This is a genomic window from Pseudoxanthomonas putridarboris, from assembly GCF_038321125.1.
Taxonomy (GTDB): domain Bacteria; phylum Pseudomonadota; class Gammaproteobacteria; order Xanthomonadales; family Xanthomonadaceae; genus Pseudoxanthomonas_A; species Pseudoxanthomonas_A putridarboris.
Window position 1 is genome coordinate 1 of record NZ_JBBWWT010000012.1, and the last position, 57,671, is coordinate 57,671.

The following is a 57,671-nucleotide window of genomic DNA, read 5'->3' on the forward strand; positions in this document are numbered from 1 at the left end:
GAAGGCCCAAGAGAGCGTGGCAAAGGAGAAGCCGCGAATCGAACGCTTGCAATGGTGGAATGCGGTGCAGGCCAAGGTGCCGGGGTTCTCGGCGGGGAAGGTGTATCACTTCCACCCGGTGGGGTTGGCGGGGAATTTCGAGAAAAAAAGCGGTCGGTTAACTGTGGGTATGCTCAAAGTGGTGTTTGAGTCCCCAGAAGTGGATGAGGTGAAACTTCAGTATTTCGTAGACGATATCAACAAGAACATTGAGGAGTACAAGTTGGATACGCCTCTGCGGCTTTCTCACTTCTTTTCTCAGGTGCGAGAGGAGGCTGGCGCCAAAGCGCGCACGGTAGAAAGCCTGAACTACTCTCCACAAGTGTTGAAAGATACTTTCTCGTATTTCCGTCGCAATCCAAGCGAAGCAGACCTCTATGGGCGCACTTCAGACCATCCTGCTGACCAAGAGGCAATTGCCAACCGTGCCTACTCAAACAGAGAGGGCCACGGGAGCTATTCTTTGGGCGAGGGTTGGAAATATCGCGGTCGTGGATTGAAACAACTGACGTGGAAGGCTAATTATCAAAGCTTCCAAGACAGGTATTCCGGAGTTTGGCCTGATGAGTCTCCAGATTTCATAAATAACCCCGATTTGCTCGCCCAGCCAAAGTATGCGGTGCGTTCAGCAGTATTCTTTTGGCTGAATTATAAGCTTTACGAAATCGCCGACAAGGGGGAGTCTGTCGAGAATGTGGACTTGATTACCGCCATTATAAACAAACACACAAAAAGCTATGGTGCGCGCAGAAATCACTTTAATAGAATATGGAATTCAAAGGTATTTCATGAAATTAATAATTGAATTTATTTTCTGAGGTCAAACAAATGAAAGTATTTTACCTGATTCTTGTTTTTCTTCTCGTACTTCCATCTGAAATACAAGCTAACAGTCAATGGGGAGATTCTGTAACTTCAATCGCCTCGCCAACGCTTGAGATTGATTTCCCCTCTGGCAATTCGCTCATTCAGTTCTTCCGTGTAACAAAATCCGAAGATCGCGAATCAGGCTCAGACATAGAGATGTATTTGACCAGTCCGGCAACCGGGTCACCAAGATCATACTATCTGGGCAAGATTGAGCCGCAAGGCGACTCTCCCAATATTGAGTCGGTCTTCACATTGGACGTTGATCGGGATGGGCGTAAAGAGTTGCTCATCATTGCGCGCTGGGAAATAAGTCATCTGGGACTGGAAACTGAAGGAAACTACTATAAAACGTATGTTTACAAGGCGGGAAAAGACGGCTTGAATTTTACTAGGATGAAGGATGTTGAGAGTGTCATTGGAGAAGGCTTGGATGGTACACGCGAAGGGAAGAGTGTTTACTATCGATATCGGAATGCAGAAAGCATACGGAAATTGTTTCGAAAGCCATAGACATGGCGAGGAAGAATGTGGGCAGCCCCAAGGAGGTCAGGCAGAACGCGATGAATGATGCATTGTTCAAGTTCGGATGGAAGACCCAGTACGCGTGGCGGTACACAAAGGGTGGAACCCAGAGGCTCTTGTCGCGCACCATTCACTACATCGATCACCACCACCATCTCCACGTTGGCGGCTTCGCTCCAAATTTCAGGGAAATAGCTCAGTGAGGTTCGGAATCGCTATTGCGTTCTTGCTTCTCGCCATGGCGTCCGGTTGCAGAATGGAGGGCTCTGCGTCCTCGGCGCCTGTCCAGAGCGACGTCAAGAGCTTCGCTGCTTGTGCGGCCAGTCTTGCCGCCAACGCGACGCCAGTGCCGGAAAGCGGATTCGCAGTCAACGTGTTCGGGCTATTCAAGAGTTACCCGCCGCGAGGGTCAGAGAGCGGCATGGACGACGCTGACCTGACAAAGAGCTTTTCTTCGGCGAGTCCGCTGTCGCTTTCCGAGCAATGCCTGCAATCCAACTTGTTCGATTTCGATCTGCACGACGGAAGTGAGCTGAATAGAGGTGGCAACAGCGACTTGAAGCCGGTTTTCGTGTGGTCGTTGAATGGTGCTTACCATGTCGTGTTTCTGCGCAACGGCTATTTCACGGGTGAAGGCGAGGGGAACGAACTCGTTGCGAGTCTTGCCGTGTACGACCTCGACGGTGCGTTGGAAGGAAGCTTGGATCGCGTATCTTCGTGGCGAACCCATGAGGGCAGCTTGCTCTTGCGCGAATCGTGCATAGTCGGCGCTGGCATATCCAGGCGCGAGCTGGCCTTTGATCCAGATGTTCGTGCGCCGGATGGGCGTGTTGTCAAGTACATGTCTCCAGATATCCAGGGCGAGCAGATGATGTATCCAGACGGACGTGGCTACGGCTTTGTGGAAGGACGGCAGAAGATCGACTGCGACTGGAGCAACTACGTGAGTCTTCAGCGGTAGACGCCGCATGAAATTGATGTACTGGCAGTCTGTTCGCATGGCTATCTGGGCAAAGATGTTCCGGCGTCGGTGAGGCCCATCGGCAATGGGCCGATGACCCGGCCTTTGCTGCACTTGGAAGTGTTCAGCGGTGATGATGTGGAAGCCTTCATCCGGCAATGCCGCCGCTATGCCGATCACCTGCCCAAGGCGCAGTACACGCTCCTGAAACTGAACACCGGCGACAAGCTGGGCTCGGATGCGACCCTGCCGGAGGCGGTCAGGGCGACAGTGGGCACGGTGAAGGGGGCGCAGGTGGTGGCGCTCAACAGCGCGCCGCTGCATGTCGGCCCCGACGGCAAGCGGTGGCGCAAGGTCACCGCGCAGACGGGCGAGTCAAGCGTGACGGGCTGGGTGGAAGAGGCGGGTCGGCTGGTCACGCCCTGGCACTGGACCGGCTTCACCACGCTGGACGCGCCGAGTACGCGGGCCGGCACGTGGTGGTCGTCGGTCGCGGAGTACTACGAGCATAGGTTCAACCGGGGGCCAAGACCGGCCGAGAGCGCCTTCTATCAACAACTCCGCAAGGCCATTGATACGGATGGCGATGGCGACTTGAGCGAGAAGGAATTGGACGCCGCGCTGCACAATCGTTTGCTGGCGCCGGTCATCGGCCGCACGATCGCCCGGCATGAAAGCGAATGGTACAAGCCCGAGCAGAAGTTCGGCGTGCTGGATCAACTGGCGGCACTGGTTGGGCCGAAGGCCCAAGAGAGCGTGGCAAAGGAGAAGCCGCGAATCGAACGCCTGCAATGGTGGAATGCGGTGCAGGCCAAGGTGCCGGGGTTCCCGTCGGGGAAGGTGTATCACTTCCATCCGGTGGGGTTGGCGGGGAATTTCCAATGCAACTGCGGCTGCATTAATGTTAATAAATTCCTTGAAGAATACAATAGACGTCACGGGGAATTTTCTAATTCCTTAGGTCAGACTTTCGATCAGGCCTCTCTTGTTCACCTAAAGACCCTAATACAGGGGATCGTCGATTACTACAAGTCCAAGGGTCGTGAGTGCTATATCCCACACATTGCCTACATGCTTGCAACTGCAAGGCACGAAACGCTGTGGAATGGAATTTATTTCGAGCCCAGGACAGAGGGTGGAGGTCAATCTTATTTCAACAAGTACGACCCCGTGCTTGCTAGCACTCAAGCGCATCGAAACAGAGCCGTAGCCATGGAAAACACAGATAAGGGCGATGGCTACAAGTATCGAGGAAGGGGATATGTACAATTAACTTGGAAAGTAAACTACAGGCGGTGCGGAGAACATTTAGGAATAGATCTTGTCAATTCACCAGATTCGGCGCTGACTGCAAGATATGCATCTGGCTGCATGATCCATGGAATGTATGAAGGAATTTTTACAGGAAGAAGAATTACATCTTATTTAAATGAATCTACAACCGATTACGTCAATGCAAGAAGAGCTATAAATGGTCTTGACAAAGCTGACTTAATTGCTGGGTACGCCAACTTGTTCGAATCTATTCTTGAGAAATCGAAATGCTGATATTTAAGTCAATATGTTTTATGGCCGCATTGGCAGTAGTCCCCCTTCTCGGATTTGGCTGTCAAGGAGCCTCTAGCGGAATAGATTACCATTCTCATGATGTTAATGCAGACCAAAATCAAGTTGGTCTCAATGAAAGTGATGGGGGGGCAGGCAAGACAAGTGTAGCCATTAACCTGGAAGAAATAGCAAGGAGGTCGGGTGTTCTGGAAAATTACGGAGGACTTTACACTTATCTTGATATTACAGAAGATGGAATTAATCTCATTATTCAAGATACGTTTTCGTCAAGGCAAAAGTACAAGTCAATCACTCCATTTTTATTAGCTTATAAAGAAAAATTAATTATTAACTGTACTTATCTAAGAGCATTTGACGATAAAGGCATGGTTTCAGTGGGAAGTTATTGCCGGGATCAATCGGAGGCTACGGTTGATAGCTTAGAGGATGCGATAAATAATAATAACATTATCCCCTACACTACAGAGCATCCATGGTTAACATCTTTGTCCCTTTCAACAGGTTGTCAAGGGGTTGCCGCCGGATTGTCGTACTCCAACTATCATGTCTTGAGATGCGATCTAGGGGACTCTGATGAGTTGACGGACAATATTTCAGTATCTGTTTTTGATGAAAATTTCGCAATATTAGTGCAGATGAATGGATATGAATTTTCTCCAATATTAAATAGTGCGCATAAAGATAAATTTGTTTTTTGGGGCCTCCATAAAGAGTCCGGATATAAAATCATATATTCCCCATAAGGATATCCCAGCTATGCTGGGACTCTCAGGCTGTCCAGGACGTGCGAACTGTATGGCACGGCGGACGCCACCGCCCCGAAGGGCTGGGTGCATTTGGGCGGCTTGAGGGCGCAAGGTACGCCGGATGCGTTCGACCGTAGCCTTCCCCGTCAAGTAGTGCATTCATAAGGAGAGGTTTCCCGCTTGACCTCCTCCCCGAAGTGGTGCCGCCCTAAAGTGGAAAATCCGGCGTGTTGGGGTGGGGTTGGAATTTCGCCGCATACTCGGCAGGCGGGATATCGCCGATGGACGAGTGGGTGCGGAAATGATTGTAATCCTGTCTCCAGCTTTCGATCTTCTGGCGGGCGTCGTCTAGTGACAGGAACCAATGGGCGTTGAGGCATTCATCACGGAAACTGCCGTTGAACGACTCGATGAACGGATTGTCGGTCGGCTTGCCGGGACGCGAGAAGTCCATGACCACGCCGTGCTCGTAGGCCCAGCGGTCCATCGGTAATGAGGCAAATTCGCTGCCATTGTCCGTCTGGATGCGCTGTGGTGCCCCGTGCTCTTGCCGGAGTTGCTCAACCACCGCCACGACATCCTCGCTCTTGAGGCTTTGATCCACCCGGATTGCCAGGCTTTCACGGGTGAAGTTGTCCACCACGGTCAGGGCGCGCAGCTTGCGTCCATCGAACAAGGCATCGGCCACGAAGTCCATACTCCAGCTCTGGTTCGGCGCCGTCAGCAAGGGCCGCTCCAGGCGGTGTGCGCTGGCTTTGCGCCGGCGCGGACGCTTGCTGCGCAGGTTCAGGCCCGCCTGCTTGTACAGGCGATAGACCCGCTTGTGATTGACCTTCCAGCCTTCGCGGCGCAACAGCACGAAGATGCGCCAGAAGCCATAGCGTACCCGCGTGGCCGCGATTTCCTCGATACGCTTGCGCAAAGGGTCGTCTCCTTTTTCCTTGGCCTGGTAGTACCCGCCCGGGCGCCACTGCTTCACCACCGCACAAGCGCGACGAACGCTCACGCGATACCGCTCGATCAGATGGCCCGCCAACTGCTTGCGTTGGACGGGCCTTAGAGCTTTTTTGCCAGTACGTCCTGCAGCATGACCTTGTCCAGGCTCAGGTCGGCAACCAGTTGCTTGAGCTTGCGGTTCTCTTCCTCGAGCTGGCGCAATCGGCGCAGCTCGGAGACGCCCAATCCGCCGTACTTCTTGCGCCAGTTGTAGAACGTGGCCTGGGAGATGCCCATCTTCCGGCACACCTCCTCGACGCTCGTGCCGGTCTCGGACTGCTTCAGGGCGAACGCGATCTGTTCTTCGGTGAACTTCGACTTCTTCATGGCAACGGGCCTCCTTGGGCCTGAGTGTCGCCGAATTTCTCTACTTCTGGATGGTCACATTTTGCGGGGGGAGGTCAATTTTCATAGCTCAGTGCATGGTGCCGGAAGGACGCGGTGGATCGTCCGACGCGGGCGGATCGATCGCTGCGCGGAAAGGCTGATCGGACGTGTGCCAGATCCGGCGCCACATGGCTGACAGCAGATCGCGCAACCCCGCCATGCCGGACACCGGCGCGGTCCAGGGCTGCTGCACGGGCGCGATGGCCTGCCATCGTCCGTCGCGGCGTTCGGCGACCTCGAAACGGAAACTGTAGTCCGGCTCCAGGCCCATGCGCAGGTCCGACAGGACCAGCCGGTCGTGTTGCACCTGTGCGCGCATGAAGCCGCGGTTGAACCACGCCAGGCGTTGCACGGAAGGAATATCGCGCGCTTCGGCCAGCGCCTGGGCATTGGACGGATAGCCGTGGAACAGCAGCGGCCCTTCATCGGCCACGACCGAGCGCTCGGCCTCCACATAGCCGCTGGGCGTCATCGCCACCACGCGCCACAGCAGCGTGTTGAACGGCATCGGCACGGAGAAGTACGGCGCGTCGCCCAGGCCCATCGAGGCCAGCGTGCGCTCCGCGTCCCGGTCCACGATCGACTTGGCCAGCAGGGACCACCCCAGGTAGGCGCTGCTCAGCACCAGTCCGGCCGCCAGCGCGCGTCGGGCCAGGACGCGCTCGCGGGCGAACCATGCGACCACGCAGGCCACCAGCAGCCAGACCGTGTAGAGCGGATCGATGATGAAGACGCTGGACCACATCGTCGGGGAGGGCGCCAGCGGCCACCACAACTGCGTCCCGTACACGGTGAAGGCGTCCAGCAGCGGATGCGTCGCCAGCGCCAGCTGGATGGCCCAGAACCATCTGGCCGGCGCTTCGGCCACGCGGCCCTTGCCTAAGCGGCGGAACAGCCACCACAGCAGCCAGCCCAGCAACGGCAGCACCAGCAGCGAATGGCTGAAGCTGCGGTGCACGGTCATCAGCGTGACCGGGTCGTCGGACAGCAGGGCGATGGGAATGCTGTCCAGGTCGGGCAGCGTGCCGAGCGCGGCACCGGCCAGCAGCGCGGCGCGACGATGGGAGGCGGGAACGATGGCCGCGGCGACCGCGGCGCCCAGGACGATCTGGCTGAGGGAATCCATCCCGCGATTGTAGGAGCGGGCCATGCCCGCGACCATCACCCGCAACAGGCCCTAAGAACCTGTTCACGATCTCGAAAAAGGAGTTCGTCATTCCGGCGGCTTTCAACAGCCGAATGGCTGGTCAAGCCGCCGGAATGACGGATCTCTTTTCTCGAATACCGGCCGCGTTTATCGAGATCGTGATACAGGCTTTAAGCGGCGCGCGGCACGTCCTGCATCACCAGTTGCAGGCGCGGCGCGACCTCGGCCAGCACCTGCCCGTTGTGGCCCAGCAGGCATAGCCGGCCATCGGACTCCTCGCTCAGCGCGGTCAGGCTTTCCACCCAGTCGCCATCGTTGGCGTACAGCAGGCCATCGCGCTGGAACAACGCGGCGCGGTGGATGTGGCCGCAGACGATGCCGTCCAGTCCGCGCCGCCGCGCATCGTCCAGGCCCGCCTGCACGAAGCGGGCGATGTAGCGTTCGGCGGCGTCGCTCTGGCGCTTGAGGTATTCGGCCAGCGACCAGTAGCGCAGGCCCAGGCGGCGGCGGACCTGGTTGGTCAGGCGGTTGCCGGTGAGGATGCGGTAGTACAGCCAGTCGCCGAACTTCTCCTGCAGCCCGCCGAAATGGGTGATGCCGTCGTAGTCGTCGCCGTGGGTCACCAGCAGGCGGCGCCCGTCGAGCGTGGTGTGGATGGCGCGGCGGCGCACCTGCATGGCCGGCAGCATCAGGCCGCAGAAGCGGCGGATCGGGCGGTCGTGGTTGCCGGGCACGTAGATCAGCTCGGTACCGCCACGCGCCAGCGCATGCAGTGCTTCGATCACGCGGTTGTGCGCGTTGTCCCAGGCCGCGCGGCGCTGCGACATCCACCACAGATCGACGATGTCGCCGACCAGGTACAGCCGCCGGCAACGCAGGCCGCCGAGGAAATCGGCGAACTCGGCCGCGTGGCAGTGCTTGGAACCGAGGTGGACGTCGGAGACGAAGACTGCGCGCCGCATCGGCGGGGATTTTCCTGTGGGGAGCCCAGCCTGCGGGCTCATGCCGCGGTCTCCGCCGGGGTTCGCGCTTCGCCCAGGTAGCGGGCGCGCTTCTTCGGCCGGATGCGTTGCAGGTCCACTTCGATCAGGCCGTCGATGGAGTCGCTGAAATCCGGGTCCACGCCGAATGCGAGGAAGCGCGTGCCGCCCGGTTCGCACAGTTCGGTGTACTGCTTGTAGAGCATCGGCACCGCCGCGCCCAGCGCGTCCAGGTTGGTCTTCAGCACGCGGAAGGCGGTCTCGGCGTCCAGTTCGTCGAAACAGGGCGGCGTGGCGGTGTAGCGGAACGGGTGGCGCGACTGCGCCTCGCCGTTGCGGTCGCCGTAGTAGTGCGCGTAATAGGCCACGATCTGTTCGCGCGCGTGCAACGGCAGCGCCGCGCTCATCGAGACCGCGCCGAACAGGTAGCGCACGCGCGGATGCCTGCGCAGGTAGGCGCCGATGCCCTGCCACAGATAGTCGATGCTGCGGCTGCCCCAGTAGTCAGGCGCCACGAAGCTGCGGCCCAGTTCCATGCCCTGGGCCAGCCGCGGCAACGCGTCATCGGCGTACTGGAACAGGGAGGCGCTGTAGAGCCCCTTCAACCCGTGCGCGGCCAGCACCGGCGCGCCGCGCGCGATGCGGTAGGCGCCGGCGATCCTCCGCTGCGCGGCGTCCCACAGCACGATATGCTCGTACCAGGCATCGTAGGCGTCCACGTCCATGCGCTTGCCGGTGCCCTCGCCCACCGCGCGGAAGGTCAGCTCGCGCAGGCGGCCGATCTCGCGCAGCAACAATGAACCCGCCGGCACCCGGCCCACGCAGATGCGCTTGCCGTCGGTGGTTTCGCCCAGCACTTCCAGCGCGTCGATGCACGCCGACAGTCGCGCCGGATCGGCCGCCTCCACCAGCGGTTCCGGCGCCTCGGGCTGGGCCGGCTTGCCCGGCTCGGTCCGGCGCCCCAGTGCGTACAGGGCACGGCGCACCTGCCGCAGCAGTTGGCCGGGTTCGGTGTCGTGGTCCAGCACGATCGGCTGGCCCACGTGCAACTGGATGCGCCGCTGGTTGCGGCGGAACATCTCGCGCGCCAGCAGGGCCGTCCCGGCCGGCTTGAACAGCGTGGATGCGCCGTAGAACAGCGCCGAATTGCGCGCCTGCACGCGGATCGGCAGCACCGGCGCGCCGGTGGCCCGGGCGAAGCGCAGGAAGCCACGACGCCAGCGGGTGTCGCGCACACCGCGGAGACCCAGCCGCGAGACTTCGCCGGCCGGGAACACGATCACGCACTGCTCCGCCTCCAGCGCCTGCTCCACCGCCCGCACGCTGTCGGCGCCGGGCTTGCCGCCCAGGATGCGCACCGGCAGCAGCAGACCCGACAGCGGCTCGATGCCGGCCAGCAGGTCGTTCGCCACGATCTTCACGTCCTGCCGCACGCTGCCGACCAGTTGCAGCAACGCCAGCGCATCCAGCGCGCCGGAGGGATGGTTGGCCACGATCAGCAGCCGTCCGCTGGCGGGAATGCGGCACGGCCCGGCCGGTTCCACCGTGAAGCGCAGGTTGAGGAAATCGGTGGCGGCCTCGATGAAGGCGAAGTCGCGCAGGTGGGCGTGCTCGGCCAGGAAGGCATAGGCGCGGTCCAGTTTCGACCAGCGCCCCAGCGTGCGCAGCAGCGGACGGGCCAGTCCCGCGCGGCGGCCACGGAACCAGTGCGGATAGCGTTCGGCGATCTGTTGTTCCAGCGGACGCATGGGCGTGTGCGGGACCTGGCGGCGGGGTTTCGCCGCGAAGCCTGCGCCCGATGCGCGACAGCACTGTTGCGGTTTTCTGGCAATCCGGTGACAGGGCGCGGGTTCCCGGTTGCCGATTCCTGGTTGCCGGCAAAGCCCTCTCCGGCAACCAGGAACCGACAACCCGCAACCTCAATCCCCCACCCCGCCTTAACCCACGGCGACCCTGAACGAAGGAGAATGCACGCACCGCCCGGCCCGTGTATCATGCGCGCCCATCTTTTCATCCGAATCAAAGGATATAAGCCTGATGTCCAGCTACCTGTTCACCTCCGAATCGGTCTCCGAAGGCCATCCGGACAAGATCGCCGACCAGATTTCCGATGCGGTGCTGGACGCCATCCTGGCCCAGGACAAGCGCGCGCGCGTGGCCTGCGAGACGCTGGTGAAGACCGGCGCGGCCATCGTGGCCGGCGAGGTCACCACCACCGCGTGGGTGGACATCGAGTCGCTGGCGCGCAAGGTCATCAACGACATCGGCTACGACAATTCCAGCGTCGGCTTCGACGGCCACACCTGCGCCATCATCAACATGCTGGGCAAGCAGTCGCCCGACATCAACCAGGGCGTGGACCGCAAGAAGCCCGAGGAACAGGGCGCCGGCGACCAGGGCCTGATGTTCGGCTACGCCTGCAACGAGGCCCCGGAATTCATGCCCGCGCCGCTGTACTACAGCCACCGCCTGGTCGAGCAGCAGGCCAAGGTGCGCAAGAACGGCAAGCTGAAGTGGCTGCGCCCGGACGCCAAGTCGCAGGTCACCCTGCGCTACGACGGCAACAGCGTCCTCGGCCTGGACGCGGTGGTGCTGTCCACCCAGCACGATCCGGACATCAAGCAGAAGGACCTGATCGAAGCGGTGCGCGAGAGCATCCTCAAGCCCGTGCTGCCGAAGAAGTGGCTGGACGCGCTGCCGAAGAGCAAGGTGCACATCAACCCGACCGGCAAGTTCGTCATCGGCGGCCCGGTGGGCGATTGCGGCCTGACCGGCCGCAAGATCATCGTCGACAGCTACGGCGGCATGGCCCGCCACGGCGGCGGCGCGTTCTCGGGCAAGGATCCGTCGAAGGTGGACCGTTCGGCCGCCTACGCCGCGCGCTACGTGGCCAAGAACATCGTGGCCGCCGGCCTGGCCGACAAGTGCGAAGTGCAGGTCTCCTACGCCATCGGCGTGGCCGAGCCGACCTCCATCTCGGTCACCACGTTCGGCACCGGCAAGGTCGGCGACGACGTGATCGAGAAGCTGATCCGCAAGCACTTCGACCTGCGCCCGTTCGGCATCACCCGCATGCTGGACCTGGAGCACCCGATCTACCAGCCCACCGCCAGCTACGGCCACTTCGGCCGCAAGCCGAAGGAGATCAGCTACGTGGACGGCGCCGGCAAGAAGCACACCGCCACCACCTTCTCGTGGGAAAAGACCGACCGCGCCGAAGCGCTGCGCAAGGACGCCAAGTTGTAGGAGCGGGCCATGCCCGCGACCGGGCATCCACCAACCTCCCGAACGGGCCGCGCAAGCGGCCCGTTCCATTTTCCCGGCCTGCGCTGCCGTACCCGCATATATCCCGCCCCCTGTAGGAGCGCCCCATGGGCGCGATGCTTTCCCATCGGCGGAACGAAAGGCATCGCGCCCATGGGGCGCTCCTACAGAGATCGGCGATGGGTTAGCCTGCGCGTCATCGCCACTGCCCACCCCTCGTCATGGACACCCTGAACAGCCACCAGTTGTCGATGACCGTGCTGATGACGCCCGACATGGCCAACTTCTCGGGCAAGGTGCACGGTGGCGCCATCCTCAAGTTGCTGGACCAGGTGGCCTATGCCTGCGCCAGCCGCTACGCCGGCAAGTACGTGGTCACGCTGTCGGTGGACCAGGTGATGTTCCGCCAGGCCATCAACGTCGGCGAACTCGTCACCTTCCTGGCTTCGGTCAACTACACGGGCACCTCGTCGATGGAGGTGGGCATCAAGGTGGTGGCCGAGGACATCCTCAAGCAGAGCGTGCGCCACGCCAACAGCTGCTTCTTCACCATGGTGGCGGTGGACGATGCCGGCCGCCCCACCGCCGTTCCCGCGCTGGAGCCGCAGACAGCGGACGAAGTGCGGCGTTGCGCCGCCGCGCGGATCCGTCGCCAGTTGCGCGAGGAAATGGAGCAGCGGCATGCCGTCCTGCTCGCCGGCGGGATCGGCGCGGACGCCTGAACCCCCTGCGGGGACGGGCGACGGCTACAATGGCCGCATGTCCCTGATGCAATTCCAGCGGGTCGACTTCAGTGTCGGCGGGCCGCTTCTCCTCGAACACGTCGACCTGTCCATCGAATCCGGCGAGCGCGTCTGCATCGTCGGCCGCAACGGCGCCGGCAAGTCCACGCTGATGCGGCTGATGGCCGGCGAACTGAAGCCGGACGACGGCGAGATCCGCGTGCAGGGCGGCGTGGTGGTCGCGCGCATGGCGCAGGAGGTGCCGCAGGACACGCAGGGCACGGTGTTCGACGTGGTCGCGCGGGGCCTGGGCGACCTGGGCCGGTTGCTGGCGCGCTACCACCACGCGCTGCACGACGGCGACATGGACGCGATGGGCGAAGCGCAGGCGCAGATCGAGGCCCAGCACGGCTGGGACCTGGACCGCCGCGTGCAGCAGGTGCTGGACCGCCTCGAGTTGCCGGAGGAAACCGACTTCGCCGCATTGTCCGGTGGCATGAAGCGCCGCGTGCTGCTGGCGCAGGCGCTGGTGCGCAAGCCGGACATCCTGCTGCTGGACGAGCCCACCAACCACCTGGACATCGAGGCGATCGCCTGGCTGGAAGGCTTCCTGAAGCAGTTCGACGGCAGCATCGTCTTCGTCACCCATGACCGCAGCTTCCTGCGCTCGCTGGCCACCCGCATCGTCGAGATCGACCGCGGCCGGCTGACCAGTTGGCCCGGCGACTACGACAACTACCTGCGCCGCCGCGAGGAACGCCTGCACGCCGAAGCGCAAGAGAACGCGCGCTTCGACAAGCTGCTGGCGCAGGAAGAAGTGTGGATCCGCCAGGGCATCAAGGCCCGCCGCACCCGCAACGAGGGCCGGGTGACCGCGCTGAAGGCGATGCGCCGCGAGCGCGCGCAACGGCGCGAGCTGTCCGGCAACGTGCGGATGGAAGTCGCCAGTGCGCAGAATTCCGGCAAGAAGGTCATCGAAGCCGGCCACATCACCCAGGCCTACGATGGCCGCGTGCTGCTGGACGACGTGTCGGTCACCATCCTGCGCGGCGACCGCGTCGGCATCATCGGCCCCAACGGCGCCGGCAAGTCCACGCTGCTGAAGATCCTGCTGGGCGAACTGGCGCCGCAGCAGGGCGAAGTGAAGCTGGGCACCGGCCTGCGGATCGCCTACTTCGACCAGCACCGCAGCCAGCTGGACGAATCGCGCACCACCCTGGAGAACGTGGCCGAGGGCAGCGACTTCGTCGAGATCAACGGCAGCCGCAAGCACATCATCGGCTACCTGCAGGACTTCCTGTTCTCGCCGGAACGCGCGCGCGCGCCGATCACCCGCCTGTCCGGCGGCGAGCGCAACCGCCTGCTGCTGGCCAAGCTGTTCGCGCAGCCGTCCAACCTGCTGGTGATGGATGAACCCACCAACGACCTGGACGTGGAAACGCTGGAACTGCTGGAAGAGCTGCTGCTGGACTACAAGGGCACGCTGCTGCTGGTCAGCCACGACCGCGACTTCCTCGACAACGTGGTCACCAGCACGCTGGTGCTGGAAGGCGAAGGCCGGCTGGGCGACTACGTCGGCGGGTATACCGACTGGCTGCGGCAACGCCCGGTGGCGCAGGCGGCCGCCCCCGCCCCGACCGCGACGCCGGCGATGCCCGCCAAGGCGGCGGAAGAACCCGCCGCGGCGCCCAAGCGCAAGCTCAGCTACAAGGATGCGCGCGAGCTGGAACAGCTGCCGGCGCGCATCGAGGCGCTGGAAACCGATATCGCCCAGCACACCGCCGCGATGAACGACCCGGCCTACTACCAGCAGGACGCAGCCAGCCTGCAGCGCGCCAACGACCAGCTGGCCGCCGCGCAGGCCGAACTGGACCACGCCTACCAGCGCTGGTCCGAACTCGACGGCTGACGCCTCCCCCTGTAGGAGCGGCTTCGGCCGCGACCGCGTGTCGCGAAGAAGGCCAAAAAACCGGTTGTTCACCTATCCCGCCGCGTGGCGACATGTTCGTTCCCACGGATGTTCTCGGATTGTTTTGGCGCGGTCGCGGCTGAAGCCGCTCCTACAGGGACAGCTTGACCACGGGACGCGCAAGCACCATGGTTCCGCCATGCTTCCGTCGACCGCCCCGCTCAAGACCTCCGACGGCCTGACCCTGCACCAGCGCGACTGGCCGGTACTGCGGCCGCGCGCCCGCGTGCTGCTGGTGCATGGCCTGGGCGAACACAGCGGCCGCTACGCGCGGCTGGCCAGCGAACTGAATGCCGCCGGCATCGCCGTGCGCGGCTACGACCAGCGTGGCCACGGCCATTCGCAGGGCGAACGCGGCGTGCTGGGCAGCCAGTGGGACGCCCTGCCCCGCGATGTCTGCGATGTGTTCGCCCGCTACGCGCGGGAAAGCGACGACCTGCCCTTCCTGTTCGGCCACAGCCTGGGCGGGCTGGTGGCGATGTACGCGGTCATGGTGCTGGAGCTGCGGCCGCGCGGCCTGGTCGCCTCGGCCCCGGCGCTGGCCTCGCACGCCTCCGCGCTGGAGCGCCGGCTGGCGCGGTGGGTATCCGCCGTCCGCCCGCACCAGACCCTGCGCAATGGACTGCCCGCGGACCGCCTGTCGCACGATCCGCAGGTGGAGCGCCTCTATCGGGACGATCCCTTGAACCACGACCGCATCAGCGCGCGCCTGGCCCATTTCATCTTCGAGGCCGGGCCGAAGGTCATCGCCCGCGCGGGCCAGCTGCACGTTCCCACGCTGCTGCAGATCGCCGGCGACGACGCCCTGGTCGATGCGGCCGGTGCGCGGGCTTTCGCCGAGGCCGCGGTGCAACGCCGGTTGCAGGTGCACGACTACCGCGGCCTGTACCACGAGATATACAACGAGGCCGAACCCGAGCGCAGCCGCGTGGTCGCCGACCTGCTGCGCTGGCTGGACCTGCAACTGTCCTGATGGGTCCCTGTAGGAGCGACGTAAGTCGCGACCGCGGAATCGGACCCTCATGGAGCACCGGACGCATGCGGAGACCTGCGGGCGGATTCTCTTCGTATCCATGGGATCCGCACCGATCCATGGCTTAGCGCTCTCTGTTGGTCGACGGTCGCGACTTACGTCGCTCCTACAGTGCGGTCAACCGGTATTCTGCACGCCCTGCGACACGCCGTTGATGCTGGCGACCAACGCGCGCAGCAGCGCGTCGTCCTCGCGGTCGCTCTCGCGCCAGCGCTTCAGCAGGTCGGCCTGCATCACGCTGATCGGGTCGATGTAGGGGTTGCGCAGGCGGATCGACAGCGCCAGCCGCTGGTCGTGCTGCAACAGCCATTCGTTGCCGTTCAACGCCATCACCCACTTCAGCGTGGCGGCATGTTCCCGCTCGATCAGCGGAAAGAATTCGTCGTGCAGCGGGCCGGACATGCGCGAGAACATCCGCGCGATGTTCAGGTCGCCCTTCGCCAGCACCATCGAGATGTCGTCCAGGAAGGTCTTGAAGAACGGCCAGTCGCGCGCCATCTCGCGCAGCGTGCTTTCACCCAGCCCGTCCTCGCCACCTGCCCCGGCCACTGCCTGCAGGCCGCTGCCCACGCCGTACCAGCCCGGGATCACCGCGCGCGCCTGGCTCCAGGCGAACACCCACGGAATCGCGCGCAGGTTGTCCAGCGCGGCGTCCTGTCCCAGCCGTCGCGACGGGCGCGAACCCAGCGTCATCCGCTCGATCACGTCGATCGGCGTGGCGCTGCGGAAATAGTCCATGAAGCGCGGCGCCTCCACGAAGGCGCGGTACGCGCGCGTGCTTTCGCGCGATACCGCGTCCATCACCTCGCGCCACTTCTCCTCGCGCGGTTCCGCCGGCCGGGGACGCAGGCTGGAGACCAGCACCGCGCCCACCGACTGTTCCAGCGAACGCAACGCCAGCGCGCGGATGCCGTACTTGCGATGGATCACTTCGCCCTGCTCGGTCACGCGCAGGCGACCGTCCACGCTGCCGCGCGGCGAGGCGTCCACCGCGCGCGTGGTCTTGCCGCCGCCGCGGCTGATCGAACCGCCGCGGCCATGGAAGAAGGTCAGCCTGATGCCCAGTTCCTTCGCCGCCTGCAGCAGTTCCACCTGCCCGCGCTGCAGGCCCCAGCGCGACGCGGCGATGCCGCCGTCCTTGCCGCTGTCGGAATACCCCAGCATCACCATCTGCACGTTGTCGCGCGCCGCCAGGTGCGCGCGGTACACCGGATCGGCGAGCAGGTCGCGCAAGGTGGCCGGGCCTTGCTGGAGATCGCCGACGGTCTCGAACAGGGGCGCGATGTCCAGCGGCACATGCCCATCATCGTCCACCAGGCCGCCACGACGGGCCAGCGCCAGCACGGTCAGTACGTCGGCGCGGTTGTGCGCCATGCTGATGATGTAGGCGCCCAGCGCGTCGCCGCCATGCCGCCGGCGCGCGTCGGCCAGGGCGGCGAACACGGCATCCAGGCGCGGATTGCCCTCTTCTTCCGAAGCCGGCAACGGCTTCTCGCCGCTGGCGTACGGACCCAGCAGCGCGGCGCGTTCCACCGCGTCGCGGGTTTCCCAATCGCCGTCGTCCAGCGCGGCGGCCACCGCGCGTGCATGCACGCTGGATTCCTGCCGCACGTCCAGCCGCGCCAGGTGGAAACCGAAGGTGCGCACGCGCCATGCCAGCCGGCGCACCGCGAACCAGCCGGCATGCAGGCCGCGATTGGCTTCCAGGCTGTGCAGGATCAGGTCCACGTCGTGCGCCAGTTCCTCCGGCGACGCATAGCCCTCCGGCCGGTCCTCCAGCGTGGCCTGCAGGCGCGCGCGCATCAGGTCGTTGAGCAGGCGGTACGGCATGTCGCCGTGGCGCGGCCGCGACTTCGCCGCGGCTTCCGGCAGCAGCGCGCGGTATTCTTCGATCCGGGCCGGCACTTCCGGCGACACGCCGACGACGGCGGTGGACTGGCTGAGCAGCGTGGTGAGCTGGTGCAGTTCCTTCAGGTAGCGCGCGAGGATGGCGTTGCGCTGGGCGTTCAACGTGGCCGCGATGGTGGTGGCGTCCACATTGGGATTGCCGTCCATGTCGCCGCCCACCCAGGTGCCGAAGCGCAACAGCCGCGGCAGGTGCGTGGTGACCGCCGGCGCGGCGCCGTAGACCTCGGTGATCGCGTTCTCCAGTGTTTCGTAGAGCACCGGGATCACCCGGTACAGCACTTCCACCAGATAGAAACCCACGTGCTCGCGCTCGTCTTCCACGCTCGGCCGCACCGGCGAGGAATCGGACGTCTGCCACGCCGAGGTCAGCGCCATGCGGAAGCGCGCGATGTCGGTGGCCTGTTCGCCGGGCGTGCGTTGTCCGTCCAGCCCGTTGACCAGGCTGGCGACCATCAGCTGTTCCTTCTCGAGCAAGGCGCGGCGCACGGCTTCGGTGGGGTGCGCGGTGAAGACCGGTTCGATGTCGATGCGCGGCAGCCAGCCGGCCAATTCGTCCAGCGTCACGCCCTGCGCTTTCAGCTTGGCCAGCGCGTCGTGCAGGCCGTCGGGCTGCGGCGTGGCGCTGCCGGCGCGCTGGTAGTCGCGGCGGCGGCGGATGCGGTGCACGCGCTCGGCGATGTTGACCACCTGGAAATAGGTGCTGAAGGCGCGGATCAGCGATTCGGCCTGTTCCGGCGCCTGCCCGTCCAGCAGGCCGGCCAGCGATTGCGGCGGCGCATCGCTCTGGCGGCGGGCGATGGCGGTGGTGCGCACGCGCTCCACTTCGTCCAGGAAGGCCGGCGAGACCTGCTCGGCCAGCATGTCGCCGACCAGCGCGCCCAGGCGGCGTACATCTTCGCGCAGGGGGACATCGGGCGGGGCGAATTCGAGACTGCGGGGGCTGTTCATGCGTGGCGCGTGGTTCCCGTCGTTCGTTTGGTTTTCGATTGGTATTGCCTCGTGGGACAAGTGGTCTGCTGCAAGGCAACAATCCCAAGCCTACCCCATCGCGCCCGGCGGCGGGCCATCGTTCCATCCGGAACAAGCGATATAATGCGGCGCCTCGCCGAGGGGCGCTGCGACCGTGCTGTCTTCGCCACAGGCAGGCACGGCCAGGCTCGGCAGGACTTTTTTGTAACGGCGCCCGGTCAAGAATGCGAGCCCAGCTCGCCAACTTCCGGAGCCGCACACATGAACGCAGTACGCCAGTTCTCCACCGAGGGCGACTACAAGGTCGCCGACATCTCCCTGGCCGATTGGGGCCGCAAGGAGATCGACATCGCCGAGCACGAGATGCCGGGCCTGATGTCCATCCGCCGCAAGCACGCCGCCGCCAAGCCGCTGAAGGGCGTGCGCGTGACCGGCAGCCTGCACATGACCATCCAGACCGCCGTGCTGATCGAGACGCTGGTAGACCTGGGCGCCGACGTGCGCTGGGCCAGCTGCAACATCTTCTCCACCCAGGACCACGCCGCCGCCGCCATCGCCGCCACCGGCACGCCGGTGTTCGCCTGGAAGGGCGAGACCCTGGAGGAATACTGGGACTGCACGCTGGATGCCCTGAATTTCGGCAACGGCAAGCTGGGGCCGGAACTGGTCGTCGACGACGGCGGCGACGTCACCCTGCTGATCCACAAGGGCTACGAGCTGGAAAACGGCAGCGACTGGGTCAACACGCCCTCGTCCAGCCATGAGGAGCAGATCATCAAGAACCTGCTCAAGCGCGTGCACAAGGAACGCCCGGGCTACTGGACCGAGGTGGTGAAGAGCTGGAAGGGCGTCTCGGAAGAGACCACCACCGGCGTGCATCGCCTGTACCAGCTGGCCGAGGCCGGCACCCTGCTGGTCCCGGCGATCAACGTCAACGACTCGGTCACCAAGTCCAAGTTCGACAACCTGTACGGCTGCCGCGAGTCGCTGGCCGACGGCCTGAAGCGCGCGATGGACGTGATGCTGGCCGGCAAGGTGGCGGTGGTCTGCGGCTACGGCGACGTCGGCAAGGGCTCGGCGCACTCGCTGCGCGCCTACGGCGCCCGCGTCATCGTCACCGAGATCGACCCGATCTGCGCGCTGCAGGCGGCGATGGAAGGCTTCGAGGTGAACACCGTCGAGGACACGCTGGGCCAGGCCGACATCTACGTCACCACCACCGGCAACAAGGACATCATCACCATCGACCACATGAAGGCGATGAAGGACCAGGCCATCGTGTGCAACATCGGCCACTTCGACAACGAGATCCAGGTCGATGCGCTGTACAACCTGCCGGGCGTGCAGAAGATCAACATCAAGCCGCAGGTGGACAAGTTCGTGTTCGCGAACGGCAACGCCATCTTCCTGCTGGCCGAGGGCCGCCTGGTCAACCTGGGCTGCGCCACCGGCCACCCCAGCTTCGTCATGTCCAACTCGTTCTCCAACCAGACCCTGGCGCAGATCGACCTGTGGGCCAACAAGGACGTCTACGAGAAGACCGTCTACCGCCTGCCCAAGCACCTGGACGAGGAAGTCGCCCGCCTGCACCTGGAGAAGATCGGCGTGAAGCTGACCAAGCTCACCCAGGACCAGGCCGACTACCTGGGCGTGCCGGTGGAAGGTCCCTACAAGCCGGATCATTACCGCTACTGATCGCTTCGGTGGTTTCGCTGTACTCCTGGAACGGGCGTCGCATGGCGCCCGTTCCGCTTTGTGGCCCTGGAACAGGCGTGCGTGCGCATCCGGCAAGCTCCGCGGATGCGATGCGCACCCTGTTTCGGCCATGCCGTGGCGGATCGCGCTTTCCCATCGCTTGCCTCCGTGCCGGGATCATCGCAAGCTTGGCCGCCGTTTCGGTTCCGGCAGGCCGTCGCCTTGCGTGGCTGCCGTGCGACGACGTCAATCCCGGGAGTGGACATGCGACGTGAACAGGGGAGCGGTTCGACCGCGCATCCCGCAGGCAGGACAGGCCCAGGCGCGACACTCCGCCTGCGCGAGAAGATCGGCTACGGCGTCGGCGACTTCGGCTTCAACCTGTACTGGGCCAACATCTCCTCGTTCCTGCTGATCTTCTACACCGACGTGATGGGACTGGCCGCCGCCGCGGTCGGGACGATGATCCTGGTCACCAAGCTGGTGGACGCGGCCACCGACCCATTGATGGGCGCGATCGCCGATCGCACGCACAGCCGGTTCGGACGCTTCCGTCCCTACCTGCTCTACGGCGCGCTGCCGCTGGCGCTGACCGGCATGCTGACCTGGACCGTGCCCGACCTGGGCGATGGCGGCAAGCTGCTGTGGGCCTACGCCACCTTCACCCTGATGATGCTGGCCTACACCGTGCTGAGCACGCCGTACTCGGCGCTCTCCGGCGTGATCACGGCCGACAGCCAGCAACGCACCCAACTGATCAGCTTCCGCTTCATCGCCGCGTTCGCCGGCACCACGGTGGTGAACTGGCTCACCCTGGACCTGGTGCGCTGGCTGGGGCGCGGCGACGAGGCGCTGGGGTGGCAACTGACGCTGGCGCTGTATGGCGCGGTCGCCATGGCGGCCTTCGTCACGGTGTTCCTCACCACGCGCGAGCGGATCGCGCCGCCTCCGCAGCAGCGGAGCGCGATCCGGCAGGACGTGGCCGACCTGCTGCACAACCGGCCGTGGATGGTGCTGTTCGCGCTGGCGCTGATCATCATGGTGACCATCGTGATGCGCGGCGGCACGCTGGTGTACTACCTGAAGTACCACGTGGGGCAGCCGGAGCTCACCGGTCTCTTCCTGGGCACCTACGCGCTGGCCCTGGCCGTGGGCGCCGCGCTGACGCCGCTGATGACCCGCTACGTGGACAAGCGGCGGCTGATGATGGGGCTGATGGCCGGCGTGGGCGTGCTGAGCTGCGCGATGTTCTTCGTGCCCGACGAGGCGACCTGGGCGGTGCTGGCGCTCAACCTGCTGATCGGCCTGATGCTCGGGCCGAAGTCCCCATTGGCCTTCTCGATGTACGCCGACTGCGCCGACTACACCGAATGGAAGACCGGCCGGCGCGCCACCGCGATGACCTTCGCCGCGGCGACGTTCTCGCAGAAGCTGGGCGGCGCGCTGGCCTCGGCGGCGATCGCGTGGATGCTGGCGGCGATGGGCTATGTCGCCAACGAAGCGCAGTCGGACGCCTCCCGGCTCGGCATCGTGCTGCTGCTGACAGTGATCCCGGGCGCGGTGGCGCTGCTGGCCGCGTGGGTGATGCGGTTCTACCCGCTCGACGGAGCCGCGCTGGCGCAGGTGCAGGCCGACCTGCGGACGCGCCGGGAGGCCGCGGCATGAGCGGCGCGCCCTATGGCTTCGAGGAACAGGGCCGGCGCTTCGTGCTGTCCAGTCCCACCGCCATGCCGGCCGCCTCGACCTTCCTGTGGAACCGGCGGATGCTGCTGCAGCTCAACTGCCGCGGCTTCGCCACCGCGCAATTCATGCAGCCGGAACCGGCCAAGTACGCGCACGCGCCGACGCTGGAAGCCAAGACCTTCATGCAGCCGGAGCAGCCGTATTACGCGCACCATCCGGGGCGCTTCTGCTACGTGAAGGACGAGGACGACGGACTGCTGTTCTCCGCGCCGCACGAGCCGGTGCGGCGCGCGCCGGATACGTTCGCGTTCTCGGTCGGCACCGCCGATGTCGCCTGGCAAGTAGGCTGCGCCGGGATCGAAGTCGAGATGGGCGTCTCACTGCCCGTGGACGACGTGGCCGAACTGTGGACGCTGCGCGTGCGCAACCGTTCGGGCCGGCGACGACGGCTGAGCCTGTATCCGTACTTCCCGGTCGGCTACATGTCGTGGATGAACCAGTCCGGAGAGCATCGTGCCGACCTGGGCGGCATCGTCTGCGCCAGCGTCACCCCGTACCAGAAAGTGGAGGATTACTTCCGCAACCGCGACTTCAAGGACCGTACCGTGCTGCTGTACGAACGCGCGCCGGACGCCTGGGAAGCGAACCAGTCCGCCTTCGAGGGCGAGGGCGGGCTGCATGCGCCGCGGGCCATCGTCGGGCAGGAGTTGCTCGATGGCGGTGATGCACTCTACGAAATGCCTACCGCCGTGCTGCAGTACCGCGTGGAGTTGTCGGAAGATGAAATCCGGGAATATCGCTTCCTGTTCGCGCCCGCGCGCGACGACGACGATATCCGCGCGTTGCGCGGTCGATATCTGTCCGCGCCTGGTTTCGCCGATGCCGCCGCCGGCACCGCGGCCTACCTCGACGCCGGCGCGGGATGCCTGCGCATCGAGACGCCGGATCCCTGGCTGGACGCGTTCGCCAACCATTGGCTGCCACGGCAGGTCTACTACCACGGCGACGCCAACCGCCTGACCACCGATCCGCAGACGCGCAATTATCTGCAGGACCACATGGGCATGAGCTTCCTCCGTCCCGAGGTGGCGCGCCGCGCCTTCCTGCATGCGCTGTCGCAGCAGGAACCCTCGGGCGCGATGCCGGACGGCATCCTGCTGGCGGAAGGCGCCGAGCTGAAGTACATCAACCGGATCCCGCACACCGACCACTGCGTGTGGCTGCCGGTGTGCCTGAAGACGTACCTGGACGAGACCGGCGACGATGCCCTGCTCGACGAAGTGGTCGTGGACGGCAGCGGGCGCAGCGCCAGCGTGGCCGCGCGCATCGACGATGCCATGCGCTGGCTGCTGCAGTCTCGCGACACGCGCGGCCTGAGCTACATCGCCCAGGGCGACTGGTGCGACCCGATGAACATGGTCGGCTGGCGCGGGCACGGTGTATCCGGGTGGCTTTCGCTGGCCAGCGCGTACGCACTGGGACTGTGGGCCGATATCCGCGCACGGCATGGCGATGCCGATCTGGCGGCGGAATTCCGCAGCGGTGCCGACGATTTCAATGCCGCCATGAACGCGCACCTGTGGGACGGCGACTGGTACGGGCGCGGCATCACCGACGATGGCATCCCCTTCGGCGTAAAAAGCGACGACGAAGGCCGCATCTTCCTCAATCCGCAGAGCTGGGCGATGCTCAGCGGCGCGGCCGATCCGGAGAAGCGCGCGCGCATGCTGGCCGCCGTGGACGCACAGCTCGTGTCGCCTTATGGCGTCGCGCTCAACGACCCGCCCTACACCGGCATGCGCGAGGACGTGGGCCGGGTGACACAGAAGTTCCCGGGCTCCGCCGAGAACGGCGCGGTCTACAACCATGCCGCTGCCTTCTACCTGTACAGCCTGTACCAAGTCGGCGACGCCGACCGCGCCTGGCGCGTGTTGCGCGCGATGCTGCCGGATCCCGATCCGCGCGACTGCCTGCAGCGCGGCCAGTTGCCGGTGTTCGTGCCCAACTACTACCGCGGCGCCTGCCGCCTGCATCCACGCACCGCGGGCCGTTCGAGCCAGTTGTTCAACACCGGCACCGCGGCATGGCTGTACCGCTGCCTGGTCGAGGAACTGTTCGGCCTGCGCGGCGACGGCGATGCGCTGCGGATCGCGCCGAAGCTGCCGTCGCACTGGCCGTCGGCGCGCGCGTGGCGTCGTTTCCGCGGCGCCGAGTTCGAGGTACGGATCGAACGCGTCGCCGGATTGCCGCGGATGCGCGTCGTCGTGGACGGCCAGGCGCTCGAAGGCGATGCGATCACGGGCATCGAGGCAGGGCGCCACTACGGCGTGCGGGTGGAGTTGCCGACGTGAGCGGCGGGATACGGATCGCAGTGGTGATGGGCGTGTCGGGCAGCGGCAAGACCACGCTGGCGCGCGCGCTGGCCGAAGCGTGGCCCGCCACCTTCCTCGACGCCGACGACTTCCACAGCGTCGTGGCGAAGGCGCGCATGGCCGGCGGCCAGCCGTTGACCGACCGCATGCGCGCGCCCTGGGTTCGACGCATCGCCACGGAGTTGCAGCGCCGGGCGGGTGCGGGCGAGCGCGTGGCGCTGGCGTTCTCCGGCCTGCGCCGGCGCCACCGCGACCGGCTGCGCGCGACCGGGCTGCCGTTGCGCTTCCTGTTCCTGCACGGCGACCAGGCCGTTATCGCTGCGCGCATGCGCGCACGCAGTGGCCATTACATGCCGGCATCGCTGCTCGACAGCCAGTTCGCCGCGCTGGAGGAACCGGCCGGCGAGGCGGACGTGATGCGACTGTCGATCGATGAAGATCCCGCGTTGCAGCTCCAACACGCACTGGCACTGCTGGAAGCACGGCGGCCGACGGAATAACCGCCCCCCCTGCAGGAGCGGCTGACCAGCCATTCGGCTGTTGAAAACCAGCCGCGACCAGAATGCTTGGAAACGCGTCGGGGCTGAAGCCCCTCCTACAGCGGGCGCCTGTGGGAGCGACGTCAGTCGCGATGGAGGCGCACGTGCGCGAAGCGCACGACTTCCCGCTTTATCCGATCTACGGTCGCCAGTTGGCGTTCCGCTCCCAGAACGCCACGCCGCGGCGATAGGCCTCGCGGTCCAACGGCACGCCCGACCCACCCTCGTCCACGCCCAGCGCGTTGCGCATCATCGTGATCGGCGCCATCGGGATCTCCTCCGGCGCGGCGGTATAGAGGCAGCCCACCACGCCCCAGTCGCCCGTAATGGGTGCGTTCTCCTTCGCCAGTTGTTCGCGGCTGTAGAGGATGACCACCAGGTAGTCCGCGACCGGCGGCTCGACGCCCTCGAACCAACGCACCAGCACCGGCAGTTCCTGCGACGAGCGCGCCTCGTAGGCCGAACGCAGCAAGTGGCGGTTGCCGTCGGTGATCGGCACGGTCAGGCAGCGGGTCGAGGTCCAGTTGCGGTGCACGTGCAGCCGGCAGAAAGGAGCGTAGCCGTCCAGCACCTTCAGCGGCGCCTCGTCGTTGAGGCGGCGCTCGAATGCTTCCGGCGTGCAGTCCTGGATGGCGTTGCGGCGCTTGTCGCTCGGGAACAGGCGGGTACGGGCGAACGGGGTCAGGACGATGGTCATGCGGCGGTTCAAGGTGGGCGGCAAGGGAAGGCCGTGCAGGGTAACCCGCATGCGGCGGAAGTCGGCATTCCGCGGCGCGAAAAGGATCACATTCATCGCGATGAAAAGATATAATTCCCGGCAATCCAGACCAGACCGGCCCGGCCTCATGCCTACCCTCAGCTTCGAGTTCTACCCGCCCAAGACCGACGAACAACGCACGCAGCTGGACCGCACCGCGGACAAGCTCAAGGCGCACGCGCCGGAATACGTGTCGTGCACGTTCGGCGCGGGCGGCTCGACGCTCAGCTATACCTCGGAAACCGTCCGCCACCTGCACCAGCATCACGGCTTCGATGCCGCGCCGCACCTGTCCTGCGTGGGCGGCAGCCGCGAAGAGATCCGCGAACTGCTGCGCCTGTACCGCGCACTGGGCTGCAAGCGCATCGTCGCGCTGCGCGGCGACCTGCCCTCGGGCATGGGCCATCCCGGCGACCTGCGCTATGCGTCGGAGCTGATCGAGTTCATCCGCGCCGAACACGGCGACGCGTTCCACATCGAAGTCGGCTGCTATCCGGAAACGCATCCCCAGGCCGAGGATGCGCTGGCCGACCTGAAGCACTTCAAGGCCAAGGTGGATGCCGGCGCGGACGGCGCGATCACCCAGTACTTCTACAACCCCGACGCCTACTTCCACTTCGTCGATGCGGTGCGCAGGCTGGGCGTGGAGATACCGATCGTGCCCGGCATCATGCCGATCTCCAACTTCACCCAACTGCGGCGTTTCTCCGAAGCCTGCGGCGCGGAGATCCCGCGCTGGATCGGCAAGCGGATGCAGGCCTTCGGGGATGACGTCGAGGCCGTGCGCGACTTCGGCGCCGACGTGGTCGCCGGCCTGTGCGAGCGCCTGATCGCCGGCGGCGCGCCCGCCCTGCACTTCTACACCCTCAACCTGGCCAAACCGACGCAGGCGGTGCTTTCCCGCCTCGGCCAGTAAACACGAACCACTCGCTGTGGGAGCGGCGTCGGTCGCGACCTTGGAAATCGGACAAACCTGGGCCACGGATCGACGCGGATGGGCACGGACAAGGCATTGCAGGCTTTATCCGTGTCCGTCCGCGCAATCCGTGGTGAATACCGAGTGCGGTCGCGACCGACCCGTGCGGTCATGCCGGCACGACTCCCGCGGAATGCACGACTGAACGGCCAGCACACATCCAGGAACAGGCCGATGACTTTCCCGGGCCGGCGCGGTTAGTCTGACGGGATGCGCAGCGTACTTGTTCTCATCGTCTTGCTGGCCTTGGGCGGCGCACTGGCATGGTCTTCGCCGGCCCGCGCGCAGGGCGTGCAGCGCTGCACCACCTTGTCCGGCGATACGGTCTACACCGACAAGCGTTGCGAGGACATCGGCGCGGTCGATCGACTGCCCAACGCCACGTCTGCCGGCGTCGCCACCGCCGGTCCGCTCTATCGCGGCGGATGCTCCCGCACGCTCAGCGACCTTGTCCACCAGATCACCGCCGCCATCGATGCCAAGGACGTCAACCGGCTGGCCGGCGTTTACCTGTGGTCGGGCGCCTCGGACGCCACGGCCAACCGCATCCTGGACCGGATGGAGGCCATCGTGCAGCGCCCCTTGGTGGACATCGTGCCGATCCGCCCGGAGCCACCGCCGATCCTGGACGAGGCCGGCAACGTCGTCGATCTCAACGCCGACGGCTACTACCCCCAATACGTGCCGCAACAGCGGCCCGTCGGCTTGCGCATCATCCAGACATTGAAGAACAGCGCCACGCCCTCGAACACCACGCTGGGACTACGCCGCGCCTACAACTGTTTCTGGATCACGCTGTAGCGGCACTCCGGCGCGATTCACGCGGAAACAGTACCGTCCTGCGTATCCGCAGCATCGTCGCGGGCCGGGGAGAAACGCAACGTCGCGACGACGCCCTTCGGTTCGCCCGGCCGCACGTTGACCTGCCAGTCGTACAGCGCGCACAGGCGGCTGACGATGGACAGGCCGATGCCGCCGCCGTGCGAATGGCCGGCATGGGTGCCGCGGTAGCCGCGCTCGAACAGCCGCGCGGCATCTTCCTTGCTCAGACCGGGCCCGGAGTCGATGACTTCCACGGCATCCGGCAGCAACCGCACCACCACCTCGCCTTCCTTGGTGTACTTGACCGCATTGCCGATCAGGTTGCCCAGCGCCACGGAAAGCGCGGCTTCGGGCGAATCGACCGTCACCCCGCCCTCGCCCTCCATGCGCAGGGTCAGGGGCTTGCCGCCCAGCGTGGCGCGATGCGCGTCCAGCAACTGGTCGGCGACGCGCGCGACATCGGTATTGCCATGGCCGCGCTCGTTGCGCGACAGCAGCAGCAACGCGCTGATCAGATCCGTGCACTGCTGTTCGGCGCGCTGGATGCGCTGGATGCGCGTGCGCGTCTTCTCGTCCATGTCCGGACGCGACAGCATCAATTCCACCGAACCCCGGATGATCGCCAGCGGCGTGCGCAGTTCATGGCTGACGTCGGCGTTGAACTCGCGGTCGCGCTGCACCACTTCGGTCAGGCGTTCGGAATAGTCGTCAAGCGCCTTGGCCAGCTCGCCGACTTCGTCTTCGGGAAAATGCGGTGCGAGTGGACGTGGGTTGCTGCTGCCTCGATAGGCGCGGAGGCGGGAGGCCAGTTCGGATACCGGACTCATCACGCGCGAGGCCGACCACCAGCCGACGAACAGGGAAAGTCCGCTCAGCAGCACCACCAGCACCACCAGCGCGGTCTTCAACCGATTCTGGCTTTCCCGTTCTTCCGCGATGTCGTACGCCAGGAAGAACCAGTACTGCGGATCCTTGCGGACGGCCAGCTTGTAGATCCGGTCGTCGTCGCCGGTGTCGGGCGCGCTGAGCTCGTGCACGCCATTGTCCAGGTTCTTCCACTCTCCGGGCACGCGGTCCAGCCTGTCCACGCTGAACATGCGGCCCTGTATTTTCTCGAAGGCGACGCCCACCGCGTTCGGATCGCGATAGAAGCCTTCCGCGTACAGATCGTTGTTCTTGACCAGCGTATCGGATATCACCCGGTTCTCGACGCGGTTCTGCACATAGAACGTCGCCGCCGCGATGAACGCGGACAGGAACATTCCCAACAGCACGAACGACAGAATGATGCGGGTGCGCAACCGCCGGCGGAAGCGGCGGGTGCGACGTGAGCGGGACGACTCAGCTGCTGGCATCGGGTGCGGCGATGCGGTATCCGATGCCATGGCGGGTCTGGATGTACGGGGTCTCGAACGGCTTGTCGACCACGGCCCGAAGGCCGTGGATATGCACACGCAGGGAGTCCGAATCCGGCAGTTCCTCGCCCCAGACGCGGGTTTCCAGTTCCTGGCGCGTCACCACGGCGGGCGAGGCTTCCATCAACGCCTGCAGGATCTTCAGCGCGGTCGGGTTGAGCTGCAGCAGCTTGCCCTGGCGACGCACTTCCAGCGTGTCCAGGTTGTATTCCAGCTCGCCCACCTCCAGCACGCGGGTCTGCACCCCCTTGCCGCGCCGCGAGAGCGCATTCAGCCGGACCTCGACTTCCTGCAGCGCGAACGGCTTGATCAGGTAGTCGTCGGCCCCGGAATCGAAGCCTGCCAGCTTGTTGTCCAGCGAGTCGCGCGCGGTCAGCATCAGCACGGGGGTCTGCTTGCGCGCCTCGTTGCGAAGCTTGCGGCAGACCTCCAGTCCATCCATGCCGGGCAGGTTCAGGTCCAGCACGATGGCGTCGAACTCGTGGACCACGGCCAGGTGCAGCCCCGTGACGCCATCGGCGGCGAAGTCGACGGTATGGCCACGCTCTTCCAGGTAATCGCCCAGGTTGGCCGCGATGTCGCTGTTGTCTTCGATGACTAGGATGCGCACTGGAACGGAACCTCTTATCGGCTGTCGGGTCTGGCCTGGGCCTTGGGTTGGTACCTCATGAAGTCTGTGGCCCCTTCGCGGGCGCGGCGGCGTTCGGCCACGGTCATACACGTGTTGGCGGGCCGGTTGGAACCGGTCGGCTTCTCTCGCTTGCAGACCACGCGACTGTCTGCATGGGCCCGGCCCAGCAGAGTGTTGATCCGCTCCTGCTCGTTGAATACCCGGACCTTAGTCCCCTCGGGTAATTGGCCCACGCTCTGAGCGCCGTCTAGCAGGCTGGAAATGCGGTCAAGCGACTCCTTCACTATCTGCAGATCCTCGGCAGCGATCTCGCTGTACGTCTCGCCATCGCCCAGCGCCTTGAGGATCGCCTCACGCTGCGCCTCGAACGAACGGCTCAGGTCCAGCCCCTTTTCTGGCGCGAACGCATCGTTGCTTGAAGCGATGCTGGCGCCGGTCGGCGCTAGGGCCAGAAGGGCCAGAAGCATGAGTTTGTACATTTGGAAACCTCGTTGAAGTTGTATACGGGCGAACAGCCACGATGGGTGACTATCAGCGGATTCTGCCTGTCCATCCGGAGCCCGGCAAACGGTCGCAGCGCGGATGCAAAAAGGCCCAGGCTGGGATACCGCCTGGGCCAAGAATTGCCCCGATTACCGTAATCCTGTGCTTTCCAGATGAATCACCGGGAGGAACGCAGAGCTGCGGTCCGGACAAGGCTACGCGGAAATCGATTAAACGCCTGTTAAAGACATCGTTAATTCTGGGTGAAAATGCGACCTGGGTCGCTTCGTTTACTGAACACCGGCCTGTTCGGATTGGCGCGCCAGATGGGCCACGATGCGGCCGGCCACGTCCACGCCGCAGACGGCCTCGATCCCTTCCAGGCCGGGGGTCGAATTGACTTCCAGCACCAGCGGGCCGCGCTGGGAGCGGATCAGGTCCACTCCGGCTACCCCCAGTCCCAGGACCCGGGCGGCGCGGATCGCGACGGCTTTTTCCTGTCCGGTGGCGTCCACGCGCAGGGCGGTGCCGCCCCGGTGCAGGTTGGACCGGAAGTCGCCCTCGGGCGCCTGCCGCCGCATCGACGCGACCACCTCATCGCCGACCACGAAGCAGCGCAGGTCGGCGCCGTCGGCCTCGGCGATGAACTCCTGCACCACGAAACTGGCGTACAGGCCGCGCAGGGCCTCCACCACGCTGCGGGAAGCGGACGGCTTTTCGGTCAGCATCACCCCGGCCCCCTGCGCGCCCTCGTTCAACTTGATCACGTGCGGCGGCGGGCCCAGCATCGACAGCAGGTCCTGGGTGTCGTCAGGGTTGTCGCCGAACACCGTCACCGGCAGGTCGATACCCTGCGCCGCCAGCAACTGGTGCGCCCGCAACTTGTCGCGGGCGCGCAGGATGGCATCGGAGGGGTTGGGCGTGTACGTGCCCATCAGTTCGAACTGGCGCAGCACCGCCGTGCCGTAGCGGGTGATCGACGCGCCGATGCGCGGGATCACCGCATCGTAGCCGGCGATGGGCCGCCCCTTGTAGTGCAACTGGAATCCGTTGGACGCGATGCGCATGTAGCAGCGCAGCGGATCAAGTACGCGCACCGTATGCCCGCACTGGCGCGCGGCCTCGATCAGTCGCCGGGTCGAGTACAGCTTGCTGTTGCGCGACAGGATGGCCAGCTTCATCGGACGGGCGGAAAGTGGAGCCGGCTACAGCATGACACGACCGCGCGAACCCGCCGTGACAGGCGGTCGCTCGTCGGAAGGGAAGCAGGCGGGAGTGGAGCGGGTGAAGGGAATCGAACCCTCGTCAGTAGCTTGGGAAGCTACAGCTCTACCATTGAGCTACACCCGCGCGGGAGCAGGGAGTCTATGCCGGGCGGGGCCGGCAAGGCAATGCGGCGCCGGGGTGCGGCGCCGCCTGCCGGGCCGGATCAGAAGTGGCCGCTGAGGGTCATGAAGGCGGTGGTGTTGGTGCCGCCGGCCTGGTTGACGGTGGTGTTCACGCCCAGGTCCGCGTCCAGCCCGAACACACGGGTGCGCGCGCCGAGCAACAGCGTGCCGTACCGATCATCCGTGTTCAGGCCCGGGACGGCGTAAGGCGCGGTCCCCGGCAGCGACCGCGCCTGCGCGAACACTTCCGCCGCCGGGTCCTCGAACTCGCGGTCGTAGGTCAGGCGGGCATAGGGCTTGAGATGATCATGGATGGCATAGCTCACCTGCCAGCCGGCGCTGCCGATCAGCGAATCGAAATCCTGGTCCGGATAGGCCAGCGCGGTGGAGCTGACGTTGCCTTCGCTGTAACCGTCCATCTCGATGGTCTGCGACAGCAGGCTGACCACCGGGCCGTGGCGGAAGGCGCCTTCGCCGAACTCGAAGCCGGCGCTGACGCCGATGCTCAGGTTGGTGCCGTCCGGCGAACCACTGTGCCGGCGGACCACGTCGCCCAGCACCACTTCACGGTCCACGTCGTAGGATATCCAGCTGTAGCTGACCTGCGCGTTGGCCCACAGGCGGTCGCCGTACCAGCCGGCGAAACCGCCCAGCGTGGCGTCGGATTCGTCGAAGCTGCCGCCGCGCCGGCCGAAGTCGTACTTGGCGCGGCCATAGCCGGCAAAGCCGCCGTAGACCCATGAACCGCGCGACCAGTCCACGCCGAAGGTGCCCGTCGGGCCCGCGCCGTCGTACAGGTCGCCGTGGTCGTAGCGCAGGAAATCGCCGCGCACGTCGCCCCACCAGCGCATGCCGTCGGCCTCGGGCTTGCCGGCCACGTGCGTCGCCACCCGGTCGGCGCGGGCCCGGCCATGCACCGAGGCGGTGTACGGCAGCAGCGCGATCTGGCGCGGGCCCTCCAGCATCGACACCGCGTACTGCGACAGGATGCCGTGCGCCTTCGACGAGGGGTGCACGCCGTCGGCGAACGCGTAGGTGTCCGCCGCGTTCGGGGTGACGTAGGTGCCGGGGTTGCAGGTGACCGACTGCGCGGTGATCTGCGGCTGGCAGGCGGTGCCGGTGACGTTGCCGAACCCGTACTCCGCCGGGCTGGCCACGATCTCCTGCAGCAGCGTGAAGGTATCCAGCGGAATGACCCGCAGTCCGGCGCCATTGAGCGCACCGAACAGCGCGTCGTTGTAGGCCGTGGCCAACTGCGTGCCCGTGGCCGAAGCCACCGGGCCCTGCGCGCGGAACGAGGGCGTCACCCCCAGGTCCGGCACCGTCGGCACCAGGATGTAACGCGCACCCGCGTTCTGCAGCGCCCCCACGATGCCCACCTGCGCCGTCACCGCGCCGCCGATGGTGGCCTCGGCCGGCGCGCCGGCCACGACCGAGAACAGGTCGTTCGCGCCGCCCCACACCGTATACAGCGCATTCGGATCGGCACGGCCGCCGTTCGCCGTCAGATAGCCGTTGACCTGCGTGGCCAGCGACGGGATCGGGCCCAGCGCGCCGCTGCTGTTGGTGCCCACCAGCGCACCGCCGACCGCGAAGTTGGTGCCGCCCTGATTGGCGCTCACCGCGCCGGTGCCATAGAACTCCGCCAGATACTCCGACCAGACCAGCCCGGGATTGGTGGTGAAGCGGCCCAGCAGGGCGCCGCTCGGCCCCACCGCCTGGATCAGGGCCGGGCGGAAGTGGCCCGAGTCGGTCAGGCTGTCGCCGAAGAACACGGTCTGCGAATACGGGCTGCCCTGCGCGAACACAGGGGTCGCCGCCAGCGCCAGTGCGGCGGTCAGCAGCGAACGGACGGGCGAGGTGGATCGGTTCATGCAATCTCCCGGGGCAAGTTGAAGTGGAAGGCCTGCGCGCCATCTCTGCCGTACGGCTGCGCATGGCGCGCATCCTTCCACCAAGCCGGCCGCCGTACACGCTGCATTGCGGCATGCGGGGCATCGGGTGCGGGTGGGCACAGGCTCGCCGTGGAACGAACCCAACCATCGCAGGCGCCCATCGAGGGAATCCTTGGATGGGAAGGACCCGGAGCGCCAGGACCCGCCCTACGCATGCGGCAGCGGCTGGGCGACAATGCCGGCATGGATATCCAGTTGAACGGGCAGACCCGTCCGCTGCCCGCCGGCAGCACCATCGCCACCCTGTTGCAGCACGAGGGCCTGGCCGAACGCCGTGTCGCCGTGGAAGTGAATGGCGAAATCGTTCCCCGCAGCCAGCATGCGGCGCTGGCCCTGCAACCGGGCGACCGGGTCGAGATCGTGCACGCCCTGGGCGGGGGGTGAAGCGGGTGCCCGGTTGTCGGTTCCCGGATGGATGGACCCGCGGCCAACAACCCCGCCTTCCCCCGACATCGGCGATAATCGCCGGATGTCCACACCTACCCCGACCGACCCGCTGGTGATCGCGGGCAAGACCTACCGTTCCCGCCTGTTGACCGGCACCGGCAAGTTCAAGGATTTCGAGGAAACCCGCCTGGCCACCGAGGCCGCGGGCGCCGAGATCGTCACCGTCGCCATCCGCCGCACCAACCTGGGCCAGTCGCCCAACGAGCCCAACCTGCTCGACGTGCTGCCGCCGGACAAGTACACCATCCTGCCCAATACCGCCGGCTGCTACACCGCCGACGACGCCGTGCGCACCTGCCGGCTCGCGCGCGAGCTGCTGGACGGCCACACGCTGGTCAAGCTGGAAGTGCTGGGCGACCAGAAGACGCTCTACCCGGACGTGGTGCAGACCCTGGCCGCCGCCGAGAAGCTGGTCGCCGACGGCTTCCAGGTGATGGTCTACACCAGCGACGACCCCATCCTGGCCCGCAGGCTGGAGGAAATCGGCTGCGTGGCGGTGATGCCGCTGGCCGCGCCGATCGGCTCGGGCCTGGGCGTGCAGAACAAGTACAACCTGCTGGAAATCATCGAGAACGCCAAGGTGCCGGTGCTGGTCGACGCCGGCGTGGGCACCGCGTCCGATGCCGCCATCGCGATGGAACTGGGCTGCGACGGCGTGCTGATGAACACCGCCATCGCCGGCGCGAAACACCCCATCCTGATGGCCAGCGCGATGAAGAAGGCCGTGGAAGCCGGCCGCGAGGCCTTCCTGGCCGGGCGCATCCCGCGCAAGCGCAACGCCTCGGCCTCCAGCCCCATCGACGGACTCATCGGTTGATTCGATGACCGATCCGTTCTCCAGTCCCGGCGCCAAGACCCCGCCCAAGCCGTTCACGGTCACCGAGGGCCGGCGCGAAGTGCGCAGCTTCGTGCTGCGCCAGGGCCGCTTCACCGAGGCGCAGCAGCGCGCCTTCGACACCCAATGGCCGCGGTTCGGGCTGGACTACGCGGGCCAGCCGCGCGACTTCGATGCCGTGTTCGGCCGCCATGCGCCGCGCGTGCTGGAAATCGGGTTCGGCAATGGCGATGCGCTGCGCTTCGCCGCCGCGAACGATCCGGACCGCGACTACATCGGCCTGGAAGTGCATGCCCCCGGCGTCGGCCGCCTGCTGAACGCGCTGGCCGAGGACGGCAGCGACCACGTGCGCGTCTACCATCACGACGCGGTGGAAGTCCTGCAACACGAGGTCGCCGACGGCGCACTGGATGAGGTGCGCATCTATTTCCCCGACCCCTGGCACAAGAAGCGCCACAACAAGCGCCGGCTGGTCCAGCCGGAGTTCGCCGCGCTGCTGGTGCGCAAGCTGCGCAGCGGCGGCCGCTTGCACGCGGCGACCGACTGGCAGGACTATGCCGAACACATGTGGGACGTGCTGGACGCCACGCCCGGCCTGCGCAACCGCACCGGTCCGCGCGGCAGCGTGCCGCGCCCCGACTGGCGGCCGCAGACGCATTTCGAGACCCGCGGCCAGAAGCTGGGCCACGGCGTGTGGGATCTTCTGTACGACCGGGTTCCCCTTCCCTCGCCCGCGGGGGAAGGCCGGGATGGGGGCGAGCCGGCGCACGTGGTTACGCCCGCTTCGGAAAATCCCGAGTGAAGCTACACTCGACTCGACATGGCAATCAAATCACGCGGCTCCGGCCTGCCCCCACCCCAACTCTCCCCCGCAAGCGAGGGAGGGGGCTCCAAGCATGACCCCCTGAAGGACAAAGGCGCGTAATGGACACCGCCCTGACGCTGACCAACGACATGAAGCTCGTCCTCGGGCTGGTCGGCTTCACGATGGCGATGTTCCTGTTCGAACGCATCCGCGCCGACCTGGTGGCGCTGGTGGTGCTGGTGGTGCTGGGCATCACCGGCTTGATCGCGCCGGAGGAGATCTTCGGCGGTTTCTCCGGCAACGCGGTGATGAGCATCATCGCCACCATGATCCTGGGCGCCGGGCTGGACCGCACCGGCGCGTTGAACCGGCTGGCTTCGTGGCTGCTGCGGCGCGGGCACGGGATCGAGCAGCGGCTGCTGCTGATGACCACCGCCATCGCCAGCCTCAACTCGTCCTTCATGCAGAACCCGTCGGTGATGGCGCTGTTCATGCCGGTGGCGTCGCGGCTGTCCTCGCGCACCGGGCTGTCGCTGCAGCGGCTGCTGCTGCCGATCGCCGCCGCCATCGTGATGGGCGGCGCGTTCACCATGGTCGGCAACTCGCCGCTGATCCTGCTCAACGACCTGCTGGTGTCGGCCAACAACAACCTGCCCTCGGGCATGGCCACGCTGGAACCGCTGCGCATGTTCGCGCCGTGGCCGATCGGCCTGGTACTGGTCATCGCCTCGCTGCTGTATTTCCGCTTCTACGGCGACCGCAAGCTGAAGGAAGAGACGCAGGACAGCGACGGCGCGGTGACGCCCGCGCGCACCGAGAGCTATTTCGCCAACACCTACGGCATCGAAGGCGACGTGTTCGAGCTGGTGGTCAGCGCGGAGAGCCCGCTGGTGGGCATGTCGCTGGGCGAAGCCGAGGCGATGCACGACGCCCCGCTGATGCTGGCGTTGCAGACCGGCAACGACACCCGGCTGGCGCCGCCGGCCGACATGCGCATCTGGGTGGGCAGCGTGCTGGGCGTGATGGGGCGGCGACAGGAAGTGACCGACTTCGCGCAGAACCACTTCCTGCGCATGTCCTCGCGGCTGCGCCACTTCGGCGACCTGTTCAACCCCAGCCGCGCCGGCATCTCCGAGGCGGTCGTTCCGCCCACCTCGCGCTTCATCGGCAAGACCGCGCGCGACCTGCGCCTGCGCAAGCAGAACGGGATCAGCCTGCTGGCGATCAACCGCGACAAGAAGGTCATCCGCGACAACGTGCGCGACGAGAAGCTGCGCGCGGGCGACATGCTGGTGTTCCACAGCATCTGGCAGGACCTGGGCCAGGCCGCCGAGAGCCGCGACTTCGTGGTGGTGACCGACTACCCGAAGGGCGAGCAGCGCCCGCACAAGTTCAAGATCGCGATGACCATCTTCGCCATCACCATCGTCATCGCGTTGACCTCCAGGCTGCCGGTGGCGCTGACCCTGATGACCGGCGTGGCCGGCATGCTGCTGACCGGCGTGCTGCGCATGGACGAGGCCTACGGCGCGATCAACTGGAAGACGGTGTTCCTGATGGCCGGGCTGATCCCGCTGGGCTGGGCGATGGACAGCAGCGGCGCGGCCGCCTGGGTGGCCGGGCATACCGTCGAACGGTTGCCCGAAGGCATCCCGATCTGGTTGCTGGAAATCGCCATCGCGCTGCTGACCACGGCCTTCTCGCTGGTCATCAGCCACGTGGGCGCGACCATCGTGATGGTGCCGATGGCGATCAACCTGGCGTTGGCCGCCGGCGGCAATCCCACCGCCTTCGCGTTGATCGTCGCGCTGTCGGCGTCCAACAACCTGATGACCTCGTCCAACCCTGTGATCTCGATGATCGTCGGCCCGGCCAGCTACACCTCGCGCCAGTTGTGGCGCGTGGGCGGGCCGTTGTCGCTGATCTACACCGGCGTCGTTGTGCTGACCGTCAACCTGCTGTTCTGGTGGAACGGCCGCGCGGGATGAGCACGGCCGTCCAGCGCACCGCCCTGCGGATGCGGTTGCTGCCGGATCGCTACGCCGTCGCGCAACTGGAAGCCGACGCCGCATTGCCGGCATGGTGGCCTTCGACGGGTATGCGCCATATCAGTTGGGTGGAGGACGAGCTTTCGCTGGTCTGCGAGGAGGCGTGCGTGCCGGTCGGGGTGCGCTGCCAGCGCGGTTGGCGGGCGCTGAAACTGCAGGGGCCGTTCGCGTTCGAGCTGACCGGCATCCTGCTGGCCGTGCTGGAACCGCTGGCGGACGCGGGCGTGGGCATCTTCGCGCTGTCCACCTACGACACCGATTACGTACTGGTGCAGGACGACGCCCTGCCTGTCGCGCTGGCCGCGTTGCGGGAACGCGGCCACACGATCACCGACGCCTGACGCGCACTCAGCGGCGACGCAGCACGGTGCGCACCAGCACGGCGGCGAAGTGCAGCCAGACGGCGCCGAACACGCCCACCCGCGTCGATACGCCGCGTTGCGCCGCCTCGAACTTGCCGAAATAGCGCCACAGCCCGCGGTGCTTGTGCCATTCCACGAATACCGGGCGGGCACGGCTGGAGACGCCGCGCAGGTGCAGCACGCGGATGTCGTTGGCCACCGCTACCGTGGCACCCGCAGCACGCGCGCGCCGGCACAGGTCCATGTCCTCGGCATGCAGGCGGTAGCCTTCGTCGAAGCCTTCCAACCGGTCGAACAGTGTCCGCCGCATCAGCATCAACGCGCCCGAAACCACGTCGACCGGCTGCACGGCGAGTTCGTCCCGCACCGGCACGCCCAGTCGCGAGGCGGCGGCCGGGGCGGACAGCATCGCCGCGAAATCCGGGTCGCGCCGTCGCGCGGCCGCGTCGCGCGCGCCGTCCTCGTCCACCAGGTCCACGCCCAGCAGCGACTCGCCGGGCAGCGCGACCGCATGCGCGCGCAGGCGCGACAGCGTGTCCGCCTCCACCATCAGGTCCGGGTTGACGAAGGCCAGCCACGGCGACGCCGTGTCGCGCGCGCCCTGGTTGCAGCCGACCGCGAAACCCGGGTTGTCGGGATTGGCGATGAACTTCACCCGCGCGTCCTGCAAGGCATGGCGCTGCACCAGTTCCAGCGTGCCGTCGCGCGAGGCGTTGTCGACCACGCGGATCTCGTCCACATCGTTCGCCACGCGCAGCCGCATCAGGCAGTCGTCGATGCTGCTGGCGCTTTCGTGGCTGACCACGACCACGGCGATGCCGCCACGCTCAGGGGAAGAGGTCACGCTGGCGCTCCGGCGAATCGGTTTCGGCATACAGGGCGGCCAGCCGCTCGCGCGGTTCGCGCAGCGGGTCGCCCATCAGGAACGAAGCCAGGCGCGGATGCCATGCCGGCCAGCGCGCGTTGAGCGCGTCCATGTCGCCATCGGCGGGACCGCCCTCGCCGCCGCGCGCGACGAAGGCGGTCTCGCACAGCACGTTGCGCCAGCCCAGGCCGGCCAGACGCAGCGACAGGTCGATCAACGCGGCGTACCACGAGCCATAGCTGCTGGCGTCCAGCCCGCCCACGCGCCGGCGCGCGCTGCCGCGGATGGCGACGGCGTGCGCGACCGCGGCCGGCAGTTCGGGGTGCAGCGGCGGCATCGCCGCGCAGGCCTGCGCGGTGCGCTCGAAATCCGGCGGCGGCGCGGCGACTTCGCCCAGCCGCGGCCAGGCGGCGGATTCGCCGGCGTTGCACCACGGCGTGGCGGTGGCGATGGCCGCATCGCGCGCCAGGCACGCGGACAACTGCGCCAGCCAGCCCGGCAGCGGTTGCGCGTCCGGCGCCAGCAGCACCACGTCGGCATCGCCGCAGGCCGACAGCATCTGGTCGATGTGTGCCACTTCGCCCAGCATGCGCGGCCGGCGCGTGTAGTCGGCCTGCAGGCGCGTGCGGGTCAGCCAGCGCTCGACGATGGCCAGCCCGCGCGGGCCGGCCTGCGCGTCGTCGGCCAGCCAGACGCGTGTGCCGTCCGGCGTGCCGGCATCCAGCGCGCCCAGGCAGGCGTCCAGCGCGTCGTCATCGGCGCCGACCGGCAGCAGGACGATGGGCAGGGGCGGTGCCGCGGCCGGGGTCACTGCTTGGGCGGGGCGTAGAGCGGATCCAGGGCGCGGAAACGCTGGCCGTACTCGTCGGTCAGGTCGCGCGCTTCCTGCGGGTTGCGGACGATGGTCGGCGTGAGCAGCACGATCACTTCGCTGCGCTCGCTGTTGTTGGTCTTCTTGCCGAACAGCGCTCCGATGATCGGCAGCCGGCTCAGCCCGGGAATGCCGGACGAACCCTGGCTGGCGCTGTCGCTGATCAGGCCGGCCAGCATCACGGTCTGTCCGGTTTCCACCGCCGCTTCGGTCTTCAGCCGGCGCGTGTTGATGCGCACGTTGCCGTTGTCGTCGGGAATGTCGCCCGGCGTGCTGACCTCCTGCACGATGTCCAGGAACACCATGCCGTCCCGGGTGATGCGCGGACGCACCTTCAGGATGATGCCGGTGTCCAGGTACTGCACCTGGCTGAAGGTGTTGTCGGTGCCTACATTGGGGTTGAAGGTGACCGACGAGATCGGAATGCGGCTGCCGACGTTCAGGGTGGCCTCGGCGTTGTTGCGGACGAACACCGAGGGCGTCTGCAGCAGGCGCAGGTCGGTGATCCGGTCGAGCGCGCTGATGATGGCGGCCGCGTCGTTCTTGAACAGCGTCCACGACAGGCCGTCGCTGCCGACGCTGCCGGCCAGCGTGCTCCACTGGCGTGGCAGGAACGGATTGACATTGAGGTCCAGGCTGGGCAGGCCGGCGTCGGTGGCCGCGCGCTCGATGTACCAGTTGACGCCGTAGCTCAGTTCGCCGGTCAGCGCCACCTCGGCCACCTGCGCCTCGATGTGCACCTGCATCGGCATCACGTCGAGCTTCTCGACGACGTCCCTGATCGACTTCCACGCCGCGCTGCTGGAACGCACCAGCAGGGTGTTGGTCTCGTCCACCGCCGCCACCCCCACGCGGTCGCCGTCGATCTCCAGCGTCACGCTGCCGCTGCCGCTGTCGCGCGGATTCAGCGCCAGGGTTCCGCTGCCCAGGCCGCCGCCGGAGCTGCCGGTGCTGCCGAAGTCCACGCTGCCGCCGCTGCTGTTCAGGCCGCCGTCGTTGATCTGCACCGGATCGGTGCCCGGCATCAGCGACACGTTGCCCGGCCCGCCGGTCGAACGGTCGCCGCCGTTGCCGCCACTGCCGGCGCCGAACACTTCGGCCAGCCGCTGCGCCAGTTCCTTGGCCTTGATGTACTTCAACTCGTACGAATGCAGCCGCGCGCCCTCGCCCGCGCTGTCCATCCGTTCCAGCCAGTCCTGGATGTCGTCCAGGTAGGCCGCCTGCGGGGTGATGACCATCACCGCGTTGGCGCCTTCCAGCGGCAGGAAGCGGAACATGCCGGCGCTGGGCGTCTTGCTGTTCTCGCCGAAGATCTTCTCCAGGTCGGCGACCACCTTGGTGGCGCGGCTGGTTTCCAGCGGGAACACGCCCACCGACATGCCGGCCAGCCAGTCCACGTCGAAGATCTCGACCGTGCGCAGGTAGTTCTCCAGTTCGCTGCGGCTGCCGGCCAGGGTGATCAGGTTGCGCGAGGTGTCGATGTTGACGATGGCGTTGGGGCGGGCGTAGGGCTCCAGCACCTTCTTCATCTCGCTGGCGGAGATGTAGCGCAGCGGCACCACGCGCGCTTCGTAGCCGCGTGCGTTGGCCGGCTCGCCCGTGCGCGGCGCGACCGCGCCGGCCAGGGCCTGGTCGGCCGGCACGATGTTGTAGCGGCCGCCGGTGTAGATCAGGCGCGCATTGTTCCAGCCCAGCACCATCTCCAGCAGGCTCATCGCTTCGGCCGGCGACACCGGCTTGGGCGTGCCCAGGGTGACCGTGCCCTGCACGCCCGGCGCGATCACGTAGTTCTGGCCCAACATGTCGCCCAGGATGGCCTTGACCACCGCGTGCACGGACTCGCCTTCGAAGTTGAAGGTGGCGGCGCCGCTGCTGGCGCCCGCCAGCGAAGGCGGCGGCGCGGACGCCGCACTGCGGTTGATCATCTGCCCGCTGCCGCGGCGGATGACCGCCTGCGGGCCGGTCTCCGGCGCCTCCGGCGACTGCACCGGTACGGTCTGCGCACTGCCGGGCGCCCCGGGGGGCGTTGCGGCCGATGGGCCACGGCGCATTTCGGGCGCGGGCACGCTGGCGCAGCCGGCCAACATGCCCAGGCAGAGGGAAATCAGGATCACGCGTGACGTCATGCCGGCACTCTACTGTGTCTTGCCGGGCACTGCCGGCGGCGGTGTGGGGGTGGCCCTCTCCTGCTCGCGCATCTGCGCGCGACGCGCCTCGATGCGTTGGCGGATGGCCTCCATCTGTTGTTCCGTGCTCTCGGGCGGACTCTCCGCGACCGGCGCCGGCGGCGAAGTGGGCTCGATCGGAACCGGTGTCTCGACGGACGGGGCCGGCACCGGGATGGGCGGGCTGTTGCCACCGGTGGCCCTCGGCGAACCCGCGGGAACCGGCATGGGCACGGCCCCGGGACGCCCCGGCGCCCCCGTGGCCACCGGCGTGGGCGGCTGGCCGCCGACGCCATCGAACGTCCGCAGTTCCAGCTCGCGCCGGCCATCCGGACCCTCGAACACCGCGCGGCGGTTCTCCAGTTCGGCCAGCCGCCAGCCGGGGAATCCGCTCGGCTCCTCGCCCACCTTCACCCGCAGCCCTTCGCCACCGGCGACCGGTTGCACGATGGCCAGTTGCAGGCCCGGCGTGATCAGCACGCTGCTGAGCACCATGTCGAAGCCGGGCGCGGTGGCCTCGCCTTCGCCGGAAATGAAGAACGGCTGCGGCTGGCGGTTTTCGGAGAACAGCGGACGCCCGCCGATCTCGGCGTACTGCGGCAACGGGCCGAGGCGTTCGGCCGGCGTGGCCGGCAACCGGGGCAGCGCCTGCACCAGTGCCGGATCGGCCGGCAGCGGGGTGATCCGGCCACCCAGGCCGAACATGCCCAGCAACGCGACCAGCACCGCCCAGCCGGCGACGGCGGCCAATACCCAGGTGCGCGAAGTCCAGGCGTCAGCGCGCATCGCTTTCTCCCTGCGGCGGTGCGGCGGCGGGACTGGGCTTCAGGTAGCCGTAGAGATCGAAGTTCACGTCCAGCCCGCCGGTGCCGCTTTCCGAGGCCTGGAAGGCATAGCGCTGCGCCAGCACGTTGAGGTTGTCGACGAACAGGCGCGGACTGCCGGATTCGATCTGGTGCAGCACCGAGGCCAGTTCCGGCGCGCCGCAGCGCAGGCGCACCTGCACCACCACGCGGGCGAACTGCTCGCGGCCGGGCATGGCCAGCGGCGACTGGTTGGCGATGGCGCAACTGCGGTTGCCCGGGCTGGCCTGCTTCACGATCGCTTCCAATCGCTGCACCAGCCCGGCGGTGGCCAGTTCGACCGTCGCCTCGGGCAGGAAGCCGGGACGCTGCGCCTGCTGGACCAGCGCGGCCTCCAGCTCGCGTTCCACCTGCGGGGCTTGCTGCAGCTGGGTGCGGATGCGCAGTTCGCGATCGCGCAGTTCGGCGACGCGGCCGTTGACCGCCAGCATCGGCGCCGTCCACCACGGGTGCACCAGCACGCCGTAGCCCAGCAGCAGGGCAAGTCCCAGCACGGCCAGCGCCAGCCAGCGGTCGCGGTCAGTCACGGCCGGCGCCATCGGCGTCTCCCGGTGCGGGCGCGGCGGCCGGCGTCGCGTTTCGGGTACCCACCAGTTCGGCGGTCAGGGTGAAACGGTCCAGCCGCGTGCGCGGATCGGGTTGCAGCGCGCCGCTCAGGGCCGGGCTGCGCCACAGCGGCGAGCCTTCCAGCCTGGCAACCAGGCCGGAGGCCTCGGGACTGAAGCCGATCAGCATCAGGCGGTCACCCTCGATGGACAGTTTTTCCAGATAGGTGTTGTCGGGCAGGCGGCGGGTGACTTCGTCCATCACCTCGACCGTGGTCGGGCGGTCGGCGCGCGCCTTGTTCAAGGCCGTCATGCCGGCCACCAGGTCGGTCAGCTGCTGGCGCTGCGCGGACACGCGGCGCGCCTGTTCTGCGCGGCCGGAGACCTGGGCGGCGAACGCGTCGGCGGCGGCGCGGCGGTTGTCCAGGATCAGCCACGCGCCCAGCACCAGCGCACCCAGCGCGACCGCCGCCAGCGCCAGGTGCAGGCCGCGCCCGGACGCCTGGCGCGACGCGCGAGCTTCCGGCGGCAGCAGGTTGACGCCCAGGGGCAGGCCCTCGGCATCGGCGACATCGGCGCCGGCCAGTTCGGCGGACAGCGGACCCAACTGGGCCAGCTCCGCGTCGAATCCGGTGCGCGGCACGGCGACCAGCTCGGTCTCCAGTTGGCCATCCTCGCGGCGGCCCAGCACGCGCGCATCGAAGCACACGTCCTCGGCACGGAACGGGGTCTGGCGATCCAGCTCGAACCGCACCACGTCGCGCAGGCGGTCGGCGGCGGCGGCGGGCAACAGCAGGCGCCGGCGCAGCGCCGACCCCGCGGGCAGCAGCCACCAGCGCGGCAACTCGGCCAGCCGTGTGCCCAGCAGCGCGCGCAGGTCGTCGCCGGTGACGGTGGCGGGCAGGCGGGCCAGTTCGTGGCGCTGCGCGCCCTCCTGCCAGGCCATGCGCAGTTCCTCGCCGTCGCGCTGGAACAGCAGGCGGTCGCGGGTCAGCCCCAGCAGCACGCGCCAGCGGGCGGGCAGCCAGCTGGCCAGCGCCTGCGACCACCACGCCAGGAAGCTGCGCGGCCCGGGTCCCAGGCGCGCGCGGAGTTGCTGCAGGCTGTCACGCAAGCCGCTCATTGTGGTGCCGCTCCCTCCTCCCAGCGCAACAAGGTGTAGACCGAACCCGGTACTGGGCTGGCGCCTGCGCGCACCACTGTCCGTATCGCCGCCTCGCGGCCATCGGCCATGCGCGCGCGGCTCTCGATACTATACGTGCCGCTGCTGAAGCCGACGAGTTGCGGGTTGCCGGCGACGTCCTGGGCATTGCGCTGGGCCAGCCACGCCTCGGCGTCCAGCCCCATCGCCACCAGCACGGGGCCTTGCGCGAACGTGGGATCGGGCTGCGCACGGCCGGAGTAGATGGTCAGGTAGGGCGCCAGCCGCGCGTAGATCTCCGGCGTCATGCCCAGCACCTGCTCGACTTCGGCGATGGTTTCGAACGGCGCATCCTTGGCGCCGTAATCGCGTCCGGCCGCGGCGTAGTCGTCGTCCTCCGCGCCGCCGGCCGGCTGGCTGAGCGCGTCGCCGTCGCGCCAGTCCACGATGGCGCCCGCCAGTCGCTCGCTGGATTCCGGCGGCGCACCCACCGCCTGCAGCAGTCGCGCCAGCAAGGCCAGGTCGGCCTGGTTCAGATCGACCTTGCCGGTTTCGTCGACCATGCGTACCTGCACTTCACTGCCATCGAAACGCCAGCGGTAGAGGCGACCATTGGGCAGCCAGCGCGTTTCCGGGTTCTGGTCCGCCACGCGCGCCAGCGCATATTCCATGCCAGCACGCGCGACTTCCTGCGCCACCGAGCCGCGGCTGGCCACGCGCCCCTGCAGGGCCTCCATGCGGGCGGTCAGCGCGAAAGCGCCGATCAGCGCCGTCAGCAGCGCCACCAGCCACAGCACCAGCAGCAGGGCCGCGCCGCGCTGGCGGCTCATGGCCTGCCTCCCGGGGGAAGCAGGCCGCCGCCCGCGCCGCCTTCGCTGCGCACCAGCGTGACCACCAGGTCGGGCCAGTGCACGCCATCGGCGGCTTCCACTTCCACCTTCACCTGCAATGGAAGCAGATCGGACGTCTCCCAGCGGTCCTGCCACGGACCCAGGCGATTGTCCTGGTCCAGTCCGCGATACTGGAAACGCACCGCGCGCAGACCGTCGGCCAGGCGCTCCGGACGCAGTTCGCGGGCCTGCAGTTCCACCTCGTCGAGGGAACGGTCCGGTTGCGCCACCGCGAACGCCACCTGCAACCTGCCCTGCCCGTCGGCGCCGATGTCGTGCAGGTAGGGGCCGCCATGGCCCAGGTAATCCGGCAGGTCGGCGACGAAGCGCATGCGCTGCGGCGCGCCGATGAAGCGCGCCTGCTGCAGCGTGGCGCGGTCGGTGGCGAACACGATGGGCTGCGCCGAGGACAGCCGCGCGCGCAGGTAGGCCTGCACGGCGCGCATGTGCTCGTTGCGCTGGGCGATGGCTTCGCCGCGCCCGACCATCGCCGTGGACGAACGCAGCGTGGCGAACGCCAGCGCCAGGCCGGCCGCCAGCAGCACGGTGGCCAGCAGCACTTCGATCAGGGTGAAACCGGCGGCGCGCGTCCTCATGGCGCGGCCTGGTTGATGTCGCGCGGCGCCAGCCGCAGCGTGCGCCAGCGCAGCGACTGCGCGGCCGTGTCGCCCCAGCGCACGTCCAGTTGCACGTCCAGCAGTTGCGGGGCGGACGGCTCGATCAGCGCGCGCGCGGCCAACGGATCGGCGTAGGGCGCCACCTGCAACGTCCACTGGTAGCGTCCGCCGTCGAAACGGCCTTCCTGCGGCCCCGGCCGCAGCGGTTCGCCCACACCCAGCTGCGCGAGCAGCGACTGCGCATGCAATGTCGCGCGGCTGCTGTCCTCCGCCTGCCGCACCTGCCGGCTGGCGCCGGACAGCGAGCCCAGCAGCAGCGTCAGCGCCAGCGCCAGCAGCGCGAACGCCACGATCACCTCGATCAGCGTGAATCCCTGCTGCGGACGCGGCGGCGAAGCGGTCACGGCGCGCCTCCGGCCGGATCGCGCATCACCCGCACCTCGCCGGTCAGCCATGTCACATCGACGCTCCACGCGGCGCGCTTGGCCCCCAGCGTGATGCGACCGCCGGTGGAGCCGCCATCGTGGAAGAACAGGATGGCGCCCTCGCCCGCGCGCGCCTGCGCCTGGCGCGCGCCGGTGAAGCGGATCGACAGCGATTCGGGGATGGCACCGTGCCGGCCGTTCGGCGCCTGCCAGCGATGCGCGAGTGGATCGATCAAGAAGCGCTGCGGCTGCCCGGTGGCGATGGCCTGCGCACGCGTGTAGCGCAGCTGCGCGGCGATTTCCTTCGTCTCCGAACGCAGGCGCATGCCGTCCAGCCCGCCGGTGAGCACCATCGCCGACAGCGTGGCCACTCCCGCGATCAATGCCACCACCAGCAGCATCTCCAGCAACGAGACGCCGCGCATGGCCCGCGCGCGCGCTGGCGCGCTGCGGGGCGCTCGCGTCACGGGTCGATCCGCCGCGGGCATGCTACCGGTGGCGCAAGGCGCACAGCGTCGCGCCGATGCGGGCATGACGATGGCGTACGGCGGCGGACGCGACCGGCATCACTCGTACTTGATGTCCGCGTCGTAGCTCTCGCCGCCGACCCTGCCGTCCTTGCCCAGGCTGGACAGGTCGAACGGACCGGCTTCGCCCGGCACGCGGTACAGGATGTCGTGGCCCCAGGGGTCCTTCAGTTCGGCCGACTTGGCGTACGGGCCCAGCCAACCGGACGCGTTGCCGGGCTGGGTCACCAGGTCCTCCAGGCGACTGGGCAGGCTGCCGGTATCCAGTTGGTAGTTCTCCACCTTGCCGGCCAGCGTCTGGATCTGCGACTTCGCCAGGTTGGCCTTGCCGCGGTCCGCGCCGCCCAGCACCCGGCTGCCCACCAGCGTCAGCACCGCGCCGATCAGCACGATCACGATGATGATTTCCAGCAGGCTCATGCCGCTTTGCGCGGCCGGCGAGGGGGAACGGGTCAGGTGGCGGGACAGGCGCATCGTCGGGGTCCTTGGTGGAATGGCGGTAGTGTGGAGAAGTCTGTCTGAACCGGTCTTGCGTGGCGCTTCAGGGCGCCTTCAGCCCATCGCGCTGGTCAGGTCGTACAGCGGCACCAGCACGGCGATGATCACCAGCCCCACCACCGCCGCCAGGACCAGCGTGATGGCGGGGGCCAGCGCGGCCAGCATGCGGTCCAGGGTCTGCGCGGTCTCGTGCTCGAAGGTGTCCGCGGTCTTCAGCAGCATGCCGTCCAGCGCGCCGGATTCCTCGCCCACCTGGATCATCTGCAGCGCCAGCCGGGGGAAACGCTTGCCCTTGCCCAGCGAAGACGACAGGCCGTGGCCATTCCTGACGTCCTCGGCGGCGGCGTCCACGTCGGCGGCCAATGCGCGATTGCCCAGCACGTTGCGGGCGATGCCCAGCGCGCTCAGCAGCGGCACGCCGTTCTTCAGCAACGTGCCCAGCGTGCGCGACAGGCGCGCGGTTTCCAGCCGGGCGACCAGCAGGCCGACGAAGGGCTGGCGCAGCAGCCAGGCATCGAAGCGATCGCGGAACGCCGGATCGCGGCGGCGGCGGTCGAACCAGAGCAGCGCCAGCGCCGGCACCGCGACCAGCACGAACCACCAGTCGCGCACGAACAGTCCCAGCCACAGCACGCCGCGGGTGAACCACGGCAGCGCCACGTCCAGGCTCTCGTACATCTGCGCGAACTGCGGCACCACGTAGCCCAGCAGGAACAGCAACGCCAGCCCGACCACGACGACCAGGATGGCCGGGTAGATCAGCGCATTGACCACGCGCCCCTTCAGCGCGCGGCTGCGTTCCAGGTAATCGGCCAGGCGCTGCAGCGTGTCGTGCAGGCTGCCGCCGGCCTCGCCCGCGCGCACCATGTTGACGTACAGGCGGGAGAACAGGCCGTGCTGCCGGTCCAGCGCCGTGGACAGCGGCGCACCGCCGCGCACGCCGTCGCGGATGTCGGTGATGGTGCGGCGCGCCTTCTCGTCTTCCGGCAGGTCCAGCAGGATGGTCAGCGCGCGATCCAGCGGCTGCCCCGCCCCCAGCAACGTGGCCAGTTGCTGGGTGAACTGCACCAGCCGCTCGCCCGCGAAGGCATTGCGTCGCCACAACTGGCGAAGCGAACCGCCGCCGCCCTCCGAAGCGAGCCTGGCTTCCACCGGCAGGTGGCCCTGCTCCTGCAGGCGCGACACCACCTCGGCGTCGCTGGCGGCTTCCATCTGGCCGTCCAGCATTTCACCGTGTGCATTGAGCGCTTTGTAACGGTAGAGGGGCATGCCGGCGCATCGCGTGAACAGTGCGCCAAGTTACCGCAGAACCCCATCCAGCGTCATGCCGGCCAGTCGGCGGACTGCTGACGACCCTCCTGATCCGCGCACCCGGGACGATCCCGGGTGCGCGGCTCGCGGCTACGGCGCGGTGAAGCTGCCCCGCACGCTGACGTTGCCGAACTGGGTCTTGCCCACGAGTGTGACGTAGTAGGTGCCCGCCTGCGGCGTGGCGATGTTGATGACCTCGTTGTTGCCGGGGCGCACGGAACGCAGGTCATAACTCGACGCCGAGGCCTCGCTGCCGAACTTCACGTAGAGATCGGCATTGCCGCTGCCGCCGAAGCTGATGAACGACAGGTTGGTCGCCCCCGCCGGCACCACCAGCGCGTACTTGATCACCGCATCCTTCGCGCCCGTGTTGCCGCCTACGGCCACATGGTTGGTCAACGGCGTGGCGGTCGGCGGTCCGCCGCCGCCGAGGACGGCCTGCACGGCCGCCGCCGCGTCAACGATGCCGGCGCCGATCGGCCGGTTCGCCGGCGGCGCCACCGGGAACGGCCGCGCGGTCGCCTTCAGCGTGGCCAGCACCTGCGCGGACGTCAGCGGCGTTTCCGCCACGCTCTGCATCAGCGCCACCACCGCCGCGACGTGCGGCGCCGCCATCGAGGTGCCGCCCATGCCGAAGTACGTTTCCGTGGTCGGCACGGTCGTGCCCGCGTTGCCGGCCGACCAGACGTAGCCGCCCGGATTTCCATCGACGGAGCCGCCGCCACCGGGGGCCGCGATGTCGATCCGGTTGCCGTAGTTGGAATACGAGGCGATGCCGCCGGTGATGCGCGTCGCGGCCACGGTGATGACGCCGGTGCAGTTGCCGGGCGAATAGCCCGAGACGTTGTCCGCGTCGTTGCCGGCCGCCACCACCACCGTGCTGCCGTTGGCGACGGCGATGTTGAAGGCGTTCTGTTCGACCGCACTGCACGCGCCTTCGCCGCCCAGGCTGAGGTTGATGACCTCGGCCGGATTGGCATTGGCGGGAACGCCCGCGACGGTGCCGCCCGAGGCCCAGATCACCGCGTCGGAAATGTCGGAGGTATAGCCGCCGCAACGGCCCAGCACGCGCGCCGGCACCACCTTCGCGTCGAACGCCGCGCCGGCCATGCCCTTGGCGTTGTTGGTCAGCTCGGCCACCGTGCCGGCCACGTGCGTGCCGTGCCAACTGCTTTCCTGCACCGGCGAGCCGGGGTAGCACTCGCCGGCGACCGGATTCCAGTCGCCTTCGTCCAGCGGATTGGCATCGCGTCCGTCGCCGTCGCGCGAGACGAAGGTGTCGCTGATGAAGTCGTAGCCCGGCAGGATGTTCGCATCCAGGTCGCTGTGCGGCGTGATGCCGGTGTCCACCACCGCGACCACCACGCCGGCGCCGGTCGCGCTGTCCCATGCGGTGGGCAGGTTGATGCCACCCACCGGGTCCTTGAAGTGCCACTGGTACTGGTTGTAGTACGTGTCGTCGGGCACCAGCGTGGCGTAGCGGCGCGCATCGACTTCCACGTACGCGACATGGGGATCGGCCGCCAACTGGCGCAGCAGGCCTTCCGCCTCCACGCGATCGAGCTTGCGCGAGGTGCGCACCAGCTCGGCGCCCACCGCCAGCGTGCGCAGCTTGGTGGCGGACACCGCGGCGCGCCCTTTCGCCGCGCCCAGCCCCGCGCCGGACAGCGCGCCGCCCAACGATCGCTGCAACTCGCCGCTGTCGATGCGCGCGCGGCTATCGTCGCGGTACTTCACGATGAAACGATCGTAGCTGCCGCCGTCGTGCAGGCCCGCGGTACTGACATCGCCGGCCATCGCCGATGCTGCGGATGCGGCGAATGCGATGCCCGCGATGATGGATGCCGCCAGGGGAAGCCGGCGCACGGAATGATTCGATGGATATGGTTTCACTTGACTTGCTCCATGTCTGCAAGGAAAGAACGAACTTAATGGCCCGACATCAAAACGCCTTTACTCAACCACTTGCGATTCCCATTTCAAGCGATTCGCGCAGGTATCCCCATTTACCTGGAACATCGCTCTTTCACGCGACGAACACACAGCGTACACATGGCTTTAACGCCTTGTTTTCAGCTGGAAAGTCGCGTTGCGCAGACCGTATCAAATCTCTCGCAAATTGCACAACGCGCATGTAGTGTTTGGAGCACACGGAGTTGTTTTGCACCATCTCGGGAGAGGAGATGAGAAATGCGGGAAGCTTTCACTGGTGCGTTCGATCCACTTGTTCTTCGCTTTCGCAGCACTTCGCCTCGCATCGTCCGCGGGCCGCTTCCCCGGCCGCCCGCAGCGTCCGATGACGACGCCTTTCGCCACGTCCGCGCACCAAGGCCTGTTAACGCCATCCCGTCGCACGACGACACGTGCCTGACGGCGCCGCGCCACCCCTGTCGCACGCCGCCCGGTTCTACCCCCTGACGTTAGTTCCGCTGCAAACCACCCGTTCCGCAATGGAAATGGGCGCTGTCGCATTCCCCCGAAAACACAGAGCGAAGGACGTATCCATGAACAGGATTTACAGCAAGGTTTGGAATCATTCCCTCGGCATGCTGGTGGTGGCCTCCGAATTCGCGCGCCGCACGCGTGGCGCGGTCGGCGGCGCGGCACGCGTGCGTGCGCGCCTGGGCATCACGTTGCTGGCGACGGCATTGCTGGCCGGCGCGCCGCTCGGCATCGCCCTGGCCCACGACAAGCAAAAAGGCGCGCCACAGCAGAATGAAAAGCCCCAGCTGGGCACCGGACCGGCTTACTGCGTGGATGCGCGCGGCACTCCCATCAAGGACGGCCGTCCCGGCGAGAATGCGGTGTCGTGCGGCGATGGCGTGGATGCCTCCGGTCGCCACGCCGTGGCCGTCGGCTACAAGGCCGTCGCCAACAAGGCCGGCGCCACGGCGGTGGGTGGCCTGGCGGAAGCCACGGGCGTGAATGCCACGGCGCTGGGTTACGACAGCACGGCCAGTCGCCAGGGCGCCACCGCGCTCGGGGGCGGCAGCACCGCCAGCGGGCAGAACAGCACCGCCGTCGGCACCGACGCGACGGCCAGCGGCACGACCGCCACCGCGACCGGCTACGGCAGCGAAGCCGCCGGCATCGGCGCGACCGCCAATGGCGCCGGAAGCTCCGCGTCGGGAGCTTACTCGGCCGCCGTGGGCAACGACTCCACCGCATCGGGCCTGCAATCGCTCGCAGCGGGCCACACCAGCACCGCCAGCGGGGATGCCTCGGCCGCCATCGGCGGTTACAGCAATGCGTCGAATTTCGGTGCTTCCGCGTTCGGGTATGGCGCCGACGCCAGCGGCGACAGTGCGACGGCCCTGGGCTTTGGTGCGGTTGCCAGCAACTGGGATTCCACCGCACTGGGTTCCAATGCCATCGCCAGTGGCGACAACAGCGTGGCGGTGGGTGGCGCGTTCTTCGGCTTCCTGCCGACCGAAGCCTCCGGCGATTTCTCCGTGGCGGTCGGCGGTGGTGCGTATACGCCCGGCTTCAACTCGGTCGCGCTGGGCAACCTGGCCACGGCGGAGGCGGACAACAGTGTCGCCATCGGCGGCGACTCGGTCGCGGATCGCGAAGACAGCGTTTCCGTCGGCAGCGCCGGCAACGAGCGCCAGATCACCAACGTCGCGGCCGGTACGGACGGCACCGATGCGGTGAACCTGGACCAGTTGAACGCGGTGGCGGATGCATCTGAAGAGGCGACCCGCTACTTCAAGGCCAATGGTGCCAACGACGGCACCGACGATGCCGTGGCTTCCGGCGACTACGCCACCGCATCAGGCTCGGCGAGCATCGCCGAAGGCACGGGCGCGACTGCGACCGGTTCGGGGGCATTCGCGCTGGGCGAGTTCAGCACCGCCACCGGCTACAACTCCGTCGCCACAGGCGCCAACAGCGTCGCCAACGGTTCTGCGGCGCAAGCCACGGGTTCCGGGTCCACCGCCATCGGCGGTCAGCGCCAGTTGTTGGACGACAACGGCGATCCCATCCTGGACGCCGATGGCAACCCGGTCTACGCCAGTACCGAAGCCACGGCCGATGACGCCACCGCGTTGGGTGCGGGCGCAGTCGCCAGCGAGATTGGAGCCACGGCCACCGGTGCCGGCGCCAATGCTTCGGGTGCGTACTCCTCCGCCCTCGGCACCGAAAGCAGCGCTTCCGGCATCCAGGCAACGGCCATCGGCTTCCGCAGCGATGCCTCGGACGATGCCGCTACCAGTGTCGGTGGCTACAGCAGTGCATCGAACTTCGGCGCTTCCGCGTTCGGCTATGGCGCCGACGCCAGCGGCAACAGTGCGACGGCCCTGGGCTTTGGTGCGGTTGCCAGCAACTGGGATTCCACCGCACTGGGTTCCAATGCCATCGCCAGTGGCGACAACAGCGTGGCGGTGGGTGGCGCGTTCTTCGGCTTCCTGCCGACCGAAGCCTCCGGCGATTTCTCCGTGGCGGTCGGCGGTGGTGCGTATACGCCCGGCTTCAACTCGGTCGCGCTGGGCAACCTGGCCACGGCGGAGGCGGACAACAGTGTCGCCATCGGCGGCGACTCGGTCGCGGATCGCGAAGACAGCGTTTCCGTCGGCAGCGCCGGCAACGAGCGCCAGATCACCAACGTCGCGGCCGGTACGGACGGCACCGATGCGGTGAACCTGGACCAGTTGAACGCGGTGGCGGATGCATCTGAAGAGGCGACCCGCTACTTCAAGGCCAATGGTGCCAACGACGGCACCGACGATGCCGTGGCTTCCGGCGACTATGCCACCGCATCAGGCTCGGCAAGCATTGCTGAAGGTACGGGCGCGACCGCGACCGGTTCGGGAGCCTTCGCGCTCGGCGAATTCAGCACGGCGACGGGCTTCAATACCGTGGCGACCGGCAGCAACAGCGTCGCCAACGGCAGCAGCGCGGAGGCGACGGGCGACTACAGCATCGCCATCGGCGGACAGGTCGATGCCTTCGACGCGAACGGCAATCCGATCACCTTCAACACGGTGGCATCGGGACTGGGCGCGACCGCCGTCGGCTCGGGCAGCCTGGCCTCCGCACTGGGCAGTTCGTCGTTCGGCGTATTGAGCGAAGCCGGCGGCGAAGCGAGTTCCGCATTCGGTTACGCGAGCACGGCCGCCGGCGCTTACGCCTCCAGCTTCGGCCATGCCAGCGGTGCGATCGGCGACTACAGCGTGGCCGTGGGCGGGCCCGCCGACCTGATCCCCGGATTCGGCCTGCTGGTCTACACACGGGCCAGCGGTTTCAGCGCGGCCGCATTCGGTTCCGGCGCCATCGCGGCCGGCGATTACAGCCTGGCCGCTGGCAGCCTGTCGGAAGCCTCCGGACTGGAAAGCACCGCGCTGGGCTTCTTCTCCTATGCGCCGGGCGATTTCGCCACGGCCCTGGGCGCGGAATCCTGGGCCAGCGGCGAAAACAGCACCGCGGTCGGCTTCTACAGCACGGCCCTCGGCGACAACAGCGTGGCCTTGGGCGCCTATTCGACGGCCGACCGCGACAACACGGTTTCGGTGGGCGATGTGGGCAGCGAGCGCCAGATCACCCATGTGGCGGCCGGTACCGAGGGGACCGATGCGGTGAACCTGGATCAGTTGAACGCCGCGGTCAGCGAAGTCGAACAGACCGCGACGCGCTATTTCAAGGCCAATGGCGCCGACGACGGCACCGATGACGCGCTCGCTTCCGGCGACTACGCCACCGCCTCGGGTTCGGCGAGCATCGCCGAAGGCACGGGTGCGACTGCGACCGGTTCCGGTGCGTTCGCGCTGGGCGAGTTCAGCACGGCCACCGGCTACAACTCGGTGGCCACCGGCGACAACAGCGTGGCAAACGGTTCTTCCGCGCAAGCCACGGGCGCGGGCGCAACGGCGATAGGCGGTCAGCGCCAGTTGCTGGACGATGAAGGCAACCCGCTTCTCGATGCCGACGGCAACCCCGTCTACGCCAGCACCGAGGCCACGGCGGACGATGCCACCGCATTGGGTGCGGGCGCGGCCGCCAGCGAGATTGGGGCCACGGCGACCGGTGCGGGTGCCAATGCATCCGGTGCGTATTCGACGGCACTCGGCACGGAGAGCAGTGCCTCCGGCATCCAGGCAACGGCCACCGGTTTCCGCAGCGAAGCCTCGGACGATGCCGCCACCAGCGTCGGCGGTTACAGCAGCGCATCGAATTTCGGTGCTTCCGCGTTCGGCTATGGCGCCGAAGCCAGCGGCGACAGTTCGACCGCCCTGGGCTTTGGCGCGGTGGCCAGCAATTGGGATTCCACGGCTCTTGGCTCCAACTCGATTGCCAGCGGCGACAACAGCGTGGCGGTCGGCGGTGCGTTCTTCGGCTTCATCCCCACCGAAGCCTCCGGCGATTTTTCCGTGGCCGTAGGCGGTGGCGCGTACACGCCGGGCTTCAACTCGGTGGCGCTGGGCAACCTGGCTACCGCGGAGGCGGATAACAGCGTCGCCATCGGCGGCGATTCGGTCGCCGACCGCGAGGACAGCGTTTCCGTCGGCAGCGCCGGCAGCGAACGGCAGATCACCAATGTAGCCGCCGGCACCGAGGGCACCGACGCGGTGAATCTGGATCAGTTGAATGCCGTGGCCGAGGCTTCGGAAGGAGCCACGCGTTACTTCAAGGCCAATGGCGCCGACGACGGTACCGATGACGCGGTGGCTTCCGGCGACTACGCCACGGCGTCCGGTTCGGCCAGCCTGGCCGAAGGCACAGGTTCGACGGCCACCGGTTCCGGTGCGTTCGCGCTGGGCGAGTTCAGTACGGCGACGGGTTACAACTCGGTCGCCACCGGCGCCAACAGCGTCGCCAGTGGCAGTAGCGCACAGGCAACCGGCGCAGGTGCTACGGCGGTCGGTGGACAGCGCCAGTTGTTCGACGACAATGGCGATCCCATCCTGGATGCCGACGGCAACCCGGTCTACGCCAGCACGGAAGCGACGGCGGACGATGCGACCGCGCTGGGCGCAGGTGCGGTCGCCAGCGGCACGGGCGCGACCGCGACGGGTGCGGGTGCCAACGCATCCGGCGCCTATTCCACCGCGTTGGGTACCGAAGCCAGCGCCTCGGATACGCAAGCCACCGCTGTCGGCTTCCGCAGCGACGCTTCCGGTGTCGCCGGCACCAGCGTGGGGGGTTACAGCAGTGCGTCCGCGTTCGGCGCCTCCGCCTTCGGCTACGGTGCGGAAGCCTCGCAGGAAAACGCCACCGCCCTTGGCTTCGGCGCCGTCGCCAGCAACTGGGATTCCACCGCGCTGGGTTCCAACGCCATCGCCAGCGGCGACAACAGCGTGGCGGTGGGTGGTGCGTTCTTCGGCTTCCTGCCGACCGAAGCCTCCGGCGACTATTCGGTGGCTGTCGGTGGCGGTGCCTACACGCCCGGCTTCAACTCGGTCGCCCTGGGCAATCTGGCCACGGCGGAGGCGGACAACAGCGTGGCCATCGGCGGCGATTCGGTCGCGGATCGCGAGGACAGCGTCTCCGTCGGCAGCGCCGGCAGCGAACGCCAGATCACCAATGTGGCCGCCGGCACCGCGGCCACGGATGCGGTGAACCTGTCGCAGCTGAGTTTCGTCGCCAGTTCGCTCGGCGGTGGCGCCGGATTCTCCGGCGGTGTCTTCATCGCGCCCAGCTATACGATCCAGGGCACGGTCTACAACAACGTGGGGGCCGCGTTCACCGCAGTGGACGCCAAGCTCAACGAGCTGTACGGCATGTACTCCGGCCAGGGCGGCGACACCGTCGCGACGGCGGCGGCCGACAGCGCGGCACCGCCCACGCAGTCCAGCCAGGCGCGGGCGGCGGGCGACACGGCCGCATCCGTGTCGCCCGGTTCGACCGCATCCACCGCATCGCCACAAGGCACGGCGGCCCACGATGCTTCTGTCGCCGGTGCGGACGGAAACGCAGTCAGCAGCGGCCAGCCGGCGGTACCGGCACCGGCGGAAAGTGCCGATGTTCCGGCCAGTGCCGCGACGTACGCCGATGCCGGCGACGCCGCCACGCTGGACAGCGCGCGCACGTATACGGACGCCGCCTCGGCCGACACGCTGGCCAGCGCCAAGGCCTATGCGGATTTCCAGGTGCAAGCGCTGGAGGACGACTTCAACGCCTTCCGTGGCGATGTGGACCGCCGCTTCTCGCAGCAGGACCGTCGGCTGGACCGCATGGGTGCGATGAGCTCGGCGATGCTGAACATGGCGATCAACGCCGCCGGCAGCCGCAGTCCGCGCGGCCGCATCGCGGTGGGCGCGGGTTGGCAGAACGGCGAGAACGCGTTGTCGCTGGGCTACTCCAAGCCATTGGGCGAACGCGCGTCCTTCAGCATCGGTGGCGCCTTCAGCGGCGACGAGAAGTCCGCCGGCATCGGTTTCGGTGTCGACCTGTAGGACACCGTGAAGTGCGAAGGGCCCGGCGCGTGTCGGGCCCTTCGCTTTCGATGCTGACTCCCCGTCAAGACACGGGAGGCCTCAGTCGCAGCTGACCCGCCCGGACGACACGACCCGCGGATTGCCCATCGCGAATTCGAGGACCGGTTGCCGCCACATCTCGAACGAGGAGATGCCGGGCGTCAGCCCGCAGGTGCCGGTGTAGGTGAAGCGCTCGCCATCCAGCGTCATGTACAGGTCGAACTTCACCGCAACCGACAGGTCGCTGCTGACGGTCAACATGGTCTGCGTGTCGTCGCCGCTGCGCGTCGCGCGCAGATTGCCCGGGCCATCAATCGCAGGCGAAGACGACACCACCTTGCCTTCGGCGATCTCCACGTCCAGGGCAAGCGCGGGCACGCCGCTGCCCACGACGAATCCCGCCGGCAGTTCGGCACGCGTCAATGCCTTGGGCGCCGCCTTCTTGCCGGCCGCCGCCGCGCCCGGCGCAAGCATCATCAGGGCGAGCGCCGCGATCGGCAGCCAATGCCGATTGTCGAACCAGGGTTTCATGGCGTCACGCCTCCTCGGTCACGCGCAGCACTTCCTCGATGGTCGTCTCGCCGGCCAGCGCCTTGACGATGCCGTCCTCGTACATGGTGCGCATGCCGGAATCGCGCGCGAGCTGTTCGAGTTCGCCCATGCCGGCGTGGCGCATGATCGCGCGGCGGATCTCGTCGTTCATCACCAGGAACTCGACGATGGTGGTGCGGCCCAGGTAGCCGGTCGGCGCGATGGCCGAACCGCGCGGGCGGTACAGGAAGATCTCGCCCTGCGGCTGGAACCGGCGCAGGCCGAATTTCTCGATTTCCTCCGGCGACGCGGGATACTTCTCCGCATGCGTCGGCTCCAGCCGGCGCACCAGGCGCTGGGCGAGGATGCCGTTGACGGTGGAGGTCATCAGATAGTCCTCCACACCCATGTCCAGCATGCGGGTGATGCCGCCCGCCGCATTGTTGGTGTGCAGCGTGGACAGCACCAGGTGGCCGGTGAGCGCGGACTGGATGGCGATGCGCGCGGTTTCCAGGTCGCGCATTTCGCCGATCATGATGATGTCCGGGTCCTGGCGCACGATGCTGCGCAGGGCGTTGGCGAAATCCAGCCCGATCTGCGGCTTGGCCTGGATCTGGTTGATGCCTTCGATCTGGTATTCGACCGGATCCTCGACGGTGATGATCTTGACGTCGCTGGTGTTGAGCTTGCTCAGCGCCGTGTAGAGGGTCGTC

The 57,671-nt window shown here is 67.1% G+C and carries 47 protein-coding genes, 1 tRNA gene and 1 riboswitch (1 of these 49 running past the window's edge); of the genes, 21 read left to right on the forward strand and 27 right to left on the reverse strand.

Annotation, left to right across the window (positions count from 1 at the left end; translation table 11 throughout):
- The 5 genes from AAD027_RS17250 to AAD027_RS17270 form a co-directional block, all read left to right on the forward strand.
- On the forward strand, positions 1 to 844 hold an 844-nt coding region (locus AAD027_RS17250), incomplete at its 5' end, for a glycoside hydrolase family 19 protein (protein WP_341727273.1).
- 23 nt (positions 845 to 867) lie between these two features.
- Complete coding sequence (locus tag AAD027_RS17255; RefSeq protein WP_341727274.1) at positions 868 to 1,419, forward strand: hypothetical protein; 552 nt, start codon at positions 868 to 870, stop codon at positions 1,417 to 1,419.
- 433 nt (positions 1,420 to 1,852) lie between these two features.
- Positions 1,853 to 2,392, forward strand: a complete 540-nt coding sequence (locus AAD027_RS17260; RefSeq protein WP_341727275.1) for a hypothetical protein — start codon at positions 1,853 to 1,855, stop codon at positions 2,390 to 2,392.
- A gap of 93 nt (positions 2,393 to 2,485) precedes the next feature.
- Positions 2,486 to 3,940, forward strand: a complete 1,455-nt coding sequence (locus AAD027_RS17265; protein WP_341727276.1) for a glycoside hydrolase family 19 protein — start codon at positions 2,486 to 2,488, stop codon at positions 3,938 to 3,940.
- 20 nt (positions 3,941 to 3,960) lie between these two features.
- Complete coding sequence (locus AAD027_RS17270; protein WP_341727277.1) at positions 3,961 to 4,704, forward strand: hypothetical protein; 744 nt, start codon at positions 3,961 to 3,963, stop codon at positions 4,702 to 4,704.
- A 211-nt stretch (positions 4,705 to 4,915) separates the two neighbouring features.
- On the opposite strand, the gene AAD027_RS17275 is transcribed toward AAD027_RS17270, so the two are convergent.
- The 4 genes from AAD027_RS17275 to olsF form a co-directional block, all read right to left on the reverse strand.
- Positions 4,916 to 6,030, reverse strand: a protein-coding gene (locus tag AAD027_RS17275) for an IS3 family transposase (protein ID WP_341727278.1) whose coding sequence is annotated in 2 segments (ribosomal slippage) — positions 4,916 to 5,778 and positions 5,778 to 6,030 — 1,116 coding nt in all. Because the reading frame shifts where the segments join, the coding sequence is not laid out codon by codon here.
- An 88-nt stretch (positions 6,031 to 6,118) separates the two neighbouring features.
- Positions 6,119 to 7,216, reverse strand: a complete 1,098-nt coding sequence (locus tag AAD027_RS17280) for a metal-dependent hydrolase (RefSeq protein WP_341727279.1) — start codon at positions 7,214 to 7,216, stop codon at positions 6,119 to 6,121.
- Between the two features lie 191 nt (positions 7,217 to 7,407).
- Positions 7,408 to 8,199, reverse strand: a complete 792-nt coding sequence (locus AAD027_RS17285; protein ID WP_341727280.1) for a UDP-2,3-diacylglucosamine diphosphatase — start codon at positions 8,197 to 8,199, stop codon at positions 7,408 to 7,410.
- Between the two features lie 38 nt (positions 8,200 to 8,237).
- The gene (olsF, locus tag AAD027_RS17290) at positions 8,238 to 9,965 is read right to left on the reverse strand and encodes a bifunctional ornithine lipid synthase OlsF (protein WP_341727281.1); all 1,728 of its coding nucleotides are present in this window, start codon (positions 9,963 to 9,965) and stop codon (positions 8,238 to 8,240) included.
- A 289-nt stretch (positions 9,966 to 10,254) separates the two neighbouring features.
- On the opposite strand from olsF, the gene metK reads away from it, so the two are divergent.
- The 4 genes from metK to AAD027_RS17310 all read left to right on the forward strand — a co-directional run bounded on the left by metK (position 10,255) and on the right by AAD027_RS17310 (position 15,145).
- Positions 10,255 to 11,463: a methionine adenosyltransferase gene (metK, locus tag AAD027_RS17295; protein ID WP_341727282.1), complete on the forward strand. Its 1,209-nt coding sequence runs from the start codon at positions 10,255 to 10,257 to the stop codon at positions 11,461 to 11,463.
- A gap of 239 nt (positions 11,464 to 11,702) precedes the next feature.
- A complete protein-coding gene (locus AAD027_RS17300; RefSeq protein WP_341727283.1) occupies positions 11,703 to 12,203 on the forward strand; it encodes an acyl-CoA thioesterase in 501 nt (166 codons plus the stop codon).
- A gap of 37 nt (positions 12,204 to 12,240) precedes the next feature.
- Positions 12,241 to 14,112 (forward strand): ATP-binding cassette domain-containing protein, encoded by a 1,872-nt coding sequence (locus tag AAD027_RS17305; RefSeq protein WP_341727284.1) that lies wholly within the window; start codon positions 12,241 to 12,243, stop codon positions 14,110 to 14,112.
- 199 nt (positions 14,113 to 14,311) lie between these two features.
- The gene (locus AAD027_RS17310; protein WP_341727285.1) at positions 14,312 to 15,145 is read left to right on the forward strand and encodes an alpha/beta hydrolase; all 834 of its coding nucleotides are present in this window, start codon (positions 14,312 to 14,314) and stop codon (positions 15,143 to 15,145) included.
- Between the two features lie 177 nt (positions 15,146 to 15,322).
- Here the strand turns inward: AAD027_RS17310 and ppc are convergent, their stop codons facing one another.
- Positions 15,323 to 18,061, reverse strand: coding sequence for a phosphoenolpyruvate carboxylase (gene ppc / locus AAD027_RS17315; RefSeq protein WP_341727286.1), 2,739 nt, complete (start codon positions 18,059 to 18,061; stop codon positions 15,323 to 15,325).
- 153 nt (positions 18,062 to 18,214) lie between these two features.
- A riboswitch (S-adenosyl-L-homocysteine riboswitch) is annotated at positions 18,215 to 18,305 on the forward strand.
- A gap of 38 nt (positions 18,306 to 18,343) precedes the next feature.
- Here ppc and ahcY point away from each other — a divergent pair.
- The 4 genes from ahcY to AAD027_RS17335 all read left to right on the forward strand — a co-directional run bounded on the left by ahcY (position 18,344) and on the right by AAD027_RS17335 (position 24,332).
- The gene (gene ahcY / locus AAD027_RS17320) at positions 18,344 to 19,777 is read left to right on the forward strand and encodes an adenosylhomocysteinase (protein ID WP_341727287.1); all 1,434 of its coding nucleotides are present in this window, start codon (positions 18,344 to 18,346) and stop codon (positions 19,775 to 19,777) included.
- Between the two features lie 264 nt (positions 19,778 to 20,041).
- Positions 20,042 to 21,442 (forward strand): MFS transporter, encoded by a 1,401-nt coding sequence (locus AAD027_RS17325; protein ID WP_341727288.1) that lies wholly within the window; start codon positions 20,042 to 20,044, stop codon positions 21,440 to 21,442.
- A complete protein-coding gene (locus tag AAD027_RS17330; protein WP_341727289.1) occupies positions 21,439 to 23,811 on the forward strand; it encodes a GH36-type glycosyl hydrolase domain-containing protein in 2,373 nt (790 codons plus the stop codon). The genes AAD027_RS17325 and AAD027_RS17330 overlap by 4 nt, the downstream gene beginning before the upstream one ends.
- Positions 23,812 to 23,837: 26 nt before the next feature.
- A complete protein-coding gene (locus tag AAD027_RS17335) occupies positions 23,838 to 24,332 on the forward strand; it encodes a gluconokinase (RefSeq protein ID WP_425605488.1) in 495 nt (164 codons plus the stop codon).
- A 178-nt stretch (positions 24,333 to 24,510) separates the two neighbouring features.
- Here the strand turns inward: AAD027_RS17335 and AAD027_RS17340 are convergent, their stop codons facing one another.
- Positions 24,511 to 25,068, reverse strand: coding sequence for a DUF3228 family protein (locus AAD027_RS17340; protein WP_341727291.1), 558 nt, complete (start codon positions 25,066 to 25,068; stop codon positions 24,511 to 24,513).
- Between the two features lie 148 nt (positions 25,069 to 25,216).
- Here AAD027_RS17340 and metF point away from each other — a divergent pair, with 148 nt between their 5' ends.
- Both metF and AAD027_RS17350 read left to right on the forward strand, forming a co-directional pair.
- A complete protein-coding gene (metF, locus tag AAD027_RS17345) occupies positions 25,217 to 26,044 on the forward strand; it encodes a methylenetetrahydrofolate reductase [NAD(P)H] (RefSeq protein WP_341727292.1) in 828 nt (275 codons plus the stop codon).
- Between the two features lie 270 nt (positions 26,045 to 26,314).
- The gene (locus AAD027_RS17350; protein ID WP_341727293.1) at positions 26,315 to 26,905 is read left to right on the forward strand and encodes a hypothetical protein; all 591 of its coding nucleotides are present in this window, start codon (positions 26,315 to 26,317) and stop codon (positions 26,903 to 26,905) included.
- Between the two features lie 17 nt (positions 26,906 to 26,922).
- Here AAD027_RS17350 and AAD027_RS17355 read toward each other — a convergent pair whose 3' ends face one another.
- From AAD027_RS17355 to AAD027_RS17380, 6 genes are all read right to left on the reverse strand, one after another.
- Positions 26,923 to 28,281, reverse strand: a complete 1,359-nt coding sequence (locus tag AAD027_RS17355; protein ID WP_341727294.1) for a sensor histidine kinase — start codon at positions 28,279 to 28,281, stop codon at positions 26,923 to 26,925.
- The gene (locus AAD027_RS17360) at positions 28,268 to 28,951 is read right to left on the reverse strand and encodes a response regulator transcription factor (protein WP_341727295.1); all 684 of its coding nucleotides are present in this window, start codon (positions 28,949 to 28,951) and stop codon (positions 28,268 to 28,270) included. Before AAD027_RS17360 ends, AAD027_RS17355 begins: the two co-directional genes overlap by 14 nt.
- A 14-nt stretch (positions 28,952 to 28,965) precedes the next feature.
- Positions 28,966 to 29,451: a hypothetical protein gene (locus tag AAD027_RS17365; protein ID WP_341727296.1), complete on the reverse strand. Its 486-nt coding sequence runs from the start codon at positions 29,449 to 29,451 to the stop codon at positions 28,966 to 28,968.
- Positions 29,452 to 29,745: 294 nt separating this feature from the next.
- Positions 29,746 to 30,636 carry a 30S ribosomal protein S6--L-glutamate ligase gene (gene rimK / locus AAD027_RS17370; protein ID WP_341727297.1) on the reverse strand — a complete coding sequence of 297 codons (891 nt, stop codon included), beginning with the start codon at positions 30,634 to 30,636 and terminating at the stop codon, positions 29,746 to 29,748.
- 95 nt (positions 30,637 to 30,731) lie between these two features.
- Positions 30,732 to 30,805, reverse strand: a tRNA-Gly gene (locus AAD027_RS17375).
- A 79-nt stretch (positions 30,806 to 30,884) separates the two neighbouring features.
- Positions 30,885 to 32,684, reverse strand: a complete 1,800-nt coding sequence (locus AAD027_RS17380; protein WP_341727354.1) for an autotransporter domain-containing protein — start codon at positions 32,682 to 32,684, stop codon at positions 30,885 to 30,887.
- 297 nt (positions 32,685 to 32,981) lie between these two features.
- Between AAD027_RS17380 and thiS the strand changes: the two genes are divergently transcribed.
- The 5 genes from thiS to AAD027_RS17405 all read left to right on the forward strand — a co-directional run bounded on the left by thiS (position 32,982) and on the right by AAD027_RS17405 (position 37,274).
- Positions 32,982 to 33,182 (forward strand): sulfur carrier protein ThiS, encoded by a 201-nt coding sequence (thiS, locus tag AAD027_RS17385; RefSeq protein WP_341727355.1) that lies wholly within the window; start codon positions 32,982 to 32,984, stop codon positions 33,180 to 33,182.
- A gap of 85 nt (positions 33,183 to 33,267) precedes the next feature.
- Entirely contained in the window at positions 33,268 to 34,062 is a 795-nt protein-coding gene (locus AAD027_RS17390; protein WP_341727298.1) for a thiazole synthase, read from the forward strand.
- A 4-nt stretch (positions 34,063 to 34,066) separates the two neighbouring features.
- Complete coding sequence (trmB, locus tag AAD027_RS17395) at positions 34,067 to 34,882, forward strand: tRNA (guanosine(46)-N7)-methyltransferase TrmB (RefSeq protein ID WP_341727299.1); 816 nt, start codon at positions 34,067 to 34,069, stop codon at positions 34,880 to 34,882.
- 122 nt (positions 34,883 to 35,004) lie between these two features.
- A complete protein-coding gene (locus AAD027_RS17400; protein WP_341727300.1) occupies positions 35,005 to 36,873 on the forward strand; it encodes an SLC13 family permease in 1,869 nt (622 codons plus the stop codon).
- Positions 36,870 to 37,274: an ACT domain-containing protein gene (locus AAD027_RS17405; RefSeq protein ID WP_341727301.1), complete on the forward strand. Its 405-nt coding sequence runs from the start codon at positions 36,870 to 36,872 to the stop codon at positions 37,272 to 37,274. The genes AAD027_RS17400 and AAD027_RS17405 overlap by 4 nt, the downstream gene beginning before the upstream one ends.
- A 7-nt stretch (positions 37,275 to 37,281) precedes the next feature.
- Here AAD027_RS17405 and AAD027_RS17410 read toward each other — a convergent pair whose 3' ends face one another.
- The 13 genes from AAD027_RS17410 to AAD027_RS17470 all read right to left on the reverse strand — a co-directional run bounded on the left by AAD027_RS17410 (position 37,282) and on the right by AAD027_RS17470 (position 49,810).
- A complete protein-coding gene (locus AAD027_RS17410) occupies positions 37,282 to 38,139 on the reverse strand; it encodes a glycosyltransferase family 2 protein (RefSeq protein ID WP_341727302.1) in 858 nt (285 codons plus the stop codon).
- Positions 38,123 to 38,971, reverse strand: a complete 849-nt coding sequence (locus AAD027_RS17415) for a glycosyltransferase family 2 protein (protein ID WP_341727303.1) — start codon at positions 38,969 to 38,971, stop codon at positions 38,123 to 38,125. Before AAD027_RS17415 ends, AAD027_RS17410 begins: the two co-directional genes overlap by 17 nt.
- Entirely contained in the window at positions 38,968 to 41,157 is a 2,190-nt protein-coding gene (gene gspD, locus AAD027_RS17420) for a type II secretion system secretin GspD (RefSeq protein ID WP_341727304.1), read from the reverse strand. Before gspD ends, AAD027_RS17415 begins: the two co-directional genes overlap by 4 nt.
- Positions 41,158 to 41,166: 9 nt before the next feature.
- Positions 41,167 to 41,982, reverse strand: a complete 816-nt coding sequence (locus AAD027_RS17425; RefSeq protein ID WP_341727305.1) for a hypothetical protein — start codon at positions 41,980 to 41,982, stop codon at positions 41,167 to 41,169.
- Positions 41,972 to 42,598, reverse strand: coding sequence for a type II secretion system protein GspM (gspM, locus tag AAD027_RS17430; protein ID WP_425605486.1), 627 nt, complete (start codon positions 42,596 to 42,598; stop codon positions 41,972 to 41,974). The genes AAD027_RS17425 and gspM overlap by 11 nt, the downstream gene beginning before the upstream one ends.
- Entirely contained in the window at positions 42,579 to 43,727 is a 1,149-nt protein-coding gene (locus AAD027_RS17435) for a PilN domain-containing protein (protein WP_341727307.1), read from the reverse strand. Before AAD027_RS17435 ends, gspM begins: the two co-directional genes overlap by 20 nt.
- Entirely contained in the window at positions 43,724 to 44,575 is an 852-nt protein-coding gene (locus AAD027_RS17440) for a type II secretion system minor pseudopilin (RefSeq protein ID WP_341727308.1), read from the reverse strand. Before AAD027_RS17440 ends, AAD027_RS17435 begins: the two co-directional genes overlap by 4 nt.
- Complete coding sequence (locus AAD027_RS17445) at positions 44,572 to 45,231, reverse strand: prepilin-type N-terminal cleavage/methylation domain-containing protein (RefSeq protein WP_341727309.1); 660 nt, start codon at positions 45,229 to 45,231, stop codon at positions 44,572 to 44,574. Before AAD027_RS17445 ends, AAD027_RS17440 begins: the two co-directional genes overlap by 4 nt.
- Positions 45,228 to 45,656, reverse strand: a complete 429-nt coding sequence (gene xpsI / locus AAD027_RS17450) for a type II secretion system protein XpsI (protein WP_341727310.1) — start codon at positions 45,654 to 45,656, stop codon at positions 45,228 to 45,230. Before xpsI ends, AAD027_RS17445 begins: the two co-directional genes overlap by 4 nt.
- Positions 45,653 to 46,165, reverse strand: a complete 513-nt coding sequence (gene xpsH, locus AAD027_RS17455; protein ID WP_341727311.1) for a type II secretion system protein XpsH — start codon at positions 46,163 to 46,165, stop codon at positions 45,653 to 45,655. Before xpsH ends, xpsI begins: the two co-directional genes overlap by 4 nt.
- Positions 46,166 to 46,243: 78 nt before the next feature.
- Positions 46,244 to 46,678: a type II secretion system major pseudopilin GspG gene (gene gspG, locus AAD027_RS17460; RefSeq protein WP_341727312.1), complete on the reverse strand. Its 435-nt coding sequence runs from the start codon at positions 46,676 to 46,678 to the stop codon at positions 46,244 to 46,246.
- Between the two features lie 78 nt (positions 46,679 to 46,756).
- On the reverse strand, positions 46,757 to 47,971 hold the full coding sequence (gene xpsF / locus AAD027_RS17465; protein ID WP_341727313.1) for a type II secretion system protein XpsF: 1,215 nt from the start codon (positions 47,969 to 47,971) through the stop codon (positions 46,757 to 46,759).
- Positions 47,972 to 48,103: 132 nt separating this feature from the next.
- Positions 48,104 to 49,810, reverse strand: a complete 1,707-nt coding sequence (locus AAD027_RS17470; protein ID WP_341727356.1) for a S8 family peptidase — start codon at positions 49,808 to 49,810, stop codon at positions 48,104 to 48,106.
- A gap of 707 nt (positions 49,811 to 50,517) precedes the next feature.
- Between AAD027_RS17470 and AAD027_RS17475 the strand changes: the two genes are divergently transcribed.
- Entirely contained in the window at positions 50,518 to 56,406 is a 5,889-nt protein-coding gene (locus AAD027_RS17475; RefSeq protein ID WP_341727314.1) for an ESPR-type extended signal peptide-containing protein, read from the forward strand.
- Positions 56,407 to 56,487: 81 nt separating this feature from the next.
- Here the strand turns inward: AAD027_RS17475 and AAD027_RS17480 are convergent, their stop codons facing one another.
- Both AAD027_RS17480 and gspE read right to left on the reverse strand, forming a co-directional pair.
- Positions 56,488 to 56,958 (reverse strand): hypothetical protein, encoded by a 471-nt coding sequence (locus AAD027_RS17480; protein WP_341727315.1) that lies wholly within the window; start codon positions 56,956 to 56,958, stop codon positions 56,488 to 56,490.
- 4 nt (positions 56,959 to 56,962) lie between these two features.
- Positions 56,963 to 57,671 carry the 3' portion of a type II secretion system ATPase GspE gene (gspE, locus tag AAD027_RS17485; RefSeq protein WP_341727316.1) on the reverse strand. 1,010 nt of this gene lie beyond the right edge of the window, so 709 of the gene's 1,719 nt are visible here — the last part of the coding sequence; the start codon falls outside the window, past its right edge — the gene reads right to left on this strand; its stop codon occupies positions 56,963 to 56,965.

What these genes read in the sequence shown, in the direction of transcription:
- AAD027_RS17255 (WP_341727274.1), top strand. Translation starts at nt 868, where the DNA reads ATGAAAGTATTTTACCTGATTCTTGTTTTTCTTCTCGTACTTCCATCT.
- AAD027_RS17260 (WP_341727275.1), top strand. Translation starts at nt 1,853, where the DNA reads ATGGACGACGCTGACCTGACAAAGAGCTTTTCTTCGGCGAGTCCGCTG.
- AAD027_RS17265 (WP_341727276.1), top strand. Translation starts at nt 2,486, where the DNA reads ATGACCCGGCCTTTGCTGCACTTGGAAGTGTTCAGCGGTGATGATGTG.
- AAD027_RS17270 (WP_341727277.1), top strand. Translation starts at nt 3,961, where the DNA reads ATGGCCGCATTGGCAGTAGTCCCCCTTCTCGGATTTGGCTGTCAAGGA.
- AAD027_RS17280 (WP_341727279.1), bottom strand. Translation starts at nt 7,216, where the DNA reads ATGGATTCCCTCAGCCAGATCGTCCTGGGCGCCGCGGTCGCCGCGGCC.
- AAD027_RS17285 (WP_341727280.1), bottom strand. Translation starts at nt 8,199, where the DNA reads ATGCGGCGCGCAGTCTTCGTCTCCGACGTCCACCTCGGTTCCAAGCAC.
- olsF (WP_341727281.1), bottom strand. Translation starts at nt 9,965, where the DNA reads ATGCGTCCGCTGGAACAACAGATCGCCGAACGCTATCCGCACTGGTTC.
- metK (WP_341727282.1), top strand. Translation starts at nt 10,255, where the DNA reads ATGTCCAGCTACCTGTTCACCTCCGAATCGGTCTCCGAAGGCCATCCG.
- AAD027_RS17300 (WP_341727283.1), top strand. Translation starts at nt 11,703, where the DNA reads ATGGACACCCTGAACAGCCACCAGTTGTCGATGACCGTGCTGATGACG.
- AAD027_RS17305 (WP_341727284.1), top strand. Translation starts at nt 12,241, where the DNA reads ATGTCCCTGATGCAATTCCAGCGGGTCGACTTCAGTGTCGGCGGGCCG.
- AAD027_RS17310 (WP_341727285.1), top strand. Translation starts at nt 14,312, where the DNA reads ATGCTTCCGTCGACCGCCCCGCTCAAGACCTCCGACGGCCTGACCCTG.
- ppc (WP_341727286.1), bottom strand. Translation starts at nt 18,061, where the DNA reads ATGAACAGCCCCCGCAGTCTCGAATTCGCCCCGCCCGATGTCCCCCTG.
- ahcY (WP_341727287.1), top strand. Translation starts at nt 18,344, where the DNA reads ATGAACGCAGTACGCCAGTTCTCCACCGAGGGCGACTACAAGGTCGCC.
- AAD027_RS17325 (WP_341727288.1), top strand. Translation starts at nt 20,042, where the DNA reads ATGCGACGTGAACAGGGGAGCGGTTCGACCGCGCATCCCGCAGGCAGG.
- AAD027_RS17330 (WP_341727289.1), top strand. Translation starts at nt 21,439, where the DNA reads ATGAGCGGCGCGCCCTATGGCTTCGAGGAACAGGGCCGGCGCTTCGTG.
- AAD027_RS17335 (WP_425605488.1), top strand. Translation starts at nt 23,838, where the DNA reads ATGGGCGTGTCGGGCAGCGGCAAGACCACGCTGGCGCGCGCGCTGGCC.
- AAD027_RS17340 (WP_341727291.1), bottom strand. Translation starts at nt 25,068, where the DNA reads ATGACCATCGTCCTGACCCCGTTCGCCCGTACCCGCCTGTTCCCGAGC.
- metF (WP_341727292.1), top strand. Translation starts at nt 25,217, where the DNA reads ATGCCTACCCTCAGCTTCGAGTTCTACCCGCCCAAGACCGACGAACAA.
- AAD027_RS17350 (WP_341727293.1), top strand. Translation starts at nt 26,315, where the DNA reads ATGCGCAGCGTACTTGTTCTCATCGTCTTGCTGGCCTTGGGCGGCGCA.
- AAD027_RS17355 (WP_341727294.1), bottom strand. Translation starts at nt 28,281, where the DNA reads ATGCCAGCAGCTGAGTCGTCCCGCTCACGTCGCACCCGCCGCTTCCGC.
- AAD027_RS17365 (WP_341727296.1), bottom strand. Translation starts at nt 29,451, where the DNA reads ATGTACAAACTCATGCTTCTGGCCCTTCTGGCCCTAGCGCCGACCGGC.
- rimK (WP_341727297.1), bottom strand. Translation starts at nt 30,636, where the DNA reads ATGAAGCTGGCCATCCTGTCGCGCAACAGCAAGCTGTACTCGACCCGG.
- thiS (WP_341727355.1), top strand. Translation starts at nt 32,982, where the DNA reads ATGGATATCCAGTTGAACGGGCAGACCCGTCCGCTGCCCGCCGGCAGC.
- AAD027_RS17390 (WP_341727298.1), top strand. Translation starts at nt 33,268, where the DNA reads ATGTCCACACCTACCCCGACCGACCCGCTGGTGATCGCGGGCAAGACC.
- trmB (WP_341727299.1), top strand. Translation starts at nt 34,067, where the DNA reads ATGACCGATCCGTTCTCCAGTCCCGGCGCCAAGACCCCGCCCAAGCCG.
- AAD027_RS17400 (WP_341727300.1), top strand. Translation starts at nt 35,005, where the DNA reads ATGGACACCGCCCTGACGCTGACCAACGACATGAAGCTCGTCCTCGGG.
- AAD027_RS17405 (WP_341727301.1), top strand. Translation starts at nt 36,870, where the DNA reads ATGAGCACGGCCGTCCAGCGCACCGCCCTGCGGATGCGGTTGCTGCCG.
- gspD (WP_341727304.1), bottom strand. Translation starts at nt 41,157, where the DNA reads ATGACGTCACGCGTGATCCTGATTTCCCTCTGCCTGGGCATGTTGGCC.
- AAD027_RS17425 (WP_341727305.1), bottom strand. Translation starts at nt 41,982, where the DNA reads ATGCGCGCTGACGCCTGGACTTCGCGCACCTGGGTATTGGCCGCCGTC.
- gspM (WP_425605486.1), bottom strand. Translation starts at nt 42,598, where the DNA reads ATGGCGCCGGCCGTGACTGACCGCGACCGCTGGCTGGCGCTGGCCGTG.
- AAD027_RS17435 (WP_341727307.1), bottom strand. Translation starts at nt 43,727, where the DNA reads ATGAGCGGCTTGCGTGACAGCCTGCAGCAACTCCGCGCGCGCCTGGGA.
- AAD027_RS17440 (WP_341727308.1), bottom strand. Translation starts at nt 44,575, where the DNA reads ATGAGCCGCCAGCGCGGCGCGGCCCTGCTGCTGGTGCTGTGGCTGGTG.
- AAD027_RS17445 (WP_341727309.1), bottom strand. Translation starts at nt 45,231, where the DNA reads ATGAGGACGCGCGCCGCCGGTTTCACCCTGATCGAAGTGCTGCTGGCC.
- xpsH (WP_341727311.1), bottom strand. Translation starts at nt 46,165, where the DNA reads ATGCCCGCGGCGGATCGACCCGTGACGCGAGCGCCCCGCAGCGCGCCA.
- gspG (WP_341727312.1), bottom strand. Translation starts at nt 46,678, where the DNA reads ATGCGCCTGTCCCGCCACCTGACCCGTTCCCCCTCGCCGGCCGCGCAA.
- xpsF (WP_341727313.1), bottom strand. Translation starts at nt 47,971, where the DNA reads ATGCCCCTCTACCGTTACAAAGCGCTCAATGCACACGGTGAAATGCTG.
- AAD027_RS17470 (WP_341727356.1), bottom strand. Translation starts at nt 49,810, where the DNA reads ATGGCCGGCGATGTCAGTACCGCGGGCCTGCACGACGGCGGCAGCTAC.
- AAD027_RS17475 (WP_341727314.1), top strand. Translation starts at nt 50,518, where the DNA reads ATGAACAGGATTTACAGCAAGGTTTGGAATCATTCCCTCGGCATGCTG.
- AAD027_RS17480 (WP_341727315.1), bottom strand. Translation starts at nt 56,958, where the DNA reads ATGAAACCCTGGTTCGACAATCGGCATTGGCTGCCGATCGCGGCGCTC.